Annotated in this window: 54 protein-coding genes and 2 pseudogenes (1 of these 56 running past the window's edge); 25 read left to right on the top strand and 31 right to left on the bottom strand. The window is 72.8% G+C overall.

Annotation, left to right across the window (positions count from 1 at the left end):
• The 4 genes from Ade02nite_RS04385 to Ade02nite_RS04370 all read right to left on the bottom strand — a co-directional run.
• A protein-coding gene (locus Ade02nite_RS04385; RefSeq protein ID WP_203760191.1) for a cyclase family protein crosses the window boundary here: on the bottom strand, positions 1 to 816 show its 5' portion. 123 nt of this gene lie to the left of the window's left edge; 816 of the gene's 939 nt are visible here — the first part of the coding sequence; its start codon is at positions 814 to 816; its stop codon lies off the left edge, out of view.
• 18 nt (positions 817 to 834) lie between these two features.
• Positions 835 to 2,490, bottom strand: a complete 1,656-nt coding sequence (locus Ade02nite_RS04380; protein ID WP_203760190.1) for a DEAD/DEAH box helicase — start codon at positions 2,488 to 2,490, stop codon at positions 835 to 837.
• Positions 2,491 to 2,586: 96 nt separating this feature from the next.
• Positions 2,587 to 3,258 (bottom strand): response regulator transcription factor, encoded by a 672-nt coding sequence (locus Ade02nite_RS04375; protein ID WP_203760189.1) that lies wholly within the window; start codon positions 3,256 to 3,258, stop codon positions 2,587 to 2,589.
• Positions 3,255 to 4,388, bottom strand: coding sequence for a sensor histidine kinase (locus Ade02nite_RS04370; protein ID WP_203760188.1), 1,134 nt, complete (start codon positions 4,386 to 4,388; stop codon positions 3,255 to 3,257). Before Ade02nite_RS04370 ends, Ade02nite_RS04375 begins: the two co-directional genes overlap by 4 nt.
• Positions 4,389 to 4,500: 112 nt before the next feature.
• On the opposite strand from Ade02nite_RS04370, the pseudogene Ade02nite_RS04365 reads away from it, so the two are divergent.
• The 3 genes and pseudogenes from Ade02nite_RS04365 to Ade02nite_RS04355 all read left to right on the top strand — a co-directional run.
• Positions 4,501 to 5,142: pseudogene (locus Ade02nite_RS04365) on the top strand (ATP-binding cassette domain-containing protein); the annotation flags it as partial.
• A 44-nt stretch (positions 5,143 to 5,186) separates the two neighbouring features.
• Positions 5,187 to 5,915: an ABC transporter permease subunit gene (locus Ade02nite_RS04360; RefSeq protein WP_203760186.1), complete on the top strand. Its 729-nt coding sequence runs from the start codon at positions 5,187 to 5,189 to the stop codon at positions 5,913 to 5,915.
• Positions 5,916 to 5,995: 80 nt separating this feature from the next.
• Positions 5,996 to 7,561: a cellulase family glycosylhydrolase gene (locus Ade02nite_RS04355; protein ID WP_379035563.1), complete on the top strand. Its 1,566-nt coding sequence runs from the start codon at positions 5,996 to 5,998 to the stop codon at positions 7,559 to 7,561.
• A gap of 8 nt (positions 7,562 to 7,569) precedes the next feature.
• Here Ade02nite_RS04355 and Ade02nite_RS04350 read toward each other — a convergent pair whose 3' ends face one another.
• Genes Ade02nite_RS04350 through Ade02nite_RS04320 form a run of 7 tightly spaced genes read right to left on the bottom strand, consistent with a single transcriptional unit; the run spans position 7,570 to position 13,030 of the window.
• The gene (locus tag Ade02nite_RS04350) at positions 7,570 to 8,589 is read right to left on the bottom strand and encodes a sensor histidine kinase (RefSeq protein ID WP_203760184.1); all 1,020 of its coding nucleotides are present in this window, start codon (positions 8,587 to 8,589) and stop codon (positions 7,570 to 7,572) included.
• Positions 8,582 to 9,277: a response regulator transcription factor gene (locus tag Ade02nite_RS04345; RefSeq protein WP_203760183.1), complete on the bottom strand. Its 696-nt coding sequence runs from the start codon at positions 9,275 to 9,277 to the stop codon at positions 8,582 to 8,584. The genes Ade02nite_RS04350 and Ade02nite_RS04345 overlap by 8 nt, the downstream gene beginning before the upstream one ends.
• 10 nt (positions 9,278 to 9,287) lie before the next feature.
• Positions 9,288 to 9,614 carry a hypothetical protein gene (locus tag Ade02nite_RS04340; protein ID WP_203760182.1) on the bottom strand — a complete coding sequence of 109 codons (327 nt, stop codon included), beginning with the start codon at positions 9,612 to 9,614 and terminating at the stop codon, positions 9,288 to 9,290.
• Positions 9,615 to 9,646: 32 nt separating this feature from the next.
• Positions 9,647 to 10,885, bottom strand: coding sequence for a molybdopterin-dependent oxidoreductase (locus Ade02nite_RS04335; RefSeq protein ID WP_203760181.1), 1,239 nt, complete (start codon positions 10,883 to 10,885; stop codon positions 9,647 to 9,649).
• Positions 10,858 to 11,538 carry a class I SAM-dependent methyltransferase gene (locus Ade02nite_RS04330; RefSeq protein ID WP_203760180.1) on the bottom strand — a complete coding sequence of 227 codons (681 nt, stop codon included), beginning with the start codon at positions 11,536 to 11,538 and terminating at the stop codon, positions 10,858 to 10,860. The genes Ade02nite_RS04335 and Ade02nite_RS04330 overlap by 28 nt, the downstream gene beginning before the upstream one ends.
• A complete protein-coding gene (locus tag Ade02nite_RS04325; protein ID WP_203760179.1) occupies positions 11,535 to 12,374 on the bottom strand; it encodes a TIGR04282 family arsenosugar biosynthesis glycosyltransferase in 840 nt (279 codons plus the stop codon). Before Ade02nite_RS04325 ends, Ade02nite_RS04330 begins: the two co-directional genes overlap by 4 nt.
• Positions 12,371 to 13,030, bottom strand: a complete 660-nt coding sequence (locus Ade02nite_RS04320) for a glycosyltransferase family 2 protein (protein ID WP_203760178.1) — start codon at positions 13,028 to 13,030, stop codon at positions 12,371 to 12,373. Before Ade02nite_RS04320 ends, Ade02nite_RS04325 begins: the two co-directional genes overlap by 4 nt.
• A 133-nt stretch (positions 13,031 to 13,163) precedes the next feature.
• Here Ade02nite_RS04320 and Ade02nite_RS04315 point away from each other — a divergent pair, with 133 nt between their 5' ends.
• A complete protein-coding gene (locus tag Ade02nite_RS04315; RefSeq protein WP_239168511.1) occupies positions 13,164 to 14,204 on the top strand; it encodes an NAD-dependent epimerase/dehydratase family protein in 1,041 nt (346 codons plus the stop codon).
• Positions 14,183 to 15,631: a hypothetical protein gene (locus tag Ade02nite_RS04310; protein ID WP_239168510.1), complete on the top strand. Its 1,449-nt coding sequence runs from the start codon at positions 14,183 to 14,185 to the stop codon at positions 15,629 to 15,631. Before Ade02nite_RS04315 ends, Ade02nite_RS04310 begins: the two co-directional genes overlap by 22 nt.
• Positions 15,632 to 15,635: 4 nt before the next feature.
• On the opposite strand, the gene Ade02nite_RS04305 is transcribed toward Ade02nite_RS04310, so the two are convergent.
• Positions 15,636 to 15,953, bottom strand: a complete 318-nt coding sequence (locus Ade02nite_RS04305) for a hypothetical protein (protein ID WP_203760177.1) — start codon at positions 15,951 to 15,953, stop codon at positions 15,636 to 15,638.
• 251 nt (positions 15,954 to 16,204) lie between these two features.
• Between Ade02nite_RS04305 and Ade02nite_RS04300 the strand changes: the two genes are divergently transcribed.
• Complete coding sequence (locus Ade02nite_RS04300; protein WP_203760176.1) at positions 16,205 to 16,735, top strand: GNAT family N-acetyltransferase; 531 nt, start codon at positions 16,205 to 16,207, stop codon at positions 16,733 to 16,735.
• Between the two features lie 129 nt (positions 16,736 to 16,864).
• Here Ade02nite_RS04300 and murQ read toward each other — a convergent pair whose 3' ends face one another.
• Entirely contained in the window at positions 16,865 to 17,770 is a 906-nt protein-coding gene (murQ, locus tag Ade02nite_RS04295) for an N-acetylmuramic acid 6-phosphate etherase (protein WP_203760175.1), read from the bottom strand.
• The gene (locus tag Ade02nite_RS04290) at positions 17,767 to 18,642 is read right to left on the bottom strand and encodes a MurR/RpiR family transcriptional regulator (RefSeq protein ID WP_203760174.1); all 876 of its coding nucleotides are present in this window, start codon (positions 18,640 to 18,642) and stop codon (positions 17,767 to 17,769) included. The genes murQ and Ade02nite_RS04290 overlap by 4 nt, the downstream gene beginning before the upstream one ends.
• A gap of 38 nt (positions 18,643 to 18,680) precedes the next feature.
• On the opposite strand from Ade02nite_RS04290, the gene Ade02nite_RS04285 reads away from it, so the two are divergent.
• Positions 18,681 to 19,793: an N-acetylglucosamine kinase gene (locus tag Ade02nite_RS04285; protein WP_203760173.1), complete on the top strand. Its 1,113-nt coding sequence runs from the start codon at positions 18,681 to 18,683 to the stop codon at positions 19,791 to 19,793.
• Here the strand turns inward: Ade02nite_RS04285 and Ade02nite_RS04280 are convergent.
• Positions 19,712 to 21,007, bottom strand: coding sequence for an exo-beta-N-acetylmuramidase NamZ family protein (locus Ade02nite_RS04280; protein WP_203760172.1), 1,296 nt, complete (start codon positions 21,005 to 21,007; stop codon positions 19,712 to 19,714). The genes Ade02nite_RS04285 and Ade02nite_RS04280 overlap by 82 nt on opposite strands.
• Entirely contained in the window at positions 21,004 to 22,722 is a 1,719-nt protein-coding gene (locus Ade02nite_RS04275; RefSeq protein WP_203760171.1) for a glycoside hydrolase family 3 protein, read from the bottom strand. Before Ade02nite_RS04275 ends, Ade02nite_RS04280 begins: the two co-directional genes overlap by 4 nt.
• 112 nt (positions 22,723 to 22,834) lie before the next feature.
• Here Ade02nite_RS04275 and Ade02nite_RS04270 point away from each other — a divergent pair, with 112 nt between their 5' ends.
• Genes Ade02nite_RS04270 through Ade02nite_RS04255 form a run of 4 tightly spaced genes read left to right on the top strand, consistent with a single transcriptional unit; the run spans position 22,835 to position 27,780 of the window.
• Complete coding sequence (locus tag Ade02nite_RS04270) at positions 22,835 to 24,571, top strand: serine hydrolase domain-containing protein (RefSeq protein ID WP_203760170.1); 1,737 nt, start codon at positions 22,835 to 22,837, stop codon at positions 24,569 to 24,571.
• Positions 24,572 to 24,584: 13 nt separating this feature from the next.
• Positions 24,585 to 25,985 carry an N-acetylglucosamine/diacetylchitobiose ABC transporter substrate-binding protein gene (gene ngcE, locus Ade02nite_RS04265; protein ID WP_203760169.1) on the top strand — a complete coding sequence of 467 codons (1,401 nt, stop codon included), beginning with the start codon at positions 24,585 to 24,587 and terminating at the stop codon, positions 25,983 to 25,985.
• Position 25,986: 1 nt separating this feature from the next.
• The gene (locus tag Ade02nite_RS04260; protein ID WP_203760168.1) at positions 25,987 to 26,892 is read left to right on the top strand and encodes a carbohydrate ABC transporter permease; all 906 of its coding nucleotides are present in this window, start codon (positions 25,987 to 25,989) and stop codon (positions 26,890 to 26,892) included.
• Positions 26,893 to 27,780, top strand: a complete 888-nt coding sequence (locus Ade02nite_RS04255) for a carbohydrate ABC transporter permease (protein WP_203760167.1) — start codon at positions 26,893 to 26,895, stop codon at positions 27,778 to 27,780. It abuts the gene before it with no gap.
• A 75-nt stretch (positions 27,781 to 27,855) separates the two neighbouring features.
• Here Ade02nite_RS04255 and Ade02nite_RS04250 read toward each other — a convergent pair.
• From Ade02nite_RS04250 to Ade02nite_RS04230, 5 genes and pseudogenes are all read right to left on the bottom strand, one after another.
• Positions 27,856 to 28,116 (bottom strand): annotated as a pseudogene (locus Ade02nite_RS04250) (helix-turn-helix domain-containing protein); the annotation flags it as partial.
• Positions 28,117 to 28,213: 97 nt separating this feature from the next.
• Positions 28,214 to 28,606 carry a type II toxin-antitoxin system VapC family toxin gene (locus Ade02nite_RS04245; protein WP_203760165.1) on the bottom strand — a complete coding sequence of 131 codons (393 nt, stop codon included), beginning with the start codon at positions 28,604 to 28,606 and terminating at the stop codon, positions 28,214 to 28,216.
• Positions 28,603 to 28,887 (bottom strand): type II toxin-antitoxin system Phd/YefM family antitoxin, encoded by a 285-nt coding sequence (locus Ade02nite_RS04240; protein WP_203760164.1) that lies wholly within the window; start codon positions 28,885 to 28,887, stop codon positions 28,603 to 28,605. Before Ade02nite_RS04240 ends, Ade02nite_RS04245 begins: the two co-directional genes overlap by 4 nt.
• A 169-nt stretch (positions 28,888 to 29,056) precedes the next feature.
• Complete coding sequence (locus Ade02nite_RS04235; protein ID WP_203760163.1) at positions 29,057 to 30,817, bottom strand: flavin-containing monooxygenase; 1,761 nt, start codon at positions 30,815 to 30,817, stop codon at positions 29,057 to 29,059.
• 53 nt (positions 30,818 to 30,870) lie between these two features.
• Entirely contained in the window at positions 30,871 to 31,509 is a 639-nt protein-coding gene (locus Ade02nite_RS04230) for a TetR/AcrR family transcriptional regulator (RefSeq protein ID WP_203760162.1), read from the bottom strand.
• 132 nt (positions 31,510 to 31,641) lie between these two features.
• Here Ade02nite_RS04230 and Ade02nite_RS04225 point away from each other — a divergent pair, with 132 nt between their 5' ends.
• Positions 31,642 to 33,225, top strand: coding sequence for a peptide chain release factor 3 (locus Ade02nite_RS04225; RefSeq protein ID WP_203760161.1), 1,584 nt, complete (start codon positions 31,642 to 31,644; stop codon positions 33,223 to 33,225).
• Here Ade02nite_RS04225 and Ade02nite_RS04220 read toward each other — a convergent pair.
• Positions 33,208 to 34,476, bottom strand: a complete 1,269-nt coding sequence (locus Ade02nite_RS04220; protein WP_203760160.1) for a cytochrome P450 — start codon at positions 34,474 to 34,476, stop codon at positions 33,208 to 33,210. The two genes, Ade02nite_RS04225 and Ade02nite_RS04220, sit on opposite strands and share 18 nt — an antisense overlap.
• A 293-nt stretch (positions 34,477 to 34,769) precedes the next feature.
• On the opposite strand from Ade02nite_RS04220, the gene Ade02nite_RS04215 reads away from it, so the two are divergent.
• The 4 genes from Ade02nite_RS04215 to Ade02nite_RS04200 are packed head-to-tail and all read left to right on the top strand — an operon-like array spanning position 34,770 to position 38,108.
• Complete coding sequence (locus Ade02nite_RS04215) at positions 34,770 to 35,579, top strand: ABC transporter substrate-binding protein (RefSeq protein WP_203760159.1); 810 nt, start codon at positions 34,770 to 34,772, stop codon at positions 35,577 to 35,579.
• Entirely contained in the window at positions 35,576 to 36,337 is a 762-nt protein-coding gene (locus Ade02nite_RS04210) for a class I SAM-dependent methyltransferase (RefSeq protein ID WP_203760158.1), read from the top strand. Before Ade02nite_RS04215 ends, Ade02nite_RS04210 begins: the two co-directional genes overlap by 4 nt.
• On the top strand, positions 36,334 to 37,344 hold the full coding sequence (locus Ade02nite_RS04205) for a FecCD family ABC transporter permease (RefSeq protein WP_203760157.1): 1,011 nt from the start codon (positions 36,334 to 36,336) through the stop codon (positions 37,342 to 37,344). The genes Ade02nite_RS04210 and Ade02nite_RS04205 overlap by 4 nt, the downstream gene beginning before the upstream one ends.
• A complete protein-coding gene (locus Ade02nite_RS04200) occupies positions 37,341 to 38,108 on the top strand; it encodes an ABC transporter ATP-binding protein (protein ID WP_203760156.1) in 768 nt (255 codons plus the stop codon). The genes Ade02nite_RS04205 and Ade02nite_RS04200 overlap by 4 nt, the downstream gene beginning before the upstream one ends.
• Here the strand turns inward: Ade02nite_RS04200 and Ade02nite_RS04195 are convergent.
• Positions 38,077 to 40,302 carry a PQQ-dependent sugar dehydrogenase gene (locus tag Ade02nite_RS04195; RefSeq protein ID WP_239168508.1) on the bottom strand — a complete coding sequence of 742 codons (2,226 nt, stop codon included), beginning with the start codon at positions 40,300 to 40,302 and terminating at the stop codon, positions 38,077 to 38,079. The genes Ade02nite_RS04200 and Ade02nite_RS04195 overlap by 32 nt on opposite strands.
• A gap of 135 nt (positions 40,303 to 40,437) precedes the next feature.
• Between Ade02nite_RS04195 and Ade02nite_RS04190 the strand changes: the two genes are divergently transcribed.
• The gene (locus tag Ade02nite_RS04190; protein WP_203760155.1) at positions 40,438 to 41,511 is read left to right on the top strand and encodes a hypothetical protein; all 1,074 of its coding nucleotides are present in this window, start codon (positions 40,438 to 40,440) and stop codon (positions 41,509 to 41,511) included.
• A gap of 79 nt (positions 41,512 to 41,590) precedes the next feature.
• Positions 41,591 to 41,956, top strand: coding sequence for a putative quinol monooxygenase (locus Ade02nite_RS04185; protein WP_203760154.1), 366 nt, complete (start codon positions 41,591 to 41,593; stop codon positions 41,954 to 41,956).
• Here Ade02nite_RS04185 and Ade02nite_RS04180 read toward each other — a convergent pair.
• Entirely contained in the window at positions 41,936 to 42,319 is a 384-nt protein-coding gene (locus Ade02nite_RS04180; RefSeq protein WP_203760153.1) for a VOC family protein, read from the bottom strand. The two genes, Ade02nite_RS04185 and Ade02nite_RS04180, sit on opposite strands and share 21 nt — an antisense overlap.
• Positions 42,320 to 43,137: 818 nt before the next feature.
• Entirely contained in the window at positions 43,138 to 44,001 is an 864-nt protein-coding gene (locus tag Ade02nite_RS04175; RefSeq protein WP_203760152.1) for a helix-turn-helix transcriptional regulator, read from the bottom strand.
• A 130-nt stretch (positions 44,002 to 44,131) separates the two neighbouring features.
• On the opposite strand from Ade02nite_RS04175, the gene Ade02nite_RS04170 reads away from it, so the two are divergent.
• Complete coding sequence (locus Ade02nite_RS04170; protein WP_203760151.1) at positions 44,132 to 45,037, top strand: oxidoreductase; 906 nt, start codon at positions 44,132 to 44,134, stop codon at positions 45,035 to 45,037.
• On the opposite strand, the gene Ade02nite_RS04165 is transcribed toward Ade02nite_RS04170, so the two are convergent.
• The 3 genes from Ade02nite_RS04165 to Ade02nite_RS04155 are packed head-to-tail and all read right to left on the bottom strand — an operon-like array spanning position 45,028 to position 46,671.
• Positions 45,028 to 45,465: a type II toxin-antitoxin system VapC family toxin gene (locus Ade02nite_RS04165; RefSeq protein WP_203760150.1), complete on the bottom strand. Its 438-nt coding sequence runs from the start codon at positions 45,463 to 45,465 to the stop codon at positions 45,028 to 45,030. The genes Ade02nite_RS04170 and Ade02nite_RS04165 overlap by 10 nt on opposite strands.
• Entirely contained in the window at positions 45,465 to 45,743 is a 279-nt protein-coding gene (locus tag Ade02nite_RS04160; RefSeq protein ID WP_239168507.1) for a FitA-like ribbon-helix-helix domain-containing protein, read from the bottom strand. Before Ade02nite_RS04160 ends, Ade02nite_RS04165 begins: the two co-directional genes overlap by 1 nt.
• A gap of 22 nt (positions 45,744 to 45,765) precedes the next feature.
• Positions 45,766 to 46,671: an N-acetylglucosamine kinase gene (locus tag Ade02nite_RS04155; protein ID WP_203760149.1), complete on the bottom strand. Its 906-nt coding sequence runs from the start codon at positions 46,669 to 46,671 to the stop codon at positions 45,766 to 45,768.
• 86 nt (positions 46,672 to 46,757) lie between these two features.
• On the opposite strand from Ade02nite_RS04155, the gene Ade02nite_RS04150 reads away from it, so the two are divergent.
• From Ade02nite_RS04150 to Ade02nite_RS04125, 6 genes are read left to right on the top strand one after another with little or no spacing between them, the layout of a single operon-like run.
• A complete protein-coding gene (locus Ade02nite_RS04150) occupies positions 46,758 to 47,681 on the top strand; it encodes a MurR/RpiR family transcriptional regulator (protein WP_379035587.1) in 924 nt (307 codons plus the stop codon).
• A 28-nt stretch (positions 47,682 to 47,709) separates the two neighbouring features.
• Positions 47,710 to 49,041, top strand: coding sequence for an extracellular solute-binding protein (locus Ade02nite_RS04145; RefSeq protein WP_203760147.1), 1,332 nt, complete (start codon positions 47,710 to 47,712; stop codon positions 49,039 to 49,041).
• Positions 49,038 to 50,003 carry a carbohydrate ABC transporter permease gene (locus tag Ade02nite_RS04140; RefSeq protein ID WP_203760146.1) on the top strand — a complete coding sequence of 322 codons (966 nt, stop codon included), beginning with the start codon at positions 49,038 to 49,040 and terminating at the stop codon, positions 50,001 to 50,003. Before Ade02nite_RS04145 ends, Ade02nite_RS04140 begins: the two co-directional genes overlap by 4 nt.
• Positions 50,000 to 50,827, top strand: coding sequence for a carbohydrate ABC transporter permease (locus Ade02nite_RS04135; protein ID WP_203760145.1), 828 nt, complete (start codon positions 50,000 to 50,002; stop codon positions 50,825 to 50,827). Before Ade02nite_RS04140 ends, Ade02nite_RS04135 begins: the two co-directional genes overlap by 4 nt.
• Positions 50,828 to 50,830: 3 nt before the next feature.
• A complete protein-coding gene (locus Ade02nite_RS04130) occupies positions 50,831 to 52,432 on the top strand; it encodes a beta-N-acetylhexosaminidase (protein ID WP_203760144.1) in 1,602 nt (533 codons plus the stop codon).
• Between the two features lie 10 nt (positions 52,433 to 52,442).
• Positions 52,443 to 53,687: a hypothetical protein gene (locus tag Ade02nite_RS04125; protein ID WP_203760143.1), complete on the top strand. Its 1,245-nt coding sequence runs from the start codon at positions 52,443 to 52,445 to the stop codon at positions 53,685 to 53,687.
• Positions 53,688 to 53,736: 49 nt separating this feature from the next.
• On the opposite strand, the gene Ade02nite_RS04120 is transcribed toward Ade02nite_RS04125, so the two are convergent.
• From Ade02nite_RS04120 to Ade02nite_RS04110, 3 genes are all read right to left on the bottom strand, one after another.
• The gene (locus Ade02nite_RS04120; protein ID WP_203760142.1) at positions 53,737 to 53,985 is read right to left on the bottom strand and encodes a hypothetical protein; all 249 of its coding nucleotides are present in this window, start codon (positions 53,983 to 53,985) and stop codon (positions 53,737 to 53,739) included.
• A gap of 39 nt (positions 53,986 to 54,024) precedes the next feature.
• The gene (locus tag Ade02nite_RS04115) at positions 54,025 to 54,564 is read right to left on the bottom strand and encodes a hypothetical protein (protein WP_203760141.1); all 540 of its coding nucleotides are present in this window, start codon (positions 54,562 to 54,564) and stop codon (positions 54,025 to 54,027) included.
• 85 nt (positions 54,565 to 54,649) lie between these two features.
• Positions 54,650 to 55,276 carry an RNase H family protein gene (locus tag Ade02nite_RS04110; RefSeq protein WP_203760140.1) on the bottom strand — a complete coding sequence of 209 codons (627 nt, stop codon included), beginning with the start codon at positions 55,274 to 55,276 and terminating at the stop codon, positions 54,650 to 54,652.
• Positions 55,277 to 55,466 lie beyond the last annotated feature (190 nt).

The raw sequence follows: 55,466 nt of genomic DNA, 5'->3' as shown, positions 1-55,466 counted from the left end.
GCAGTTGTCGACCATCCACAGGCCCATCGCCACCAGCGCGACGGCGTGCACCGGCATGAGCACGTCCGGGTACCCCGAGGGTTGCACGTCCTGCGGCGTGTCCGCGCCGATCAGCGCGACCCGCCGCTCGTGCAGCCACGGCAGGCAGGAGGCGTGCCACCCGGCCTGCGTGACGCCGCCCGCGGGGCCGGACTCGTGCCGGAAGCGGCCGTGGCCGGTCCGCAGCAGCACCGCGTCGCCGGGCCGCACCCGCACGCCCTGGCGGCGCTCGGCTTCTTCGAGATCTTCGGGAAGCACGCCCTGCCCCGGTGCGAGCCACGGCACGTCGCGGACCGCCGCGATGTCCAGCAGGACGCCGCGCGTGACGATGCCGTTCGCCGCCGCCGTCACGGCCGCCCACGCCGATCCCGTCGTGGCGTCCACCGAGGTGTGCGGCCGCCCGTTGTACATCGCGCCGTCCCAGAGGATGTGGCACGGCGAGTCGAGGTGGGTGATCGTGTTGCCGTGGAAGGACAGGCCGAGCCGCTCGGACGAGAAGCCCCAGCGCCGGTCGGCGTGGAAGGCCGGCGGCATGGCCTCGGCGCCCGGCATCTCGACGGCGTGCGGGCACACCGTCGTCGACCGTTCCATCTCGTCCGGTGCGGCGATCTCCCACGCGCACGACACGCTCCGGCCATGGCGCACGGCCCGCGCCGCCGCCAGCCGGACGTCGTCGGTGATGTGGTTGAGGGTGCCGAGCTCGTCGTCGGCGCCCCACCGTCCCCAGTTCGACAGCGTGTCGAAGTAGCCGAGCACGTCGTCCTGTGTCGCGGTCATCCCCTGGTCGTCCTCCGGTCAGCGGGTGAAGCGCTCCCGGCGCACCGTCGGGCGGCGGCCCCGGATGGTGGCGCGCGACAGCGCCTTGATCACCATGTCGGCGGCCTGCTCGGGCACCTCGACCAGCGAGAACCGGTCGGTGATCTGGATGGCGCCGATGTCGCGCGACGGCAGCCCGGACTCGCCGGCGATCGCGCCGACCAGGTCCTGCGGCCGCAGCCCGGCGCGCCGGCCGATGCCGACGAAGAGCCGGGCCACGCCGCTGTCGGCGGGCCGCATGCGGGTCTGCGGGTCGCGCCGCGCCGGCGCCGGGGACGGGATCTCCTCCTCGTCCACGTCGCCGCCCGCCGCCTCGTGCAGCAGCTTCACCGCGGCGAGCGCGATGGTCTCGAGGTCGTAGTCGCCGGTCAGCGAGTCGACCACCACGCGGAAGCGGTCGAGGCCGTCGGCGTCGTCGAGGCCGGCCTGCAGCGCCGAGCGGGTCAGCTCGAGCCGCCGGGCCCGCAGGTCGGTCACCGTGGGCAGCTTCTCGAGCGGGATCCGCCGCCCGGTCAACCTCTCGATCGCCTTGAGCATGCGCTGCTCGCGCGGCTCGGCGAGGCTGATCGCGACGCCCTCGCGCCCGGCGCGGCCGACCCGGCCGATGCGGTGCACGTAGGCCTCGGGGGCCGCCGGCACGTTGAAGTTGATCACGTGGGTGAGCTGCTCGACGTCGAGCCCGCGGGCGGCCACGTCGGTGGCGACCAGCAGCTCGGTGCTGCCGGCGCGCAGCCGGCCCATGACCCGGTCGCGCTGGTCCTGGCTCATGCCGCCGTGCAGCGCCTCGGCCCGGTAGCCGCGCCCGTTCAGCGTCTCGGTGACCTGGTCGACCTCCTCGCGCGTGCGGCAGAAGACGATCGCCGCGGCCGGCGCCTCGACGTCGAGGATGCGGCCCAGCGCGGCGGCCTTGTGCGGCCGGGCCACGATGTACGCGCTCTGGCGCACCAGCGGCAGCTCTCCGGGGGCGGCGTCCTCGCGGCCCATCCGGACCCGGACCGGGTCGCGCAGGTGGCGCCGGGCGATGCCGTCGATGCGCGGCGGCATGGTCGCCGAGAAGAGCACCGTCTGCCGCTCGGTGGGGGTCTCCGCCAGGATCGCCTCGAGGTCCTCGGCGAAGCCCATGTCGAGCATCTCGTCGGCCTCGTCGAGCACCACCATGCCGACGTCGCCGAGGTGCAGCGTCTCGCGGTTGATGTGGTCGAGGACCCGGCCCGGGGTGCCGACCACCACGTCGACGCCGCGCCGCAGGGCCTGCAGCTGCCGCCCGATCGGCTGGCCGCCGTAGACCGGCAGCACCCGCACGCCCAGCTCGCGCCCGTAGCGGTGGACCGCCTGGGAGACCTGCTCGGCGAGCTCCCGGGTGGGCACGAGCGCCAGCGCCCGGGGCCCCTCGGCGACGGCGTCCCGCGCCGAGCCGCTCAGCATCTGGAGCATGGGCAGCGCGAAGGCGGCCGTCTTGCCCGTGCCGGTGGCCGCCTGCCCGACCAGGTCGGCGCCGTCGAGCAGCGGCGGGATGGCGCCCCGCTGGATCGGTGTGGGTTCCTCGTAGCCGAGGGCGGCGAGCGCGCGCAGCAGCTCCGGCCGGAGCCCCAACCCCGCGAAGCCTGCCTCGGACTCGAACAGGTCTTCGTCCATGCAAAGCAGGATACGCGTCAGGCTTGCGTCGTCCTCCCGCGGCAGCGGAGGCCGGCGGGTGCCCACCGACCGGCCGGGCTTCGCCACCCGATCAGCTCACCGAGCCGGCGGCGGCACGATCAGGCCGGTCTCGTAGGCGACCACGACCAGCTGTGCCCGGTCGTGCGCGCCGAGCTTGGCCATCGTGCGGTTGACGTGGGTCTTGACCGTGTGCGGGCTGACCACCAGGTGGTCGGCGATCTCGTCGTTGGACAGGCCAGAGCCGACCAGGGCCAGCACCTCGCGCTCGCGGCCGGTCAGGCCAGCGAGCCGGGCCGGCGGGACGAGGCGGCCCGGTTCCGGGCGGGCCAGGAAGCGGCTGATCAGGCTGCGGGTCGCGGCCGGGGTGAGCAGCGCGTCGCCGCGGTGCACCACGCGGATCGCGTCCAGCAGCTGCTCCGGTTCGGCGCTCTTGCCGAGGAAGCCGCTGGCGCCGCTGCGCAGGGCCGCGAAGACGTACTCGTCGATCTCGAACGTCGTCAGGATCAGCACCCGCACGCCGGCCAGGTCGTCGTCCCCGGTGATCAGGCGGGTGGCGCCGAGGCCGTCGAGCTCGGGCATCCGGATGTCCATGAGCACGACGTCGGCGCGCTCGCTGCGGGCCAGGGCGACGGCCTCGGCGCCGGTGCGGGCCTCGCCGACCACCGTCAGGTCGGGCGCCGACCGGACGAGGGTGGCGAACCCGGCCCGCACGACGGGCTGGTCGTCGGCGACCACGACCCGGATCACGCGGGTCCCCCGGGCAGCGTGGCGGTCACCAGGAAGCCGCCCGCCGGCCGCGGCCCGGCCCGCAGCGACCCGCCGACGGCGACGACCCGCTCGCGCATGCCGACGATGCCGTGGCCGGTGCGCGGTGCCACGGGAGCGCCGTCGTTCTCGATGGTGAGCGTCAGGTCGCCGCGCTCGGCGGCCACGGTGACCCGGACGGGCTCGCCCGGCGCGTGCTTGCAGGCGTTCGTCAGCGCCTCCTGGATCACCCGGTAGGCGGTGAGGTCGACCGGCCGCGACAGCGCCGGTGGCTGACCGGGCCGGCTCAGCTCGACCCGCGACCCGGCACGCCGGAACGAGGCGAGCAGGTCGTCCAGCCCGTCGAGGCCGACGGTCGGCGCCGTCGGGGCGGCCGGATCGCCCGGCCGGCGCAGCAGGCCCACCGAGTCGCGCAGCTCCTCGAGCGCCGCCCGGCTGCCGTCGCGCACGTGCCGCAGCGCCTCGCGCACCTCCGGCTGCGGGCCGTCCAGCAGGTGCGCGGCGACCCCGGCCTGCACGTTGATGAGGGCCAGCTGGTGGCCCACGCTGTCGTGCAGGTCGCGCGCGATCCGCAGCCGCTCCTCGGCGACCCGCCGCTGGGCGTCCAGGTCGCGGCTGTGCTCGGTCTGCCGCACCCGGCGCACCACCTCGGCCAGGTAGAGCCGCCGATGCCGGGCGGCGGTCCCGGCCGCCACGCCGAGCCCGCCCAGGGCGACCAGCGTCAGGTTCTCGGGGCCCAGCACCCGGTGGGGCGCCCCGAACGTGTGGAACGCGCCGACCGCGAGCACGACCACGCCGCCGAACAGCAGCGACCGGCGCCGGTCGGAATGCTCGGCGGCGGTGTAGAGCGCCACCAGCGGGGCGCTCAGCGCCAGGATCCCGTTGTCGCCGCGGTAGCGGAACATGTACGCCTCGGCGGCGACCGTGCTGACCACCAGCACCGTGTACGGCAAGCGGCGGCGCACCAGCAGCGGCGCGGCCGCCGCGACGGCCAGCAGCACCGACAGGACGTCGTGCGGGTGACCGCCGCCCGCCGTGCCGAGCAGGGTGGCGAGGAAGACCGCACTCGCGACGGCGCCATCCGCCACGTGCGGGCGGCCGAGAGCCTCCATGGACCCACCGTAAGGGCGCGCCGGTCGCGGCACGATACCGCCGATGCTGTACGCCGAAGATGCCGCCGCCGGGTGACGAGAAAGCCCTCCCGTTCGGACACTCTCACCTCCCATGACCCATGTACGAGTGACCGGCCTGACCAAGCGCTTCGGCACCGTGGAGGCCGTCGGTGACCTCGACTTCGACGTGACACCCGGCGTCACCGGCTTCCTCGGCCCCAACGGCGCCGGCAAGACGACCACCCTGCGCATCGTGCTCGGGCTGATCCGCCCGACCGCCGGCGCCGCGACCATCGACGGCAGGCGCTACGCCGAGCTGCGGCACCCGCGCCGCGCCGTCGGTGCGGTCCTCGAGGCGACCGGGTTCCATCCCGCCCGCACCGCCCGGCAGCACCTCATGGTCCTGGCCACCGCCGCCGGGATCCCCGCCGAGCGCGTCGACCGGGTGCTGGACCAGGTGGAGCTGACCGCCGCCGCGCAACGCCGGGTCGGCGGCTTCTCCCTCGGCATGCGCCAGCGGCTCGGGCTGGCCGGCGCGCTGCTCGGCGATCCGGGCGTGCTGATCCTCGACGAGCCCGCCAACGGCCTCGACCCGGCCGGCATGGCCTGGCTGCGCGGCCTGCTCCGCTCCCTGGCCGGCGAGGGCCGCACGGTGCTCGTCTCGAGCCACGTGCTGGCCGAGGTCGACCGCGTCGCCGACCGCGTCATCGTGATCAGCGGCGGCCGGTTGCGCTTCGCCGGGCTCTCCGACGAGGGCGGGCTCGAGCCCATGTTCCTGCGCCTGACGAAGGAGACCCGGTGATGACGGTCCGCGCCGAGATCCGCAAGCTGCTCACCATCCGTACGCCGCTGATCCTCTTCGCCGCCGCCCAGCTGCTCGTCGTGGCCGGCATCTCCGGGGTCCTGGCCCGGCGCGACGACATCGCCGCCGCCGCGATCCAGCGGGACGCCGTCGCGCACGCCGGCCTGGTCTCGATCCTCACGCTCGTCCTGGGCATCACGGCGGTGGCCGGCGAATACCGGCACCGCACGATCAGCGACACCTACCTCACGACGCCGGACCGCGCCCGGGTCGTCGTGGCCAAGCTGGGCGTCTACTCCGTCGTGGGCCTGGTCTTCGGCGTGGCCGCCGCGGCGACCGCGCTGATCTCGGCCGCCCTGTGGCTGTCCGGCAGGGGCGCCTCGCTCGCCACCGGATCGGGCGAGCTCTGGCGCACCGTCGGCGGCGGCATCATCTGGAACGCCCTGTTCTGCGCCATCGGGGTCGGCGTCGGGGCCCTGATCACCAACCTGATGGGCGCGGTCGCGGCCGCGCTGGCCTGGCTCGCCCTGGTCGAGGGTGTCGTCGCCGCGCTCGTCGGCGACGGGGCCGACTGGCTCCCGTTCGCGCTCGGCTCGGCGCTCGACGCCCTGCCCACCGCCACCGACGGGCCGCCGCAGTGGCTCGCCGGTGTCGCGCTGGCCGGTTACGCCGCCGTCTTCGCCGTGGCGGCGGTCCTGACCACCGTGCGGCGGGACGTCACCTGATCCGATTGTGATGGGAGCGCTCCCATGTCACGATGCTCGTCAATGGATTGCGTTGTCCCACCGACGAGACGGAGTCCCCTTTGTCCCCCTCACGACCTCGCTCCCTCCTCGCGGCGGCGGTCGCGGCGCTGACCGTCGCCGCCACCATCGTCGTGGCCGGCCCCTCCGCGGCGGCCGCCGCCGGCACCGGCACCGGCTACCTGCGCACCAGCGGCAACAAGATCGTCGACAGCACCGGCGCGACCGTCCGGCTGACCGGCATCAACTGGTTCGGCATGGAGACCGACAACAAGACCTTCCACGGCCTGTGGTCGAGCAACCCGTGGCGCTCGCAGATCGACACCATGGCCCGGCTCGGCTACAACACGCTGCGCGTGCCGTTCTCCGACGACGCGCTCAAGGCCGGTGCCACCGCCACCGGCATCAACGACTACATCAACCCCGACCTCGTCGGCCTGTCGCCGCTGCAGATCCTCGACAAGGTCGTCGACTACACCGGCACCAAGGGCATGCGGATCATCCTCGACCGGCACCGGCCGACCGCCGCCGGGCAGACCGCCCTCTGGTACACGGCGGGCGTACCGGAGTCGACCTGGATCGCCAACTGGCAGGCGCTGGCCCGCCGCTACGCCGGCAACCCCACGGTGATCGGCGCCGACCTGCACAACGAGCCGCACGCCGAGGGCACCAACCCGGCCGCCACCGGCTCGTGCTGGGGCTGCGGCGACCCGGCGCGCGACTGGCGGCTGGCCGCCGAGCGCGCCGGCAACGCCATCCTCGCCGTACAGCCGAACTGGCTCATCTTCGTGGAGGGCGTGAGCTGCCCCAGCGGCGGGCTCTCCAACATCTGGGACAACGACCCCAGCAACGACGAGGACTGCGGCTGGTGGGGTGGCAACCTCTCCAAGGCGGGTCAGTTCCCGGTACGCCTCGACGTGGCGAACCGGCTCGTCTACTCGCCGCACGAATACGCGACCTCCGTCTACCACCAGTCCTGGTTCGACGACCCGAGCTACCCGGCCAACATGCCGGCGATCTGGGACAAGTACTGGGGCTACCTCTACAAGCAGAACATCGCGCCGATCATGATCGGCGAGTTCGGCAGCACCCTGCAGAGCGACGTCGACAAGGTGTGGCTGCGCGAGCTGCTCGCCTACACCGGCACCGGCGTCACCGGGATGTCGTTCACCTATTGGTCGTGGAACCCGAACTCCGGCGACACCGGCGGCATCGCCAACGACGACTGGACGACGGTCAACACCACCAAGCAGGCGATCATCCAGCCGTACCTGATCGCCCCGGTGCCGACCGGCGGGCCGACCACCACCCCGCCCACCGAGGGCTGCACGGTGACGTACCGGCAGGACAACGCGTGGCAGGGCGGCTTCCAGGGCTCGCTGACCGTGAAGAACACCGGCGGCGCGGCGGTGAACCCGTGGACCGTGACGTGGACCTGGCCCAGCGGGGTGACGCTCGGCAGCGGCTGGAACGCCACCGTCACCCAGTCGGGCACCGGGGTGACCGCCACCGCGCCGGGCAGCAGCCCGTCCCTGTCCGCGGGCGCGTCGGTGACCATCGGCTTCGTCGCCAACGGCCCCGCCTCAGCCCCGGCCACGGTCAAGCTCGGCGGTGTTGCCTGCTCGTAGGCTCTCGCTCAGGGCCGCGCCGGCGGCGCGGGCAGGCGCACCTCGAAGCGGCAGCCGCCGTCGACGTTGCCCGCCCGCACCTGGCCGCCGTGCGCCTCCACCAGGCCGCGCACGATGGCCAGGCCCAGCCCGCCCCCGCCCGCGCTCTCCGGAGTGCGGGCGCGGGTGCCGCGGAAGGCGACGTCGAAGACCCGCGGCAGGTCCTCCTCCGGGATGCCGCCGCAGCTGTCCGAGACCGCGAACCACACCGTGCGGCCGTCGCGGCCGGCGTCGATGTGCACGGTGCCGTTGGCCGGCGTGTAGCGCAGCGAGTTGGTGAGCAGGTTGTCGAGGATCCGGTTGAGCTCGGCCGGGCCGGCGGTGACGACCGGCCACTCGCGGTCGGTGGCCACCACCCGGATCCCGCGGCTGCCGGCCAGCGGGGCCACGGCGGCGACCGCGTCCGAGACGACGTCGGCCAGCGGCAGGGCGGCCGGGGCGAGCCGCAGCGCGCCGGCGTGGATGCGGGAGAGCTCGAACAGGTCGTCGACCAGCCCGCTCATCCGGTCGGTCTCGGCCCGGATCCGGCGGTGGTAATCGGCGACCGTGGCGGGGTCGGCGACCACGCCGTCCTGCAGCGCCTCGGTCATCGCGCGCAGCCCGGCGAGCGGCGTGCGCAGGTCGTGCGACACCCAGGCGACCAGGTCGCGGCGACCGGCCTCCATGCGGCGCTCCTGGTCGCGGGCCTGGGCGGCCCACATCGCCGCGGCGGCGAGCCGGCGCCCGAAGATCGCCCCGACCGCGAGGCTGACCACCGCCGACGCGGCCACGGTGATGAGCACGACCTGCATGTCGTGCGGCGACAGGAACATGGCCCGGGCGACGGTGACCACCCCGGCGACGACCGCGGCGACGGTCACGAGGAGCAGCACGCACACGTGCACGGCGATCGACCGGCCGCGCAGCATCCGCAGCACCACCGCGCCGAGCAGCCCGACGACGGCACCGGCGGTCAGCGAGAAGAGCCCGATCAGCAGGATGTCACGCATGGCCGGCCGGCTCGTACCGGTAGCCGACGCCCCACACGGTCAGCAGGCGGGCCGGCGCCGCGGGGTCGGCCTCGATCTTCTCGCGCAGCCGGCGCACGTGCACCGTGACGGTCGACTGGTCGCCGAACTGCCAGCCCCACACCTGGTCGAGCAGCTGGGCCCGGGAGAACGCGCGGGCCGGGTGACGCATCAGGAACTCCAGCAGGTCGAACTCGCGCACGGTGAGCGCCAGCGGCCGGCCGGCCAGCTCGGCGGTGCGCCGGCCGGTGTCGGCCACCAGGTCGCCGTCGCGCAGCAGCGCCGGGCGGGGCGGGGCCTGCGGGGCGGTGCGCCGCAGCACCGAGCGCACCCGCAGCACCAGCTCGCGCGGGCTGAACGGCTTGGTCACGTAGTCGTCGGCGCCCACCTCGAGGCCGAGCACCCGGTCGCTCTCCTCGCCCAGCGCGGTGAGCATGACGACCGGCAGGCCCGGCTGGTCGCGCCGCAGCCGGCGGCACACGTCGAGGCCGTCGACGCCGCCCAGCATGAGGTCGAGCACGACCAGATCGGGGCGTTCGGCGTCGACGGCGGCGAGCGCGGCGAGGCCGTCGGCGGCGAGGCGCACCCGGCAGCCGTCCTGCTCGAGGTAGCGGCGGACGACGTCGCTGACGGTCGGGTCGTCGTCGACCACAAGCACCTGGTGGGTCACGCCTCGGACGCTACCCGCGCGGGGCGCGTCGCGTCCCTTTCCATTTCCTTACGGCAGGCGTCACCAACAAGATCAACAGAAGGCCGAGGCCGTACGGCGCCCCGAGACCGATCATCAACGGCAGCGCGACCACCACGACGGCCAGATCCACGATCGCGACCGCGCGGACCGTCGAGCGCCACCGCACCGGGACGACCCGCCGGATCAGCGCGCCGCCGGCCAGCACGAGCGGCAGGAACACCGCGTCGTGCAACACCAGGACAGCAACCAGGAAGATCGCCACGCCGACCGGATCGACGTCGCCGTCCGTCAAGGAGCCGACGATCGCGTACGCCATGACGGCCGCACCCAGCCCCACCAGCACCCGCCTCATCGGGACCTCCGGACCGTGATCCGGCCGACCCACTTGGTCTGGAGCACGCCGGGCCGGTTGGGCGCGATGAGCCGCACCGGGAAGCCGTGATCGAGGGCGAGCGGCTCGCCGCCCAGCCGCAGCGCGAGCAACGTGAGCCCGTCGGCCAGGTGCGGGGAGGCCACCACGGACGTGCGATAGCGGCCGGCCGCCTGGAGCGACTCGACCTCGGCCTCGCTGCCGTGCGGGTCGGCGCCGAGCAGGGCGGCGAGGTCGCGCAGCCGCACACCCGTCCAGGTGCCGGTGGCGCTCCAGCCTTCCACGCAGGCGATCGGCAGGCTCGCGGTGTGCTGCGGCATCGCGCCCAGGTCGGCCAGGCTGAGCGAGACGTCGCGGCCGAAACCGCTGACGACGAGGCGGTACGCGGGATCGAGCGCGACGGCCCGAACCCCGGCCGCGTCGGCGGTCCGGTTCACCGGCAGGCCCTGCGGGCCGTCACCGGGACGGCGCGGCGCCAGCACGCTGACCCTCGCCAGCGGCCGCACCGTCTGCCCCACCGTGGCAACAGTGATCACGCCGGCCGCCACACCCACAGCCCGCAAAAGCCGCCGCCGCCCGTCGTCCACCTCCTCGCCGCGATCGCCCCGCCCCAGCGGGGCGCCCTTCCCTGCCTCCGCCGCGCCCGTGGCACGGCTCAGGGCGCCGCGGATGGCCGGCAGCTGGACGCCGATGTGGGTCAGCAGGGCGCCGATCGCGAGCCACGCGACCCAGTAGTGGGCGGCGGTGAAGAAGAACGGCATCGGCGCGTACCAGTGGGCCACGTTCAGCACGCCGGTGACCACCTGGAACAGGGCGGCCGCGACCAGGGCCGCCACGCCGAGGCGTTCGGCGGCGTGGGCGAGGCCGCGCACCGGCGGCCAGGCGAACAGGCGCGGATAGACCGACCACAGCTTGGCGCCGAGCAGCGGCACGGTGGCCAGGCCGGTGGCGACGTGCAGGCCCTGGGTGAAGCGGTAGAGCCCCACCGGCCGCGACGGCCACCAGAACCAGCCGGGCGGGTGCTGGATCAGGTGGCTGAGCACGCCGGTGACGAAGCAGACGCCGAACGCCGCACCGAGCGCGACGCCGAGCAGGCTGGTGAGCCGCGTCGAGCGCAGCGGCGACCCGAAGGCGCCCGGGCGCCAGGGACCCCACCGCGGCGGCCGGCTCGGCCAGGTGAGCACCTGCCTCAGGCGGGCGCCAGCGTCGCGAACCATCGGCCCGCCTCCGTCCAGCTCGTGCGGATGAGCAGGCCCGCGGCGCGGGCCAGCGGTGCCAGGTCGTCGGCGGCCACCTGCGCCCAGCGCAGCGGCGCGCCGGAGCCGGCGGTGCCGTCGTGCAGGGTGGCCGGGCCGCTCCAGCTGCCGGCGCCGGGCGGTTCCACCTCGGCGTGCAGCCGGCCGTCCGGGGCGAGCAGGTCACGGCAGCGGCGCAGCAGCGCGGCCGGGTCGCCGCCGATGCCGAGGTTGCCGTCCGCGAGCAGCAGGTGCTCCCACCGGCCCTGCCCCGGCACCGCGGCGAAGACGTCCCGGCGCAGGGCGAGCGCGCCGCGGGCGCGGGCCAGGCGCACGGCGGTGGCGCTGACGTCGATGCCGAGCGCGGGACGGCCCAGCCCCAGCAGCGCGCCGGTGAGCCGGCCCGGCCCGCAGCCGACGTCGAGGGTGGCGCCGTCGCACCGGCCGAGCAGCCCGTCGTCGCCGGGGCGCTCCGGCCGGCACCAGGCGGCGGCGTCCACCCGGTGCTCGCGCCCGTGCGTGTCGCGCAGCGTGAGCGTGGCGTCGGCGCCGGCGGCGGCCCGCACAAGCGCCTCGTCGAACACGTGCAGGGCGGCCCGTTCCTCGGGCGGGCAGTCGGTGATCGCGACGTTCACGCCGGCCGTCCCGGCGCGGCGCCCACGTCCGCGCCTCGGCCGCCCACCCCGCCGGCGCCGATCCGCGCCGCCTCCGCGAACCGCCTGTCCGCGCCCGGAGACCCCGCCGCGCGCCGGCCATCCCCCACGCCCACGTAAGACGCCCGGCCATTCCCCACGCCCACGAAAGACGCCCGGCCATTCCCCACGCCCACGAAAGACACCCGGCCATCCCCCACGCCCAGGAAAGACACCGCGGCCGCGAACCGGCTGTCCGGCGGGCACTCCCCCGCGACCGCGACGGCATCGGCGGCGGTGTCGACGTCGCGCAGGCAGGGCAGCGCGACGGGGTCGACGCCGCGACCGCGCAGGGCGGCGAGCGTCAGCGCCCCCGTGTCCGCTGTGGACATCGGCACGGCCGGCAGCACCCCGGCGTCGGCCGGATCGTGCAGGCCCAGGGCCCACCAGCCGCCGTCGCGGGCCGGGCCGAGCACCGCGCGGCCGGCGCCGAGCGTGGCGGCCGCGTCGTGCAGCAGGCTTCCGGACAGGTGCGGCGTGTCCATCCCGACCAGCAGCGCCGGCACGCCGGGCAGTGCGGTGTCGGCGAACGCGTGCGCCAGCCGTTCGCCCAGACCGGCGCCGCGCTGCGGCACGCAGGACCAGCCGGGCGGGGGCGCGTACGAGCCGTCGAGCACGAGCGTCCGCCGTACAGCCGGGAAGTTTGTGATCGTCTCCAGGGTGTCGGCGAGCGCGGCCGCGGCGATCGTCGCGGCCTCCTCGGCGGTGCACGGCGGGCAGAGGCGGGTCTTCACCCGGCCCGGCACCGGCGCCTTGGCCATCATGAGCAGCTGAATCATCGGGCCAGCACCGCCCGCATGTCGTGGATCGCCCGCAGCGTGCCGCGGACGGTGCCGGTCACCTTGGACCGGGTCCCGGCCGCCCGGGGCCGGTAGGTGACGTCGAGCTCGCGCACCCGCCAGCCGGCGCGGGCCGCGGCGAGCAGCAGCTCGAGCGGATAGCCGAAGCGGCGGTCGCGCAGGTCGAGGGCGAGCATCGCGTCGTGGCGGGCCGCGCGCATCGGGGCGATGTCGTGCACGGGCAGGCCGGTGGCCCGGCGCACCCGGCGGGCGAGCACGGCGTTGCCGGCCCGGGCGTGCAGGGGCCACGCCCGGACGCCCGTCGGCCGGCGCCGCCCGCACACCAGATCGACGGCGCCGTCGCGCACCGGGCCGGCGAGGCGGGGCAGTTCCGCGGGGTCGAAGGACCCGTCGGCATCGAGCACGCACACCACGCCGTCCCCTGGGCCGGCCGCGAGCATCCCCGCGTGCACGGCGGCGCCGTAGCCCCGCCGCGGCACGTCGATCACCCGTGCGCCGTGCCGGCGGGCGATCTCGCGGGAGCCGTCGGTGGAGCCGTTGTCGGCGACGATCGGCCGGAAGCCGTCCGGCATGCGCGACAGCAGCCACGGCAGGGCGGCGGCCTCGTTGAGGCAGGGCAACACCACATCGGTCATGAGCTGGAAGTTAGCCCTGGCCAGGGCCGATATTTCTTACGGAATGCGAACGCCGCCGCCAGTCCTTACGAACCGCTGACGGATCGCCCGCGGCCGTCGTCACGGCCCCCACGACGGGCCTACGGTCGCCGGCGTGACCCATATCCTCGTGACCGGCGGCGCCGGCTTCATCGGCTCGGCCGTGACCGCGGCCCTGCTCGCCGCGAACCATGACGTGTCCGTGCTCGACTCTGCCCACCCCGCCGCGCACCACGAGCCGCCCGAGGTGCCCGACGGCGTCGCGCTGCTGCACCGGGCCGACCTGCGCGACCGGGCCGCGGTGCAGGGCGCGCTGCGCGGCGTCGACGCGGTCGTGCACCAGGCCGCCCTGGTGGGTCTCGGCGCCGGCCCGCGGGACCTGCCCGAATACGTCGGCTGCAACGACCTCGGCACCGCGGTCCTGCTGGCGGCGATGGCCGAGGCGGGCGTGCGGCGGCTGGTCCTGGCAAGCTCCATGGTCGTGTACGGCGAGGGCGCCTACCGCTGCGAGCGCCACGGCCCGGTACGGCCGGCACCCCGCGACCCGGCCGGCCTGGCGGCGGGCCGGTTCGAGCCGCCCTGTCCCGCCTGCGGGGCGGCGCTGAGCCCCGCGCTGGTGGACGAGGACTCGCCGATGGACCCGCGCAGCGTCTACGCGGCGACCAAGGTCGCGCAGGAACACCTGTGCGCGCTCTGGGCCCGCGAGTGCGGGGCAGCGGTGGCGGCGCTGCGCTACCACAACGTCTACGGCCCCGGCATGCCCCGCGACACCCCCTACAGCGGCGTCGCGGCGATCTTCCGCTCGTCGCTGGAGCAGGGCAGGGCACCCCAGGTGTACGAGGACGGCGCCCAACTGCGCGACTTCGTCCACGTCACCGACGTGGCCGCCGCGAACCTGGCCGCGCTGACGGTCGGCGACGGCTTCCACCCGTACAACATCGCCTCGGGCCGACCCACCACCGTGGGTGAGATGGCCGCCGCCCTCGCCGACGCGTTCGGCGGCCCGTCCCCCGAGGTGACCGGCCGTTTCCGCCTCGGCGACGTCCGCCACGTGCTGGCCTCGCCGGAACGCGCCGCCGCCGAGCTCGGCTTCCGCGCCGCGGTGCCACCCGCCACCGGCTTGCGGGAGTTCGCATGCGCACCGCTGCGCGGCTGACCGGCCGTTCCCCCGCGCGAGGGCCGCGCCCGCGCTTGCTTCCGTCGTCACGCGGTGATCGATGGGCGCTCGCCGCGGTCGCCGTCCTCATCGCGGCGGCCGCGCTGACCGGCGGCCTCCTCGGCCTGGCCGGGCGGCCGGTGCACGCCCCGGCCGCGCCGCTCTTCGGCCATGTCCTCCCGCACGCCGGCCCCGGCACACCCGCCGCGATCGCCGTCGCCCTGGCAGTGATCAGGTGGGGCCCGCCCCTGGCGGCCCGCCTGCCGTGGCGGCGGCTGCTGGCCACGGCCTACGCGGCCTCCGTGGCATGGACCTTCGCGCTCGCCCTGATCGACGGCCCCGAGCGCGGCATAGCGGACCGCCTCACCACGCGCTTCGAATACCTCGCCGAGGTTCCCCGCGTCACCGACATCCTCACCATGCTGCGCACCTTCGACAGCCACATCGTCGAGGGCTCCCCCGACCCGTGGACCACCCACGTGGCGGGCCACCCACCCGGCGCCCTGCTCGTCTTCGTCGCCCTCGACCGCCTCGGCCTGCACGGCGGCGCCTGGGCCGCGATCGCCTGCGCCCTCATCGGATGCCTGGCCACCGCGGCCGTAGCCGGCACGCTGCGAGCCCTGCACGACGAGCCGGCCGCCCGCGCCGCGCTGCCCTACCTCGTCCTCTTTCCCGGCGCCGTCTGGGTGGGCGTCTCCGCCGACGGCCTCTTCGCCGGGGTGGCCGCCCTCGCCATCGCCCTGCTCGCCGCCGGCCTGGCCCGTTCGTCACCCTGGCGCCTCATCGCCGCCGGCGCGGCCCTGGCCGGCTGCGCCTATCTGTCGTACGGCCTGATCCTGCTGGCCTTGCCCGCCGCCGCTGTCGCACTGACGCATCTCGCCGGCCGGCACGCCACCCCGTTGGGCAGAACGAACGTTCTTTCTCTGCTGACGTGGGTTCTGGCCGGCATGGCAGCCGTCGTGGTGGCGATGACCCTGCTTGGTTTCTCGTGGTGGGACGGCTACCACCTGGTCAGGGAGCGCTACTACCAGGGGCTCGCCAGCGAGCGACCATACGGATATTGGGTGTGGGCGAACCTCGCCGCCTTCTGCCTGAGCACCGGCCCCATCGCCGCCCCGGTCCTGCGCCGCATCGCCGGCAGCAGTCTCCTGGCCGGGAGTCTCGCGGTCCCCTTCCACCGTCTCACCACCCGCGGAGCCGGCGTTCACGGGCGCGTGGCTCTGCTCGTTGCGGCCTTCTGCGCCGCGGCGCTCGCGGCCGATCTCTCCGGCATGAGCAAGGCCGAGGTGGAACGCATCTGGCTGCCCTTCGCCGTCTGGCTGCCGGCCGCCGCCGTCGTGCTGCCCGGCCGGGACCGGCGATGGTGGTTGACCGCCCAAGCCGTGACGGCTCTGCTCGTCAACCACCTCGTGCTGACCGCCTGGTGACCCGTCAGTAGCCGCTCGCCGGGTCGAAGCCCAAGCCTCCGACGATGCTCGCCACGATGATCGCCACGACCATCGCCACGCCGAGCAGGGCGAAGCCCGCCACCGCGAGCAGCACCACCGTGCGGCTGATGCCGCCGAGCCCGTCGGTGACCGCCCGGCCCAGGCTCGGCTGCTCCCAGGTGATCGGCGGGTATGCGCGGGCGGGCTGGACAGCGGCCTCCACGACGGTTCTTGCCGTGGCCGGCTGAACGGGAGCGGGTGCGGGGACGGGGGCGACGGTTCGCCTCGGCCGCTCCTCGGGGCGGCTACCTTGCAACAACATGACGTCGGCTCCTTCCGCTCGACCATGTCCGTACCTGCAGCATGATCTTCTGGGAAGCCCTCGGTCAGACCCCTTCGGCCGGATCATTTTGCCCGTTTGGCGCGCTTTATCGCCCAGTTCTCGCTCAAGTCGCGCAGGAGTCGTGCCATGAGCGCCATTCGTGAGACAAGCGCCCGAGCCACTTCCGATGCATGGGCGGCCACGAATGGCGAGCCTTGATCGGCAGCGGGTCCGCTGGTTGGCTGTCCGCCATGACCGATCTCGGACCCGTCGCCTGGCCACCCGAGCCGATCCGGACCGAGCGGCTCGTGCTGCGCGCGCCGGAGTCCCGCGACCGCCCCGCCTTCGTCGAGCTGCTGGCCTCCCCCCAGGTGCACACCTACCTGGGCGGCGCCCGCCCCCGCGACCAGATCGAACGCGAGACCCCCGGCACCCCCGAGCAGTGGCCCGGCAGCTTCGTCGCCGAGCTCGACGGCTCGATGATCGGTCACGTCCTGCTGAGAAGGCCGGCCCGGCACCGCCCCGCCGCCATGGGCAAGATCGACCTCGGCTACCTCTTCCTGCCCCGCGCCTGGGGACACGGCTACGCCGCCGAAGCCTGCTTCGCCGCCCTCGACTGGCTCGACAACGCCCTTCCCGGCGAAGCGGTGGTGCTCGCCACCCAGACCGCCAACACCGCCTCGATGCGTCTCGCCGGCAAGCTGGGCTTCGTCGAGGTGGAGCGCTTCCACGCCTGGGACGCCGACCAGTGGCTCGGCCTGCGACCCCCGCGGCGGCCCTAGACGGCGGCCTCAGCAGCAAAGGCGTCGGTGCCCGCGTCGGACGTTGCCGGATCGCTGATCGTGGGAGCTCGTGTGCAGCCGGTGTCACCGAGGGCTACGGGTCGCGGGCGATCGGCCGAGATCCCTCGGTCAGTCGAGGTGCCGCAACGCGAGGTGGACGTGGCCGCCCGCCTCCGCCAGGGCCCGGCCGGCCGCCTCCGTGGTGGCGCCGGCTATCAGCGTCACCACGGCCACCTTGGCGTCGCCCTGGGCGGCCTCCAACGCCTCTCGGCAGCTCTCCAGGTCGGCGCCCGTCGCCTCGGCCAGGATGCGGAGGCGGCGGTCTCGCAGTTTGGCGTTGCCGGCCAGCATGTCGGTCATCAGGTTGGAGTAGGTGCGGCCCAGCCGGACCATCGTGGCTGTGGAGAAGGCGTTCAGGACCAGCTTCTGTGCGGTTCCCGCCTTCATGCGAGTGGAGCCGGTCAGCACCTCGGGGCCGGTGTCGGGGGCTATGTGCACGTCCACGCCGGTGGCTATCGGTGACGCCGGGTTGGCCGACACCAGGACCGTGCGGGCGCCGCAGGCCCGGGACGCGGCCAGGGCCGCCCGGACGTAGGGGGTGCGGCCGCTCGCGGTGACGCCGACGACCAGGTCGCCCTCGACCACCTGGCCGGCTATGGCGGCGCCGGCTATCTCGTCGTCCTCGGCGTCCTCGGCGGGGCGGGTCAGGGCTCGCGGGCCGCCGGCCAGGTGGGCCACCACGCGGTCGGGGTCGAGGCCGAAGGTGGGGATCAGCTCGGCCGCGTCGAGGACCGCTATCCGGCCGGAGGTGCCCGCGCCGACGTAGTGCACCCGGTGACCGGCGGCCAGGGCGGTCACGGCGAGCTCCACGGCGGCGGCCAGTTCGGGCAGGACGCGGGCGACCGCGGCCGGGACCTGGCTGTCCTCCTCGTTGATCAGGCGGAGCAGGTCGGGGGTGGACATCTGGTCGATGGTGGCGCTGTGCGGGTTGCGCTGCTCGGTGCGCGCCAGCGGCGCCTCCTCCACGGGCCTCACGCGCGGCTCCGGTCGGTGCCGATCCGGCGGCCGCGCACGGCCTCGTACGTGGCGTCCAAGGCTGTTCTTGTCTCCTGGTAGGTGCGCTGGGCGACGCCGACGAAGACGCAGTCGATGACGGTGAGCTGGGCGAGGCGGCTGGCCATCGCGCCGGAGCGGAACGTGGTCTCGCGGGCCGCGGTGGTCAGCACCAGGTCGGCGACGCGGGTGATCGGGGACTTCGGGAAGTTCGTCAGCGCGACAGTGCGCGCGCCGTGCCGGCCCGCCTCGGCGAACGCGTCGATGGTGTCGCTGGTCGTGCCGGTGTGCGAGATGCCGAACGCCACGTCGCGCTCGTCGAGCAGGGCGGCGCTGGTGAGGGCCACGTGGGTGTCGCTCCAGGCGTACGCGACGCGCCCGATGCGGTGCAGCTTCTGCTGGAAGTCCGTGGCCACGAACGCGCTCGCGCCGACACCGTAGATGTCCACCCGCCGCGCGCCGGCCACCAGGCCGACGACCTGCTCCAGCACCGCGATGTCGATCTGCGAGGCCGTCTCCTCGACCGCTCGGGCGTCCGCGAAGGCGATCTTCTTGACCACCTCGGCGAGGTCGTCGCTCGCGCTGATGTCGCTGCCCACCGGCTCCTCGGCGGACGGGGCGCGCCCGGCCTCGGTGGCCAGGGTCAGCCGCAGCTGGGAGTAGCCGGCGAAGCCCAGCGCCCGGCAGAACCGGATCACGGTGGTCTCGCTGGAGCCGGCACGCTCGGCGAGGTCGGTGATCGTCAGCCGGGAGGCGGTGGCGGCCTCGTCGATGATCACTCGGGCCACCCGCTGTTCGGCCGGGGACAGCGACGGCAGCAGGCCGCGCGCTCGGACCGTGACCGGCGTAGTCATGGAGATGTATTCCTTCGATCGGGGGGTACGGTCGGTGGATGGCAACCCTGGTGATGGGGGTCGATGCGGGTGCCACCACCACGCGGTGCGTGATCGCGACGGTCGACGGCCACGTGCGGGGCAGGGGTACGGCGGGAGGCGCGAACCGCAACAGCAGCGGCGGCGAGGTGACCGCGACCCTGGGCGTGGCGCTCGCCGAAGCGCTGGCCACTGTGGATCCGGCGAGCGTGCGGCTCGGGGTTCTCGGCGCGGCGGGATCGGCCGGCGCGGGCCGCGAGGCGTTCCGGGCGGCCGCGCTGCGGGCCTGGCGCGACGCCGGCCTGACCGGCGAGGTGGTGACGGCGACAGACCTCGAGGTGGCGTACGCGGCCGGCACGCCCGCGGCCGACGGGGTGCTCCTGCTGGCGGGCACCGGCGCGCTGGCGGCCCGGTTCGCGGGCGGGGAGCTGCGGCGGCGCTGCGACGGATACGGCTGGCTGCTGGGCGACGAGGGCTCCGCGGTGTGGATCGCCGTGCGGGCGCTGCGCGCGGTGCTGGCCGCCCTCGACGGCCGAGGAGAGTGGACGACCCTGGTGGAGGAGGCGTGCGCCCATTTCGACATGGACATCGCGCGCCATGAGGCGGCGGGCGGCGCGGGCCGTGAAAAGGCAGGCGGCGCGGGCCGTGAAGAGGCGGACGCCGCGCGCCATGAGGAGACGGCTCAGGCCTTGCTCGCGGCCGGGTTCGCCGTCCCGCCCGCCGCGCTCGGGCGATTCGCGCCCGCCGTCAGCGCCGCGGCGGACGGCGGCGACCCCGTGGCCGGGCGGATCTGCGCGGCGGCCGCCGCGCGGCTGCTGCACACCTACGACAGCGTCGAGCCGCCACCCGGCGCTGCCGTGGTGCTGGCCGGCTCGGTCCTGCTCACTCCCGGGCCGGTCGGCCGTGCGGTGCGCGCCGGCCTTCGCGCGCGCACCGCGGGCGAGCCCCGCCCCGCGCTCGACGGCGCGGGCGGAGCCGCCGCGCTGGCCCTCGGACGGCTCACCGGCGCCCCCGTGCCCCCGGTGGTGCACGCCCGCCTGACCAGCAGCATTCACGAGCCGGCCCGCGGCGCGAGCGGACCGGCCCCCGACGGGACCGAGCCGGAGGAGCCCGGCCGCGGATACAGCAGATAGGGCCGCCGCTGCGCCGAGAAGGCGCGCAACTCCGCCGCCCACGCCCCCGTCACCTCGCCGGTCGTCGCGCCCGCGTCGATCATCGTGCGGAGCCGCGCCGAGCCGGTGAGCAGGTCGATCCAGTAGCGGCTGCCGTCGAGCCGCCACGCGAAGGCCGGCGACTTGCGTCCCTCGACGAGCATGCCGACCGCCGTGCGGATCGGGTCGAACACGCCCGGGTCGGTCACCTTCACCTCGACGCCCGCGCACAGCACCCCGCTGAACTTGTTGAACGTCGGCGTGAAGTACGCCTCCCGGAACTCCACGCCGGGCAGCCCGAGCGCCGCCACCCGGTCGCCCCAGTGGTAGTCGAAGCCCGGCCCGCCGATCAGCTCGAACGGCCGGGTGGTGCCGCGCCCCTCGGACAGTGAGGACACCCCCTCGAACATCCCCGTGCCCGGATAGACCGCCGCCGTGTCCGGGGTCGGCATGTTGGGGCTGGGCATGACCCACGGCACGCCGGTGTCGGCCGCGCGCAGCCGCCCTGTCCAGCCCTGGCAGGCGATCACCTCGAGGCGGACCGCGCCGGAGAGGAACTCGCCGTTGTAGAAGCGGGCCAGCTCGCCCACGGTCATGCCGTGCTGCTGCACGATCGCGAGCCGGCCCACGCCGGAGGTGTAGCCGTCGGTCATCATCGGCCCGTACGCGCGGCCGCCGATCGGGTTGGGCCGGTCGAGCACCACGTAGCGGAGCCCGAGCTGTGCGGCCGCCGCCATCGAGTCGTACAGCGTGTAGATGTAGGTGTAGAAGCGCGCACCCACGTCCTGGATGTCGAAGACCACCGTGCCCACCCCCGCCGCGGTGAACATCTCGGTCCAGCGGGAGAGGGAGGCCAGGTAGGCGTCGTAGACGGTGAGCCCGGTGCGCGCGTCGACGCCGGTGCCCTCGCTGCCGCCGGCCTGCGCCGAGCCGCGGAAGCCGTGCTCGGGCCCGAAGACGCCGCCGATGGTGACCCCGTCGGCGTGCATGCGGTCGACCAGGTGGCGGTACGACCGGTCGACGCCCGTCGGGTTGGAGACCACGCCGACGCGCGTGCCCCGCAGCGTGTCCCAGCCCCGGGCGGCGAGCCGGTCCAGGCCGGTACGGACCCTCGACGGCGACCCGGCGGCCGCCGGTTCCGCGCCGACGGCGAGACCCGTCGCGACGCCGGCGGCGAGGACGGCGCGCCGTTTCACCGGACGCTCCAGCTCAGCCCGTACCCGTACGGATAGTGCCCGGGAATCTCGACCGGGAGCTTGCCCCGCGGCGGGAGGTCGCCGCGCAGCACCTTGGCGAGCGCCTTCATGGAGACCACCGAGGAGCTGTACGTCGCCAGCGCGGCGCCGGTGCCGGGCAGCGACCCGACGTCGTACGGGTCGCGCACCGCGACCAGCACGACCGGCTTGCCCGTCGCCACCAGCGCCTTGACCAGGGCCTGCTGACGGCCGCCCGGATCGGCGGTGGTGGTGTCCCACGCCCGGCTGGTGAGCACCACCGTCACGTCGTGCGCGTTGGCCGCCGTGACCGCCTCGGCGATCTTGGCGTCGTCCGGGAGGCCGGTGACCAGCGGTGTGGCGCCGAGCTCGCCGGCCAGCGTCGTGACGTTGTTGGTGGCACTGGAGTTCCAGCCGGTCACCAGCACCGACCTGCCCTCGGCGAGGGGCAGCAGGCCGCCCTCGTTGCGCACGGCCGTGATCGTGCGGTCGGTGACCGCCTGGGCCACGCGGACGTTGCCGGCCGAGCCGACCGTGCGGGCGGCGGCCTCCGGGTCGACGGGCTGCCAGGTGAGCAGGCCACGCTTCTGCTTGAGGGTGAGGACGCGGCGCACCGACTCGTCGATGCGCGCCTCGGTGAGCTCGCCGGAGGCGACCGCGCCGAGCACGGCGTCGTACGCCACCTGCATGTTCGGCGGCATCAGCAGCATGTCGGCGCCCGCCTTGAGGGCCAGCACCGGCACCCGCTCGTCGCCGTACTTCTGCCGGACCCCGGCCATCTCCAGCGAGTCGGTGACGATCACGCCGCGGTAGCCGAGCTCGCCGCGGAGCAGCCCGGTGAGGATCGGCTTCGACAGGGTGGCCGGGTCACCGGACGGGTCGAGCGCCGGCACCACGATGTGCGCGCTCATGATCGCGTCGGCGCCGGCGGCGATCGCGGCCCGGAACGGTGGCGCGTCGACGCGCTGCCACTCCTCGCGGGTGTGCGTGATCACCGGCAGGCCGGTGTGGCTGTCGGTGGCGGTGTCGCCGTGGCCCGGGAAGTGCTTGGCGGCGGCCGACGTGTTGGCGCCGCGCTGCAACCCGAGCACCTGGCTCGCGGTCATCGTGGCGGCGAGGCCGGGGTCGCTGCCGAACGAGCGCACCCCGATGACCGGGTTGGCCGGGTTGACGTTGACGTCGGCGACCGGCGCCCAGGCCTGGGTGATGCCGACGGCGCGCAGCTCGCGGCCGGTGACCTGCCCGGTGCGGTACGCGCCGGCCGGGTCGCGCCCGGCGCCGAGCGCCATGCCGCCGGGGAACTGGGTGGCGGGCGCCGGCATGCGGGTGACCACGCCGTGCTCCTGGTCGGTGGAGATGGCGAGCGGCACGCGGGTGGCGGCGGCTTGGAGCCCGTTGCTCAGCGTGGCGATCTGCCGCGGGTTCTGCAGGCTGTTCGTCCAGGCGAAGTAGATGACGCCGCCGAGGTGGTATTTCGCGACGACCTCGGCCGGAGTGTCCACGCCGTAGAGGCGGCGGTTCTCGGCCGACACTGTGTGGGCGTCGCTGCCGTAGGCGTACGTGGTGAACAGCTGCCCGACCTTCTCCGGCAGCGTCATGCGGGCCAGGAGCGCGTCGACGGGCGAGGCCTTCGGGACCCCGGCGGCCGGGACGCCCAGGGCGGCGAGGGCGAGGAGAGCGACAGTACGCGTCCGCATGTTGTCGGAAGGTAGCCGGGTCACGGAGCGATGGCAATAACCTTCACCCCTCTTGCAAGTCGCGAAGGAAACATCCATCCTCGACGAATCGGCGTATCGAAAGGCGTTGATAATGAGACTTCTGGTGCTGCTCCCGCTCTGTCTGGCCGCCGGTCTCACCGTGGGCGCGCCGGCGACCGCAGCCCCAGCTCAGGGGCCTGTCGTGACCCCCGCCGACATCCACTTCCGGCACGATGTGCTGCGCGCCGGCACCGCCCGCCAGGCCGGCCTGCTGCCGGGCCCGGTGGCCGCGCTGCCCGCCGTCGCCGAGTCATATTTACGACCGACGCCCGACCACCCCGACCATCCCACGTACGCGGGAGCCACCGTTCTCGCCGCCCGCCACGGCGTCGTGGTGTCGCGCTTCGCGGTCGGCGACGCGGTCCGCTACACCGCGGGCCCGGCCGGCATCGCCGAGCTGCCCCCGGGCGAGCGCGTTCCCGCCCGTACGGACACGCTGTGGGACCTTGCCTCGATCTCCAAGCTCTTCACCACGATCGTGGTGCTCCAGCAGGCCGAGGCCGGCCGGGTGAGCCTCGACGCGCCGGTCGCCACGTACGTCCCGGAGTTCGCGGCCGGCGGCAAGCAGGACGTGACGATCCGGCACCTGCTCACCCACACCTCCGGGCTGCCGGCGTTCCTGCCGTTCTACTCGCGCTATCCCACGCCCGAGGAGCGCTTCGCCGCCGCCCTGGCGACGCCGGTCACCGCCGGGTCCGTGCCCGGCCGGCAGTACGTCTACTCCGACATCGGGCTCATCGCGCTCGGCGTGCTGATCGAGCGCGTCACCGGCAAACCCCTGGCCACCGCCGTACGCGACGGCGTCACCGGCCCGCTGCGCATGCGGGACACCGGCTACCGCCCCGGCCCGGAGCTGCGGCAGCGGACCGCGGCGACCGAGTACCAGCCGTACGTGAACCGCGGTCTGGTCTGGGGTGAGGTGCACGACGAGAACGCGTGGTCGCTCGGCGGCGTGGCGGGACACGCCGGGGTCTTCTCCACCGCGGGCGACCTGGCCGTCCTGTGCCAGACGCTGCTCGACGGCGGCTCCTACCGGGGCCGGCGCATCCTGTCCGAGGCGATGGTGCGCCAGGCGCTGGTCAACTACAACGCCGACCTGCTGCCGCAATACCCGGAGAGCGCCCGCGGGCTCGGCTTCGAGCTCGCCAAGCACTGGTACATGGACGGAATGACCTCGCCGGTCACCTTCGGGCACACCGGCTTCACCGGCACGTCGATCGTCATCGACCCGCTCGACCAGTCGTTCCTCGTGCTGCTCAGCAACCGGGTGCACCCGGACCGGGCCTGGGGCGGCAACAACGTGGCGCGGCGCGCTCTCGCCCGTGCCTTTGCCGACGCTCGTCCCATCGTGGGCGGCGACTGGCGGACCCAGCTGCGCGACAACGCCGTCATGACCCTGACCGCGCCGCTGCGGCGCCCGGCCGGCGATCGGGCACGGGCGTCGTTCCTGCTCTGGTACGACACCGAGCCGCGCGCCGACACCGCCGCCGTCGAGTGGTCCGCGGACGGCGTGACCTGGACCCTCGTACCGCTGACCCTGCACGATCGCCGGGACACGCTGACCAGCGACGGGACGCTCACCGGATTCGGCGGCCGGCACTGGTGGCAGGTCACGGCCGACGTGCCGGCCGGCACCACCGCGCTGCGCTTCACCTACCGCACCGACGCGAACTCGCAGGGCCGCGGCGTCCTCCTCGGCCGGATCCGGGTCGCCGAGCCCGGCGCGACCCTCGTCGACGGCACGACCCCGTTCGCCGCCGACGGCTGGAACCCCTTACCGAACACTTAGGCGGGAGCCGAGCATGGGACACACGATCAGCCGGCGCGGACTACTGCAGGGCGCGGCCGGCGTCGCCGCGGCGAGCACGCTGGCCGGGTGCGCCATGGGCGGCGACGACGCCGAGGACGACGCCAAGGGCGAGACCAGCGCGAGCAACCCGCTGGGCGTCAAGGAGGACGCGCCGCTCGAGGTGGTCATCTTCAACGGCGGCTTCGGCGAGGAGTACGCGAAGGCGCACGAGGCCATGTACCGGCAGCGCCACCCGCAGGCGGAGATCAAGCACTCGGCCACCCAGCAGATCGCCGAGACGCTCCAGCCCCGGTTCGTCGCCGGCGATCCGCCCGACGTGGTCAACAACTCGGGCGGCAGCCAGATCGACTTCAACGGGCTCGTCTCCCAGGGCGCCCTCGCCGACCTCGGCGAGCTGCTCGACGCGCCGAGCCTGGACGACCCGGACACGAAGGTCCGCGACACGCTGCTGCCGGGCATCGTCGACGTCGGCTCGTACGACGGGAAGTTCCTGTCGCTGAACTACGCCTACTCGGCGTACGGCATCTGGTATTCGCAGAAGCTCTTCGAGGCGAAAGGCTGGGCGTACCCGAGGACCTGGGACGACATGATCGCCCTCTGCAAGCAGATCAAGGCGGCCGGCATCGCGCCGTGGACGTATCCCGGCAAGCACGCCCGCTACATGAGCTGGCCGATCCTCGCCGCCGCCGGCAAGATGGGCGGCCTCGACGTGATCAAGGCGATCGACAACCTGGAGCCGAACGCCTGGAAGCACGACGCCGTCAAGGCCGCCGCGGAGGCGTACTACCAGCTCGCTGTGGACGGGTACCTGCAGCCGGGCGCCGAGGGCATGGACCACGTGCAGTCGCAGACCGAGTGGTGCCGGGGCAAGGCCGCGTTCGTCTCCTGCGGATCGTGGCTCGAGAACGAGCAGAAGGCGGTCACCCCACCGGACTTCCGCATGGCCGTCGCGCCCACGCCGAGCCTCACGACGAGCGACAAGATGCCGTACGAGGCGTTCCGCGGCACCGGCAGCGAGCCGTTCGTGGTGCCGTCGAAGGGCAAGAACGTGCGCGGCGGGCTCGAATACCTGCGCGTCATGCTGTCCCGGCAGGGCGCCGCCGACTTCACCCGCAAGGTCAGCAGCCTCACCTGCGTGCGCGGGTCGAGCGAGGGCATCGACCTGGGCCCGGGCCTCACGTCGGTGACCGGGCTGATCGACGCGTCGAAGGGCACCGCGTTCACCTGGCTCTACTCGTCGTACTACCGCAAGCTGGAACGCGAGCGCGTCGACGCGGCCTCCGCCGAGCTGTACGCCAAGCGGATCACCGCCGCCCAGTGGTGCGACAAGATCCAGAAGTCGGCCGACGAGTTCGCCCAGGACCCCGCGATCAAGAAGTACAAGCGGGCCTGAGGTGCGCGGCACGCGGCTGTTCATCGCCGTCTTCCTCATTCCACCCCTGCTGCTGTACGGGATCTTCGTCGTCTCGCCGTACGCGCAGGCGTTCCAGATCGCCGGCACCGACTGGAGCGGGCTGTCCCCGACGTACGACTTCGTCGGGCTGGACAACTTCCGCCGGCTCGCCGAGGACGGCTACTTCTGGAACGCGTTGCGCCACAACGCCTGGCTGCTCCTGCTGCTGCCGGTGGTGACGATCCTGCTCGGCCTCTTCCTCGCCTCGATGATCAGCGTGGGCGGCCGCGCCGACCGGGCGGGCGTCCACGGCGTCCGGGGATCGGCCTTCTACCGCGTCGTCTACTTCTTCCCGCAGGTGCTGTCGGTCGCGATCGTCGGCGTGCTCTGGAAGGAGATGTACGCCCCGCACACCGGCATGATCAACGGCTTCCTCCGCGCCGCCGGCCTGGACGGGCTGGCGGTGGCGTGGCTCGGCGACCCACGGTTCTCGTTCTGGTGCGTGATGGCCGTGATGATCTGGATGAACGTCGGCTTCTACGTGGTCCTGTTCAGCGCCGCCATGCAGTCGATCCCCCGCGACCTGTACGAGGCCGCGCTGCTCGACGGCGCGAGCCGGCTCACCACGCTGGTGCGCCTGACCGTGCCGCTGCTGTGGGACACCATCCAGGTCGCCTGGGTCTACCTGGCCATCATCGCGATCGACGGCTTCGCGATCGTGCAGATCATCACCGACGGCGGCCCGTCCTCGTCGTCGGACGTGGTGGGCCTGCGCCTCTACAAGGCGGCCTTCGCCGACGGCCAGTTCGGCTACGCGTCGGCGATCGGCGTGGCGATGTTCTTCCTGACCCTCACGGTCGCCGCCATGTTCCTGCGCGTGACGCGGCGCGATCGGGTGGAGCTGTAGATGGCTGTGCTCACCCGCCCGCGCTCCTCGGTTCCAGTTCCGTCGCCGCCGCGACCCCGCTCTACGGTGCCCGTTTTATCCCACGTGTTCCTGGCTGGCTGGGCGTTGCTCACCACGCTGCCGCTGCTGTGGGCCGTGCTCAGCTCCTTCAAGAGCGACAACGAGATCCTCACCGACCCGTGGAGCCTGCCGTCCCGCCTGCGCTGGGAGAACTGGGAGCGCGCCTGGAACGAGGCCCACATCGGCCGCTACTTCCTGAACAGCGCCATCGTCGTGACCGGCGCCCTCACCCTGACCATGCTGCTCGGCGCCATGGCCGCCTACATCCTGGCCCGCTACCGCTTCCGCGGCGCCCGCGTCATCTACTACGCCTTCGTCGGCGGCATGATGTTCCCGGTCTTCCTGGCCCTGGTGCCGCTCTTCTTCGTCGTCCGCAACCTGGGCCTCCTGGGCACCCTGCCCGGCCTGACTCTGGTGTACGCGGCCTACTCCCTGCCGTTCACCGTGTTCTTCCTGACCGCGTTCTTCCGCACCCTGCCCACCTCGGTCGCCGAGGCCGCCATGGTCGACGGGTGCGGCCACTTCCGCCTCTTCTTCAGCGTCATGCTGCCCATGGCCCGCCCCGGCCTGGTCAGCGTCGGCATCTTCACCTTCCTGTTCCAGTGGAACCAGTACGTCCTGCCGATCGTCCTGATGCAGGGCGAGGGCGCGGACAAGAGATGGGTCCTGGCCCAGGGCTTGACCGCGCTGGCCGTCAACGAGGGGTACCGGGGCGACTTCAGCGGCCTTTTCGCCGGCATGACCATCGCCATGCTCCCGGTGATCGCCGCCTACTTGCTGTTCCACCGCCAGTTCCAGAGCGGCCTGGCGGCCGGCCAGCTCCGCTAAGCACGCCTTGATGCGGACCGTCCCCACGATGCCCGGCGGTCACCACCATCGCAAACACCCTCCGACCCTGCTCGCAGCCGGCCTCGGGTGCCGCGCGAACAGCTCGGCCTTCCACCGCGCACCGACGCCTGGCATTCGAGCTTGCCGCCTCTGGTGCCCGCGTCGCGGCGCAGCTCCCGCGAGATGGTGAACGGATCACGCCTCACCTGACGCGCGATCTCACGCACCCCAAAGCCTTGGCCGTTCAGCACCGCGATCTCCTCCCGCTCCGCGAACGACAAATACCGGCCCGGAACGGTATAAGCCAGGAAAGGACATACCACCACGTTGCCGGAACGGCCCGGTCGTGCGCGCGTATCGGCATGCGGCGGGTGCTCGCAAAAGGGGGCAGCCCATGGGAGGCGGCGGATTTCGCGCCGTGGCCGGACCGCTCTCAGAGGAGGCCGGGAGCCGCGGCCGGCAATCCCTCGGCGCGCGCGACGTCGAGCATGCGCTTGTCGTAGGTGACGAGGGTGTCCAGCGCATCGCCGAGGATCTGGGCGCTCGCCACGTGGATGGCGTCGAGCGTCCGGAGGGTGCCCGCAAGGTGGGCTGCCGCGTCGCGGACCTCCTCGGTCAGCAGGATCTCGGTGAAGCGGCCGACGAGATCGCGCATGAGATGGGGATAGTCGCCGATGCGGTCCATGGTGCGAACGGTCTCGACGAAACCGAGGGTGCTGGTGGCCATGGGCATCACCGGCCGGGCCGCCAGGAAGTCGCGTAGCTCCGTGGCGTAGGCGCGCCCCGCGAGGAGCGTGACGAGCGCGGAGGCGTCCAGGTAGATCAACGGTCGTCCTCGGCTCGGGCCTCCAGCAGCAGGTCCAGCGGCGAAGCGTCACCCGGAACGTCGTACGGCGGTATGCGGTCGAGGTCGGCGGTCGTGGTGGCCTTGAGCCGGATCAGCCCCTTGGCGACCAGCGACGAGTAGCGGCCGAGGCCCGTCGCGCCCGGGAGCAGCACCGCGATGACCTTGCCGTGCCGCGTGACCTCGATCGTCTCGCCCTGCTCGACGCGGTTGAACATGGCACTGGGGTTGTAGGAGAACTCCCGCACCGACACCGAGCCCATCGGCTGCCCCCTCAACGATGTGCCTACGTTGAGGGGATTGTACCTACAAGAGCGGCTTTCCGGAGCGCGGAGCAGGACACTGGTCATGCTTCATGACTATAGGCGTGCGACAACTGCGATGGGAAGGCGGCGACGAAAGCTTTCGATGCCAACAAGGGGAGGCGGACGGTCAGGCGGTGCGCATGACGTCGTCCATGCCTCCGTTGGCTCGCCAGGTGCGCAGGAGCTCGTGGAAGACGACCGGGCCCGGGCCGAACGAGTTGTTCACCGGGCGGGGCCTGCCCTCGCCGTTGTAGTAGCCCGGAGTGCATTCCGCCTGGAAGTTGTAGTTGTCGGGGGCCGTCTCGCGGATGGTGGCCACCCACGCCTCCTCGGCCTCGGCCGTGGGCTCGATGCGGTGGGCTCCCCGGCGGGCGGCCTCGGCGACCAACTCGGCTATGTGGGTGGCCTGTTCCTGCAGGACGTGGGTGAAGTTCACCGAGGCGGCGTTCTGCAGCGAGCCCAGGTGGAACAGGTTGGGGAAGCCGTGGCTGGCGAAGCCGTGCAGGGTGCGGGGGCCGTTGCGCCAGTGGCCGAGCAGGGGCAGGCCGCCCCGGCCGTGCACGGGCAGAGTGCCGGAGACCACGCCGGAGATGCCGGTCTCGAAGCCGGTGGCGAAGATGACGCAGTCGACCTCGTAGTGCTGGTCGCCCACCACCACGGACGATGAGGTCATCGCCGTGATGCCGCCCGTGTCCGCCGTGTCGACCAGGGTGACGTCGGGGCGGTTGAAGGTGGGCAGGTAGTCGTCGCTGAAGGTGGGGCGCTTGCACATGTAGCGATACCAGGGCTTCAGCTTCTCGGCGGTGGCCGGGTCCTCGACCACCGCGGCGACGCGGGCTCGGATCTCGTCCATCTTGCGGAAGTCGGCGCGCTCGTCGAGGTATTCGCGCTCCTCGGCGGAGATGGTCGGGTCGACGGTGCCGGTGAGGATCTGGCGCTGGAGGTTCGCCGTCGCCGTCCAGCCGTCGTCGATCAGGTCTTCCGGCACGTGGCCGCCGGTGACCAGGGTGAGGAAGTTCTCCATGCGCTCGCGCTGCCAGCCGGGCTTCAGGGTGGCCGCCCAGGCCGGGTCGATGGGGCGGTTGTCGCGGACGTCCACCGACGACGGGGTGCGCTGGAAGACGTACAGGTGCTGGGCCTGCTCGGCGACGTGCGGGATGACCTGGATGCCGCTGGCGCCGGTGCCGACCACGGCGACGCGTTTGCCGGCGAGCTCGTAGCCCGCGTCCCAGCGGCTGGTGTGGAAGGTGTGGCCCGCGAAGTCGTCGATGCCGGGGACGGCGGGGAGCTTCGGCTGGGCGAGCGTGCCGGAGGAGATGACCACGTAGCGGGTCCGGAACTCGTCGCCGCGGTCGGTGGTGGCGGTCCACTCGGCGGTCTCGTCGTCCCAGCGCAGCTCGGTGACGCGGGTGTGGAAGAGGGCGTCGGCGTACAGGTCGAACTGCTTGGCGATCGCGACGGCGTGGGCGCGGATCTCCTCGCCGGGCGCGTACCGCCACTTGGGGACGTAGCCGACCTCCTCGAGCAGCGGCATGTAGACGGTGGCCTCGACGTCGCACTGGACGCCGGGGTAGCGGTTCCAATACCACGTGCCGCCGAAGTCGCCGCCCTCGTCGACCATGCGGATGTCGCCGACGCCGGCCTGGCGCAGCCGCGCGCCGGCGAGCAGGCCGCCGAAGCCGCCGCCGATGACCAGGGCCTCGACGCGGTCGTGGACGGGGGCACGCTCGGCACGCTCCGTGTACGGGTCGGTGACGATCTCGCCGGACGCCCGCTGGTACTGCGCGTTGCCCTCGGGACGGATGCGGCGGTCCCGCTCCTGCCGGTAGCGGGAGCGCAGCCACTCCACTTCCTCGGGCGTGTAGCGGTGCGGGGTGGTGGGGAACATGGGGGCCCTTTCGCGAAGACCGTCCGGAGTGGATCGCATCCCGGGCCCACAATTTAAACCAACTGATTGACTTCCGGAACGGTCACGGGCGCTCGATACAGGCCCTGGACCGCATCGATGAGGCTGCTCGCCGCGGCCGGCCACTGCGGGGTCAGGGAGCGCTCACGCTGCGCACAGAAATGCACGATCAGCGTGTGGGCCATGTCGTCGCGCTCGCGCCGGACCCGATCGGGCAGCTCGGGCAGGCAGTCGTGCAGCGCGCCGGTGGCCGCGCGCAGGGTCGGCGCCTCACCCACGTCGACGGCGACGAGCTCGCGCAGCTTGGGCTCGGCGATCAGCTGGGCGGCGAAGCGGGCGTACCAGCTCGGGGTGCCGAGCGACGCCAGGTGCTCGGTGAACGGCAGCACGAGGCAGGCGACCCGCTCGCGCAGCACGGCGCTGCCGTCGTAGCGGGCGAGCAGGCGGGCGCGGATCCGCTCGGTCGGCTCGGAGTGGCGGCGCACGATGGCTCGTACCAGATCGGCCTTGGACCCGAAGTGGTAGCCGACCGCCGCCGTGTTGCCCTGGCCGGCGGCCTCGCTGATCTGGCGGTTGGAGATCGAGAAGACGCCGTGCTCGGCGAAGAGCCGCTCGGCCGCGTCCAGGATGCGCTGCCGGGTGGTGCCGGCCTGCTCCGCTCTGGTCTGGCTCATCCATCGTCCCCGGTCAGTGGCTTTCCCCGAGAGTACCGGCCGGCGGCTCCCCGGGGGCCCGGCCTGCTGATCACGCGGGGGCGAGACGAGGTAACGTCGTCAGGTTGCAGGCGGGAGCTTAGGGAGCGGATCGTGAGTCAGAACGTGCTGGCGGCGTCGGGAGTCGCCGTTCAGGCGGGCCGGAGGCGTACGTTCGCGGTGATCTCGCACCCGGACGCCGGCAAGTCGACGATGACCGAGGCGCTGGCCCTGCACGCACGGGTGATCGGCCAGGCGGGCGCCGTGCACGGCAAGGGCGACCGCAAGGGCGTGGTCTCCGACTGGATGGAGATGGAGCAGCAGCGCGGCATCTCGGTCACCTCGGCGGCGCTGCAGTTCTCGTACCGCGACGTGGTGATCAACCTGCTCGACACGCCGGGGCACGCCGACTTCTCCGAGGACACCTATCGGGTGCTGACCGCGGTGGACAGCGCGGTGATGCTGCTGGACGCCGCGAAGGGCCTGGAGCCGCAGACGCTCAAGCTGTTCGAGGTGTGCCGGCAGCGCGGCATCCCGGTGATGACCTTCATCAACAAGTGGGACCGTCCGGGCAACGACGCGCTGGCGCTGATGGACGAGATCGAGCAGCGGATCGGGCTCAAGCCGACCCCGCTGACCTGGCCGGTGGGCATCGCCGGCGACTTCCACGGCGTGATCGACCGCCGCACCGGCCGGTTCGTACGGATGCAGCGCTCCCCCGGCGGCGCCGAGCTGGCCATCGAGGAGGAGATGGGCGCGGACGAGGCGGCCGAGCGGTACGGCGCCGACTGGGCCACCGCGGTCGAGGAGCTCGACCTGCTGGCGATGACGGGCGCCGACCACGACCAGGAGACGTTCCTGGCCGCGACGAGCACGCCGGTGCTCTTCGGCGCCGCGGTCGCCAATCTCGGCGTACGGCAGCTGCTCGACATCCTGGTGGAGCTGGCCCCGCCGCCGTCGGCCCGGCCCACCGCCGCCGGCACGCAGCAGCCGGTCGACGGCTCGTTCTCCGGGTTCGTCTTCAAGATGCAGGCGAACATGAACCGCGCGCACCGCGACCAGGTCGCGTTCATGCGGGTCTGCTCGGGCCGGTTCGAGCGCGGCATGGTGGTCACCCACGCGGGCACCGGCAAGCCGTTCGCCACCAAGTACGCCCAGCAGATCTTCGGCCGGGGCCGCGAGACGATCGACGAGGCGTACCCGGGTGACGTGGTGGGTCTGGTCAACGCGACCTCGCTGGGCATCGGCGACACCCTCTACACCGGCGATCCCGTGCGGTTCCCGCCGTTGCCGTCCTTCCCGCCCGAGCACTTCGCGGTCGTGCGCACCGACGACACCTCGGCCTTCAAGCGCTTCCGGCGCGGCATCGAGCAGCTCGACGGCGAGGGCGTCGTGCAGGTGCTGCGCTCGGATCAGCGCGGCGACCAGGCGCCGGTCTTCGCCGCCGTGGGCCCGATGCAGTTCGAGGTGGCCACCCACCGGCTGGAGGCCGAGTTCGGGGTGAAGGTGCGCCTGGAGCACCTGCCCTACGAGCTGGCCGCCCGCACCGACGCGGCGGGCCGCGAGATCCTGCGGACCGAGTCGAACGTCGAGGTCATGACCCGGGTACGCGACGACGCGCTGCTCGCCGTCTTTCCGCACCGCTGGCGCATGCGCACGATCGCCGGCCGGCACCCCGGCCTACGCCTCGACGAATAGCCGGACCGGCAGCGCCTCCAAGCCGAAGACGATCGAGGCGCGGCGCATCGGCAGCTCGGCCGGATCGATCGCCGGGCGCATGGCCGGGAAGCGGCGCACCAGGGCCGGATAGGCGGTGCGCAGCTCCATGCGGGCCAGCTCGGCGCCGACGCAGCGGTGCAGCCCGTGGCCGAAGGCCAGGTGGGAGCGGCTGGTGGGGCGCCCCGCGTCGATCTGGTCCATGCCGGGGCCGAGGACCTCGTCGCGGTCGGCGGCGCTCAGCGAGCACATGACGATGTCGCCGGCCTTGATGCGCACGCCCGCCACCTCCAGGTCGCGGACCGCGAAGCGCGGGAACCCGACCTGCACCACCGTGAGGTAGCGCAGCAGCTCCTCGACCAGCGCGTCGGCCGGCTCGCCGGCGCGCAGCGGATCGGCGAGCGAGGGCTGGGTCATCAGCACCAGGGAGCCGAGCGCGAGCATGCTGGCGCTGGTCTCGAGCCCGCCGGTGAGCACGCCGTCGGCCAGCCCGGCCAGCTCCTGGTCGCCGAGCTCGTCGCCGTGCGCGCGGATCAGCGACCCGATCAGCCCGTCGCCCGGGTCGGCGCGCTGGGCCGCGACCAGGCTGCGCAGGTAGGCGCGCGACTCGTTGATCGCGTCGAGCGGCGCGTAGGCCCCGTCGCCGAGGTCGAAGCGGGCCGTGCTGAACTCCTGGACGAGGGCGCGGTCGGCGTACGGGACGCCGAGCAGCTCGCAGATGGTCAGCGCGGGCACCGGCAGGGCGAACTCCTGCAACAGGTCGACCGGGCCGGTGGCGCTCGCCATCGCGTCGAGCCGTTCGGCCACGATGGACTCGATGCGCGGCTGCAACCGGGCCAGCCGGCGCATGGTGAACTCGGGCGTGACCAGCCGGCGCAGCCGCGTGTGCATCGGCGGGTCGGTCATGCCGAGGCCGCCGGGCTGCTCCCCCGCCGTCAGCCCGACGCCCGCGGCGAAGCGGCCGAAGTCGTTGCTGAAGCCCTCGGCGCTGCCCAGCACGGCCCGCACCGGCTCGTAGCCGGTGACCAGCCACGCGCGGATGCCCATGGGCAGCGGCAGCCGGCTGACCGGGGCGCGCTCGCGCAGCTTGGCCATCTCGGGCACCGGGTCGAGCCCGTCGCGGTAGAGCGGGAAGAGCGAGCTGTCCGGCAGCGAGGACAGGGACATCGAGGCTTTGCCGGCACCGAACCGGCGGGCGATCCACCCCAACAGGCGCAGGCGCACAGGAACCATGTCGCCCTCCAGACAGCCGTTGTTCACCCCCGTGAGGGGCTGCGTCTCCGATCGTCGTCCCGAGATCTTGGCGGCGCAGTGAGGCCGGTCACGGAGCCCCGGTTTGACCAGCGAAAGCCCGTCACAGTACGTTGCCGAACATGAAAACGGTTTTCATTGCCTTAACGACGGCGGGGCTCCTGGCTGGGTGCACGGCCGCCGAGGGAAGCGCGGCACCGGAAGCGCAGGCGGTGACGGTCAGCAACTGTGGGACGACGGTCACTGTCACAGCGTCCCCACAGCGAGCGGTCACGATGGAGCAGAACGCCACCGAGATCCTGCTCAGCCTCGGCCTCGGCGACCGGATGGCCGGCACCAGCTACCAGACCGACCCGGTGCTGCCGTCGCTGAAGACCGCGTACGACGGCGTCCCGGTCCTCGCCAAGCTCTATCCGTCGCGCGAGAAGGTGCTCGAGGCGCGGCCCGACTTCGTCTATTCCACCTTCACTTCCGCGTACGCCGGCGACGCCGCCGGCCCGCGCGCCGACCTCGCGAAGCTGCGCGTGCCCGCGTACCTCTCCCGGTTCGCGTGCGAGAAGGACCCGGCGGCGTTCGGCTTCGACGGCCTCTTCGCCGAGATCGAGGAGGTGGCGACCCTGTTCGGCGTGCCCGAGCGCGGGCAGCGCCTGGTCGCCGAGCAGCGGGCGAAGCTGGACGCGGCGCTGAAGGGCGAGCACGGCGACACCTCGCTGCTCTGGTACTACTCCGGCACGAGCACGCCGTACGTCGCCGGGCCCGGCGGTGTGCCCGCCGCCGTCACCGAGAAGCTCGGCGCGCGCAACGTCTACGCCGACGCGAAGCAGACCTGGCCCGCCGGCGCCTGGGAGCAGATCGCGGCCCGGAACCCGGACGTGATCGTGCTGGCCGACCTCACCCGCGGCGGCGACGGCGACAGCGCTCGGTCCAAAATCGACTTCCTGAGGAAGAACCCGGTCACCTCGAAGCTGGACGCGGTGAGGGCCGGGCGGTTCATCACCGTGCCGGGCTCCTCGATGGACCCCTCCGTGCGCAGCGTCTCTGCCGCGGAGCAAGTCGGCGCCGGCCTCGCGGAGCTGGGCCGATGAGCGCGCTCACCGCCGGCACCGCCACGCGCCTGCTGCGCGCCTGGGACGAGCAGCAGTCGGCGTACGTGGCCCACCGCGAGAACCGCTTCGCCGTCATGCTCGACGTGCTGCGGCTGAGCTTTCCCGGCGGGCGGCCACACGTGCTCGACCTGGCGTGCGGGCCGGGCGCGATCTCGCGCCGGGTGCTGGAGACCTTCCCGGAGGCCCGGGTCACCGCCGTCGACTACGACCCGATCCTGCTGCGCATCGCGGCCGGGGCGCTGGCGGAGTTCGGCGACCGCGCCCGGGTGCTCGACGCCGACCTGATCGCCCCGGAGTGGACCGCGGGCGTCGGCAAGGTGGACGCGGTGCTCACCTCGACCGCGCTGCACTGGCTCTCCCCCGCCCAGCTGCTCGCCGTCTATCAGGCGGCCGCCGAGCTGCTGCCGCCCGGCGGGTTCCTGCTCAACGCCGACCACCTGCGCTTCGACGACCGCTCGCCGGCCCTGCGCGACCTGTCGGCCCGCCACGACGAGCAGACCCAGCGGGCCGGGTTCGCCGCCGGGGCGCTCGACTACGCCGCCTGGTATGCCGAGGCGGCCCGCGAGCCGGGCCTCGCGGCGCTGGTGCCGGTGCGGGAGAAGCGGTTCGCCGACCGGCCGCCGCAGCCGCTCGCCCCGCTGGAGTTCCACCTCGCCGCGCTGCGGACGGCGGGCTTCGCCGAGGCCGGCACGGCCTGGCAGTACCTCGACGACTACGTCGTCCTCGCGCGACGGTGACGGGCGCCAAAGCGGCGCTGCCCGTGGCGGGGGCGGCGCTGCTGCTCAGCGTCTGCGTCTCGGTGACCATCGGGGTGGCGGACCTGGGCGCGGCCGACGTGCTGCGGACGTTCGCCGCGCACGCCGGGCTGCCGGTGCGCGGGCTGCCGCCGCTGGAGGACAGCATCGTGTGGGACCTGCGCACCCCGCGGGTCCTGCTGGCCGGCATCGTCGGCGCCGGCCTGGCGGTGTGCGGGGCGGTGCTCCAGGCGCTGACCCGCAACCCGCTGGCCGACCCCTACCTGCTGGGCATCTCGGCCGGTGCCTCCACCGGCGCGGTCGCCGTGCTCGTGCTCGGTCTCGGCGCCGGCGCGGTGGCGCTGTCGGCGGGCGCCTTCGCGGGCGGCGTTGCGGCCTTCGCGGCGGCCGTGCTGCTCGCCGGCCGGCGGTGGACCGAGCCGTCGCGCATCCTGCTCGCCGGGGTGGCCACGGCGCAGCTGTTCTCGGCGCTGACCAGCCTCGTCATCGTCGGGCAGGCGAGCCCCGACACCACCCGCAGCGTCATGTTCTGGCTGCTCGGCTCGCTCACCGCGGCGTCGTGGCCGGCGGTCGCCCTCGCCGCGTCGGCCGGCGGCGTGGCCGTGCTGGCGTGCTGGGCGGCCGCGCCGGCGCTGGACGCCTTCGCGTTCGGCTCCGACGTGGCCCAGACGCTGGGCTTCTCCCCCGCCCGGGTCCGCGCGCTCCTCTTCGCGGTGACCGCCCTGCTGGCCGCCGTGCTGGTCGCGGCGAGCGGCGCGATCGGCTTCGTCGGGCTGATCGTGCCGCACGCGGTGCGCCGGCTCACCGGCTCGCGGCACCGCCTGCTGCTGCCCGCCTGCGCGCTGGCCGGTGCGGTCCTGCTGATCTGGGCCGACACCGCCGCGCGGACCGTCTTCGCGCCGCAGGAACTGCCGGTCGGGGTGGTCACCGCGCTGCTCGGGGTGCCGGCGTTCGCGATGCTGCTGCACCGATCGGGCAGGGCGTCATGAGGGTACGGGCACAGGACGTCGACCGGCGCATCGGCGCCACCACTCTGCTCGCCTCCGTGACGCTCGACGCTCCCCCGGGCAGCACGGTCGGCCTGCTCGGGCCGAACGGCTCGGGCAAGTCGACGCTGCTGCGGGTGCTCGCCGGCCTGGACCGGCCCGACGGCGGCCGGGTGCTGCTCGACGAGACCGACCGCACCGCCCTGCCCCGCCGGGCGGTGGCCCGCCGCGTCGCGGTGGTGACCCAGCACGAGCCCACCGAGGCGGACATGACCGTCGCCGACGTGCTGCTGCTGGGCCGCATCCCGCACCGGCCGCTGCTGGCGCCGGTCGGCGCCGACGACGTACACCGCGTGTCCGCCGCCCTCGACGGCGCGGGCCTGGCCGGGTGGGAGCGGCGCCGGTGGGCCTCGCTGTCCGGCGGCGAACGGCAGCGGGTCGCCATCGCCCGCGCGCTGCTGCAGGAGCCGGACGTGCTGCTGCTCGACGAGCCGACGAACCACCTCGACATCCGGCACCGGTTCGCCCTGCTCGCCGACCTGGCGCGGGCGCCGGTCACCGTGGTGGCCGCGCTGCACGACCTCGACCTGGCCGGCCAGTACTGCGACCGGATCGTGCTGCTCGCCGCCGGCCGCGTGGTGGCCGCGGGCACACCGGCGCGGGTGCTGACCGAGGAGTCGATCGCCGAGGTCTTCGGGGTCGGTGCTGACGTGATGCCGGGCCCCGGCGGGCGGGTCAGGATCCTGCTGCGGTCGCTCGCGGTGTGAGCAGCGTGATGCGCGAGGCGCCCAGCTCCGTCACGTACAGGAAACCGGTCGTCTGATCCTGGGTGAGATCGAGGGGCTGGCTGAACCCGGTGAAGCCGGTGATGCCGGTCGTGCGGTTGGACAGGGCGCCGGACGCGCTCACGTCGAAGGTCTCGATGTCCTGCCCGGCCGAGTAGCGCACCACGAGCAGCTTGCCGTCGAGCGCGCCGCCGCGATATTCGATGACGCCGTTCGCGGAGGCGTGCAGGCCCGCGTCGGTCATGCCGGCCAGATGCAGGTTGGGGTCGGGCGCGGTGCCCACCGGGTAGGCGCCGACCTGGAAGGGGTCGGTGCCCGCGGTCGGGTTGCCGCCGGCCAGCACCCACTCGCAGCGCAGCGGGTTCGGGTGGCCGTAGTAGCGGCCCGGCCGCACGTCGAAGACGTAGTCGGTCTCGGCGGTGGGTACGTTGGTCAGCGCGGGCACGACCGGGCCGGTGTAGCCGCGCCGGGCACACGAGGCGGGCAGGGTGGCCGGGGTCGCGGGGGTGTTGCCGCCGGCGGCCGAGCCGTTCGTCGGGGCGTACAGATGGCCGTTGCGGTGCCACACCAGATCGAAGGCGTTGCGTACGCCGGTCGCGTACAACGTCAAGGGCGCGCCCACCGCGTACGGGTCGTAGGTGCCGCCGTCCCCGGTCTTCACGTTCAGCGGCGTGCCGGCCGGGAGCCGGGCCGGGTCCAGCCGCAGGACGGCGGCGCTGAGCAGCCGCTCCGGACGGTTGCCCCAGGTCGAGTCGGGTGCGCCCATGGCGTTGTTGGCGCCCTGCGACACATAGAGCGCGCCGTCCGGCCCGAACGCCAGCGAGTTGGTCTCGTGGTCCTTCACCGAGCGGGGCAGATTCACCACCATCGGCGTGTACGTGCTCAGGTCCGTCCCGCTGAGCCGGCCGATCCGCCCGGACCAGTCGGGCACGTCGAGCGGCCCCACGTACTCGTAGTTGTCGGTCACCCAGAGGATCGGCGCGGCGGCCGTCGACGCGGGGTCGAAGGCCATCCCGATGATCGTGCGGGCCGGTGCGCCCGGCAGGCCCAGGGCGGCGGCGTTGTTCCGCACGGCATTGATGACCGTCGGCGTGCCGAGGGTGCCGCCGGTGTTGATCGGGAAGCGGAAGACGCGGCCGTCGAGCGTGCCCGCGTACACCCTGTTGTCGGGTCCTTTGACCACGGTCGTGAAGGGCGCCCCGGTGGCCACGCCGACGGTCTTGTCGAAGGCGGCCGGTCCGCCGGTGCCGCCGCCGCTGCCGGTGGTGAAGACGATCGAGTACGGCGCGAACGGCTTGCCGGTCACATCGGTCACGCCGGCCGTCACCGAGAAGCGGTACGCGGTGAGCGGCGCGAGTGGCGCGGTCGGCGACAGGTTGATGACGTCACCGCCGCCGCTGGTGATCGTGGTCGCGGGCACGGGCGCGCCGTCCGGCACCCGCGTCAGGGTCACCGTCGACGACGTCAGCGAGGCGGCCCGCACGCCACCGTTCGGCAACACGAGGTCCTCGACGACGCTGGTGGTCACCGGCACGCCGGTCGCGCCGTTCGCGGGCGTGCTCGCGCGTACGGCGGGAATGGTCTCGGCTCCGGCGACGGCGGTGATGTCGGCGTACGCGAACTTGGTGTTGACCCCGCCCGCCGGGCTGATCGTGAGCTTGCCGTCGGTGACCCGCACGGTCCGCGTGGCGGTGGCGAACTTGGTGCCGCTGGTGGGAACGAAGGCGGCGATCGCGTTCTGGTCCTCGACCGACACCCAGTGCTTGCTGTCCACGGCGGTGCCGGCGTCACCGACCGCCACGGTCACGGTGTAGAGGCCGGCCGGCACGGCGGCCTCCCACGCGCCGGGCGTGGCGACCCCGGCCGACCCGGCGGGCAGCTGAGCGTGCATGAAGGTGGCGAGCCGCGGATCGGCCTGCCCGGCGGCGGGGTTGCGGTTGCGCCCGTTCCCGGTGAGGTCGACCGGCGTGCCCTCGCCGAGATCGACCCACCCGTAGCCGCGCGCGGCGGTGAAGGCACCACCCGAGTCCCGCACATACCCGGCGGCCGGCGCCGTCGCGGCATCGGAGAAGTCCACCTTGAAGGGCAGCGCAACCGCCGCCTCGGCCGGCCGGGCCGGCACGACGAGCCCGGCGAGCACGAGAGCCGCGATCACTGTCCATTGGCGACCGCCCATGGACGACAACGTCGCACATCGCCGGCGCCGCGGGCCTCACCCCGTCTCCCATCCGGTCTCATCCGGGAAATGCGACAAGCGGCTCACGTCTACACTCATCGGCGATCGTCGGGGAGGTCGCTGATGAAGCGTGTGATGACGGGATTTCTGGCCGTTCTGGTCACCCTGACGGCAGCCTGCTCGGGCGGGGCGGAGGGATCCGGCGCGGGCACCGGGGCGGCCGAGACGCTGGGGCTCTATTCCAGTGGCGTTCGCGAGGGGCCGGTCTCGCGGCTCGGGCTGCCGGCGACCGAGCTGAAGGACGCGCTTCTGGTCAGCCCGCACCAGACCATCAAGTTCGCGCGGTGGGCGGTGGCCCGCGAGCTGACCGGCGAGCAGCTCACCGCCGCGGGACTCGATCTCAAGGGCGGCGACGGGCTGCCGGCCTCGGCCGGTGAGGTGCGGGCGCCGGAGGGACACGAGCTGTTCATCGTGGACGCCGACGACCCCAAGATGCTCGCGCCCTCGCAGAACGGTGTCATGCAGAAGGTCAGCTTCACGCTCGTGGTGGGCGGGCAGAGCCGGCCGCTGGGCAACAGACTCGTCGCGTACAACACGCGGGACGCGCTGCTGGCGGTCGTCCCGGTGGGGGCCGAGGTGCGGCTCGATCTGACGGACGAGGGCCGCACCCAGTCGCTGGATCTGCGCACCGGCAAGCGGATCAACGCGGCGGCCGGGCTCTATCCGGTGCGGGAGGCGAGGACCAACCTGCAGGAGGTGTGGCGATACCGGGGCAGCACGTACACCACGGTCAGCGTCTCCCTCAAGGCGGAGTTCACGTCGTGGACCGAGAAGAAGGGCTGGGCTTCGGCGGGCCGCGCCTGGCTGACCGGCACGGTGTCGGTCACCGCCGGCGCCGTCAAGGTGCCCGACATGGCGAAGGCCGTGCAGGTGCCCGTACCGGTCGAGGTGGATCTCGGCAAGGCGCTGCGCTTGTCCGGGCAGGGCGTGCCCGCGCGGCTCTTTCCGGCCGGGACCTCCGCGCTCGCGGTCGACCTCGGCTTCCAGCCCGGCACCCCGGAGGAGGCCTACAGCCAGGCGTTCGCCGTCGAGGTGCCGGAGAAGCTGTCGACGTTCGGCGCGGCGTTCGCCGTCGATCTGACCAAGTCCGGGTACGTGCGGGACGCCGGCCTGTCGGACGCGTCGCGGACGGTGACTATCGAGCGCTAGCGCCCCGACGTGGTGCTGAAACGCAGCGGCCAACGAGCGCGACGACCTCCGACGCCAAGCGGCATGGTGCAATGGGGCGATGACCATCTTCGTGCGCGCGCGCTTCGAGGCGCGGGCCGGCCGGCGGGCGGACTTCGAGGAGATCGTCCTGGCCTTGACGGCGCGAGCGGCGGAGGAAGCCGGCACCCTCAGCTATCGCTGGTTCGCGCCGGATCACGGCGGCTATCTCGTCATCGAGCAGTACGCGGACACGGCGGCCGCCCTGGCTCACAACGAACGGTCGGCCGACCTGCTCGCCCGTGTCGAAGACAGCGCGGAGATGGTGTTCGCGGAGCTCTACGGCACGCTCGGTCCCGAGTTGCTCGCCTGGGTGGCCGCCCATCCCCAGGTGACGGCCTACCCGGACTTCACCGGACGGGCCGGCTCAACGACGGCGCAGGGGTGACTCGTCGCCCACGAGCCAGAGATGCCCGTACGGATCGAAGAAGCCGCCTTGCCGGTGTGTCCCCCACGGCGCTTCGTGGTCTCGTACAGGATCGTGGTAATCCGCCCCCGCAGCCGCGGCGCCGGCGGCGAACGAGTCCGGGTCGTCCACGAAGACCTCGACGCGCACCGTCGTGGTGCCCAGCTCGGCGGGGCTCTCCCATCGGTTGTTCTCCGGCTGGGCCAGGAAGAACGGCGCCCCGCCCACCTCCAGGCCGATCACCGAGCCGAGGTTCCACAGCTCGGTGGCGCCGAGAGCGCGCTGATACCAGGCGGATGCCGCGGGAGCGTCCGGCACCGCGAGCATCAGCGAGATGGCGGTCACGAGCCGCACGATACGCGCCGGAAGTCACACCCGCAGCCCGTGCACTGGCTGATCGACGACATGTCCTGGGACCGGCGTCACCCCGGCGATGACATCGGCACCCTCCTCGCCGGCACCGACGTCGCTCACGCGGCGGCTGACGCCCACCGACTCATGACCCGCCACGGCCGGACTGCGCGGCCCTGCCTCGCTGACCAGCGGCCCAGCCGGCCGGCACGCGGATCGCGCCGGATCCTCGGTGGTGCCGGCGGGTTACCTCGAGCGCTGCTCGAATTGGGGCCTGCCGTCCAGTTCGCGTGCTTGTGCGACCATGCGATCGAGACGCCGATTTCGGGCCGCCTGCGCAATGGAAGAGGCAACTCCGCCCACTACGCACACGGCTGCCGCCCAAATCCAGGAGCCGAAGTCCCAATTTCGTACCACCGCGACGGCGCTGACGACCGCAATCGAAACCACAGCGACCAACGCGCCGGTCCAAGGCGACTTCGCGGCACCGATACTCATAGCTGTACTTTTGTCCCCACGGAAACTCGGCTGACCCACCTCGGCATCAGCGGACCAAGATCATGAACGCAGTTCACAACCGGAGTCAAATCCTCAAGAATGACGCCGCCGCTCCGTACTGAAGCGTTTTTCATGTGCTTCCGACAGATCCGGATCTCCGACGGCTGATTGTCGTTCGCCGACCCTCGACAGCTTTCCTGCCGCTCAATGCAGGGTCGGCACCGCTTTTCTCCTCCCCTGTATCGGCTGGCGCAGAGGGGCGGGCGCGTCAGGCTGGGGCCGTGATCACCATCCTGATCTGCCGGCGGGAGTGGTCACCGGGTGGAGCGGGTCGCGTGCAGGGACGCCAAGATTTGCAGGCGGTCCGCGTCGGGGCTGCCCGGCTCGGTGGTGAAGACCAGCATGACCGGGCCGGGGTTGCCGGGCAGGGGGTAGGTGTCCCAGTCGAGGACGATGGCGCCCACCTCGGGGACCTGGAAGGTCTTGGTGCCGCTGACCGATTCGCGTACGTCGTGCCGGGCCCACAGCCGCCGGAAGTCGGCGCTGCGGATGGTCAGCTCGCCGATGACGGCGGTGGCTCGGGGGTGGGTGGGGTCGGTGGCCACGGCGGCGCGCATCATGCCGATGTAGTCCAGGGCCTGCCGCTCCCAGTCCGGGCAGGTGCGCCGGCCGGTCAGCGTGTCGTCGAACATGAGCAGGAGCATGTTGAGCCGGTCGGGCGGGTAGCCGTCCGGGTCGCCGAGCAGCGCCTCGGCCATCGGGTTCCAGTCGAGCAGGTCGAGATGCCGGCTCAGCACGACCGCCGGGGTGTCCATCACCCGGAGCAGCCGCCGCGTGCTGTCCGGCACCCGGTCCGGCTCGCGCCCCGCTCGGGCGGCCGCCGGGCGGCGGGCGGCGCGGGCCAGGGTGAACAGGTGCCGGCGTTGCTGACCGTCGAGGCCGAGCGCGGCGGCGAGCGCGTCCAGGACGTCGTCGGACGGGCGCACCTCCCGGCCCTGTTCCATCCGCTGGTAGTAGTCGGTGCTCAGCCCGGCGAGCAGGGCCAGCTCCTCGCGCCGCAGCCCAGTGACCTTGCGCCGGCCGCCCGGCTCCAGGCCGACGTCGCGCGGGCGGAGCTGACCCCGCCGGGCGCGCAGGAAGTCGCCGAGCTCACGGGCGTACGGATTGGGGCTGTTCATGCCGCAAGTGTGCCGCGGCCGGCGGCGCCGAAGGTAGGTCCCGCAGACCTAGGCAACGGGGTACGACCGAGCCGGCCCGGATCGCTCCTAGCGTCGACGGTCTCACCGCACCGACCCCGAGGAGCAGCAGATGACAGGGTGGACCGCCGACCTCATCCCCGGCCAGCGCGGCCGGATCGCCGTCGTGACCGGCGCCAACTCGGGCCTCGGCCTGGTCACCGCCACCGAGCTGGCCCGGCACGGCGCCCGCGTCGTGCTGGCCGTCCGCAACCTCGCCGCCGGCGAAAAGGCCGCCCGGCGGATCGCCGGCGACGTCGAGGTGCGCGAGCTGGACCTGGCCTCGCTCGCCTCCGTGCGGGCCTTCGCGGCGAAGCTGGCCGCCGACCACCCGGCGATCGACCTGCTCGTCAACAATGCCGGCGTGGTGCTGCTCGGGCCGCGCCGCACCTCCGCCGACGGCTTCGAGCTGCACCTGGCCACCAACATGCTGGGCCACTTCGCCCTGACCGGGCTGCTGCTGAGCAATCTGGCCGCGGCGCCGGCGGCCCGGGTGGTCAGCCTCAGCTCCATCACCCACAAGGGCGCGCATCTCGACTTCGACGATCTGATGTACGAGCGTGACTACCGGGCCGCCGCCGCGTACGGCCGGTCCAAGCTCGCCACCACGATCTTCGGCATCGAACTGGACCGCCGGCTGCGCGCCGCCGGGTCGCCGATCGTCAGCGCGCTGGCCCATCCCGGCCTCACCCGCACCAACCTCACACCCCGCGCCTGGGAGCACCGCGGCCGGCTCGGCCGCGTGATCGCGCGGCTGGGCCTGCTGGCCACCCAGCCGGTGGATCGGGGCGCGCTGCCGCAGCTGCGCGCCGCAACCGATCCGGGCGTACGCGGCGGTCAGTTCTTCGGCCCGGCCGGCCTCGGGGAGACGCGGGGCCGGGTCACCGAGGCGCGGCTCAGCCAGGAGGCCGCCGACCCGGCCGCCGGCGAGCGACTCTGGGCGGCGGCCGAGGAGCTGACCGGCGTCAGCTATCTCTGATCGCGCCCTCGCGTCTCCTGCCACGGATCAACGAGGGCGATGCCCGTCTCGGTGAAGTCTTTGATGTTGCGCGTGGCCAGGGTCGCGGCGCGAGAGCGGCAGATTGCGGCAATCTGACCGTCGAACCCACTGATCGGATTGCCGTCTCTCTCGCGGCCGGCGACCACGTCCGCGTACGCGGTGGCAGCAGCGAGGTCGAAGGGCAGCACCTGGCGCGGAAACGCCGCGAAGATCTCGTCGGCGGCTTGGTGCAGTGTGTGCCTACGCCGGCCTTCTGGTAGCCGCGCGATGCCATAGCGGATCTCGGCAACGGTCACCGCTGTGGTGTAGAGCCCAGTGCTCGACGTCTGTTGAAGCCACGCGAGCACAGCCGGTTCGGGCGCGGCACGCATGAGCTCGGAGACGACGTTCGTGTCGAGGACGATCATCACTCGCTGAGGTCCGCCGCGCGCGGCGAGGTGGTTCGGGCAGGAACCTCCAGGTCCACGCCCCCGAGCTGGGTGAACCGCTCGGTCAACGCACTGAAGAGGTCGTTCTGCGGTCGCTCGTCCTCGGTGGCGGCCGCCGTGAGGATCAGGCGGATCTCGGCCTCCATGGAGCGGCCGTGCCGGGCCGCGCGCTGACGAAGCTTCTCCTTCACGGAGTCGTCGAGGTCTCTGATGCTCAGGGCCGCCATGGCTCGTCCCTCCTCGTCGGGTCTCTCCACGTCGGGCGCGGTGCTAGCAATGCTAGCGCACCCGTGGCCCCAAAAGCGCCTCGTGCAGTGCCGTAGGGGTGAGCGGGCTCAACGGCCGAGCCGCGAGCCAGGCGGCGCCGGCGGCGGGGTCCCGGGCCGTGCGGGGGTGCAGGCCGCGGGCCCGGAGGGCGCCGAGGACGCCGTCGCGCACGGGGGTGTCGCAGGCCAGAAGGCCGCCGCCCAGCACGATCGGGCCGTCGGCGCCCAGGTCGTCGAGGGTGTGCACCAGGTGGGCGACGGCCTCGGCGACGAGGGCTGTCGCGTGGGGGTCGCCCGCTCGGGCAGTCTCGCAGACCAGGGGGGCCAGGTCGCCGATCTCGTTCCAGGGCAGGGCCTGCGCCCAATAGACCATCTCGTCGGCCGTGGCCACGCCCACCTGGGTGGCCACGCGGGCGGCGAACGGGGTGGACCACGTTCGTACGGCCGTGCGGACCGCCCGCAGGCCCAGCCAGCGGCCCGAGCCCTCGTCGCCGAGCAGCCAGCCCAGGCCGTCCGAGGTGCGCTCGACGGCGCCGGCGCGCACCGCGGCGGCTATCGCTCCGGTGCCGGCGATGAGGACCGCGCCGTGCGGGGCGGGGGTGCCCGAGGCGAAGGCCGTCACCACGTCGCCGGTGACCGTGACGGGGGCGGTCACGCCGAGGGCGGCCAGCGCGGGCGCGAACTGGGACGCCGTGGCGGGGCCGGCTATGCCGAGGGTGGCGGCGCCGATCTGCTCGGGGGGCCGCCCTTGCAGAGCGTCGCGCACGGCGGCGGCCACCGACGCGGCGGCGCGGGCGGGGCCGGCGGTGAGCGGGTTGCCGGGGCCGGCCTGGCCTCGGCCGACGACGGTGCCCGTGGTGGTGGCGACCACCGCGCGTGAGGAGGTGCCGCCCGCATCCACTCCGACCACCAACGTCATGGCCCCGATCGAAGCACAGACAAAAGTTGTTGACTAGTTCACCCTTCGGTCGTAATTTTCATCGGCAACAGCAGCTGATGAAAAGGATGACCGACGTGACGGGTGAAAGCGGCGGGCTGCTCGGCCGCCTGCGGATCGAGGGGCCCGGCATGCCGGAGGCCCTGGCGCGGATCGCCGAGACGATCCTGGCCGACCCGGAGGCCGCGGCGCACGCGAGCATCGTCGACCTCGCCGAGCGGTCCGGCACCTCGACGGCGACGGTCACCCGGTTCAGCCGCACGCTGGGCTTCAAGGGGTACGCGAACCTGCGCGTGGCCGTGGCGACCGAGACCGGGCGGGCCGAGCAGGCCCGTTGGGAGACCGACATCAGCGGCGACATCGCCCCGAGCGACCCGCTGACCGAGGTGCTCGGCGTGGTCACCGCCGCCGACACCCGGGCCATCCACGACACCGCGGCCGCGCTCGACATGGCCGCCGTCGACCGGGTCGCCGCCGCGATCGCCGGCGCGAAGCGGGTCGAGCTCTTCGGGCTGGGCAGCAGCGGCACCTCGGCGCGCGAGATGGCGTTCCGCCTGGAGCGCATCCGGGTGCCGGTGTGGCACCGGCCCGACTCGCACACCGCGCTCACCAATGCCGCGCTGCTGCTGCCCGGGGACGTGGCGATCGGGCTGTCGCACTCCGGGCGTACCCGTGAGGTCATCGAAACGCTCGCCGAGGCGGCCGACCACGGCGCGCTCACCGTCGCGGTCACCAGCTACAGCCGCTCGCCGCTGGCCGAGGTCGCCGACGTCGTCTTCACCACCGCGGTGCAGGAGACGACGTTCCGGCTCGCCGCCCTCTCCGCGCTCCACTCCCAGCTGCTGGTCCTCGACATGATCTACGTGGCGGTGGCCCAGCGCACCTACGAGCGCACGGCCGACGCGCTCGAGCTGACCGTTCGTGCGGTGGACGCCCACAGGCTCCCCGAGAAGATGCCGACCCGCTACCGCGGCCGCGGCAAGAACCAGTGAAAGATTCCCCCCTCCACGAGGAGTCATCATGCGGTCCACCCGCTATATCGCAGCACTCGCCCTGAGCACCACCGCCCTTCTCAGCCTGAACGCCTGCAGCAGCGACGGAAACGGCGGCTCCGGCGGTGACAGCGCCGCCGCCGCGGTTCCCGCCGTCAAGGGCGACGGCAAGACCCTCACCGTCTGGGTGATGGACGGCGACTACACCCCGGAAACCCTCGACGCCATCAACGCCAAGTTCACCGCGGACACCGGCGCCAAGGTGGACCTCCAGATCCAGCAGTGGGACGGCATCACCACCAAGATCAGCACGGCGTTGTCCACCTCGGGCACGCCGGACGTGCTCGACCTCGGCAACACCCAGGTGCCCGGCTTCGCCGCGAACGGCGGCCTGCTCGACCTGACGAAATACAAAGACGACCTGAGGCAGGGCCGCACCTGGCTGGCCGGCCTGGAGGAGCCCGCGACGGTCGACGGCGCGCTCTACGCCGTGCCGGGCTTCGCCGGCGCCCGCGCGGTCATCTACAACAAGAAGACCTGGGCCGCCGCCGGCGTCACCGCGGCGCCGGCGTCGTACACCGAGCTGACCGCCGCCCTCGACAAGATCAAGGCGAAGAACCCGGCCGCCGACTTCTCCCCGTTCTACCTGCCGGGCCAATACTGGTTCGCGGGCCTCCAGTTCCTCTGGGACGCCGGCGGCGACATCGCGACCAGCGAGGGCGGCGCCTGGAAGGGCGGCTTCTCCACCCCGGCCGGGCAGAAGGGCCTGACCGACTTCAAGACCTTCCAGAACGCGTACTCCACCGCCGCCTCCCGCACGCTGGACACCCTCCAGCCCGACCAGACGCAGCTCTTCGCCGACGGCAAGACCTCGGCGATCCTGGCCACCAGCGGCTCGATCGGCCTGATCCAGAAGGCCAACCCCCAGATCAAGACCGAGGACATCGGTACGTTCCCGCTGCCGGGCGTCTCCGGCAAGGCCCAGCCGGTGATGCTCGGCGGCTCCGACTGGGGCATCGCCGCCAAGAGCGACGCGCACGACCTCGCGCTGCAGTGGACGAAGATCGCCGCGAGCCCCGAGATGCAGGACAAGTGGGTCTTCGGCAAGGACGGCTGGATCCCGAACAGCACCGAGGGCATCCAGGCCGCCCAGCCGAGCCTGGACGAGCAGCAGAAGGGCTTCTTCACCGCCGCCCTGACGTCCAAGGCGACACCGGCCGCCGCGCAGTGGCCGACCCTGGAGGGCGACAAGAGCGTCAACCAGCTCTTCTCCGCCGTCGCCTCCGGCGCCAAGACCCCCGAGCAGGCGGCCAAGGACTTCGACGCGCACCTCGGCGAGACTCTCGCCGGCGGTAAGTGACCACCGTGATCACCGGCGCGGCCGGCGCCCCGCCGGCCGCGCCGGCCCCGCCCGCGCCCCGGTCCCGCCGCACCCGGCGCGGCCTCGCCCCCCTGTTCCTGCTGAGCCCGGCCGGCCTCGTGCTGGCCCTGGTGACGCTGGCGCCGATCGGGTTCCTGGTCTACACGTCGTTCACCGACTACAACCAGCGGTCGCTGTTCACCGGCGCGTACCACGCCGTCGGCCTGGACAACTACACCGAGCTGCTGGGCAGCGGCGCGTTCTGGGCCTCGCTGGTGCGCACGGTGCTGTTCACCGCGGCGATGGTGGCCGGCAGCGTCCTGACCGGCATGGGCGTCTCGCATCTGCTGACCCGGCTGGGCCGCGGCTGGCGCTACACGGTCACGGTGGTGCTGATCGTCGCGTGGGCCATGCCGAACGTGGCCTCGTCGCTGGTGTGGAACTGGCTCTTCCAGCCTGGCTACGGCGTGGTCAACTGGGGTCTCGACCAGCTGCGCGTCTTCGGGGACACCACGAGCCTCGACTGGGCGCAGGACCCCGCGCGGGCGTACGTGGTCATCTGGCTCCTGATCGTCTGGCAGGCGGTCCCGTTCATCGCGCTGACGCTGAACGCGGCCGAGACGCAGGTGCCGCGCGAATACCTGGAGGCGGCGCGGATGGACGGCGCCACCGAGCTCGCCGTCTACCGGATCATCACGCTCAACCACCTGCGGCCGACGCTGCTGCTGGTCACGATCCTGTCGGTGATCTGGGACTACAACGTGTTCAACCAGATCTGGCTGATCTCGCGGGGCGGGCCGGGCGACGCCACCAGCACGCTCGGCGTCTACACGTACAAGACCGCGTTCGTCGGCTTCCACATCGGGCAGGGCGCGGCCATCTCGGTCGTCACGACGCTGCTGCTGCTCGGCCTGACCGCGGTCTACATCCGCAACCTGCTCAAGGCGGGAGAGGACCTGTGAAGCACAAGCGGCGATGGATCGCCAACACTCTCGCGGCCGTCTTCTGCCTGGTGTGGGCGTTCCCGGTCTACTGGATGGTCAACACGGCGTTCAAGCCCCGGCCCGAGGTGATGACACCGACGCCGCACTTCGTGCCCGAGCACCCGACGCTCGACAACTTCGTCAAGGCGGTGACCCAGGAGCAGTTCCTCACCAACCTGCGCAACAGCGTCATCGTGGTCGTGCTGACCGTCATGGTCTCGATCGTGCTGGGCATCTTCGCGGCCGCCGCGCTGTCCCGGTTCCGGTTCCGCGCCCGGCGGCTGATCATGGTGGTGATCCTGGCGGTGCAGATGCTGCCCGGCACGGCGCTGCTGATCCCCATGTTCGTCATGTTCAACCAGCTCGACCTGCTCGGCACGTACGCGGCCCTCGTGCTCGCCTACGTGGCGACCGTCCTGCCGTTCTCGATCTGGGTGATGCGCGGCTTCTTCGTCACCATCCCGGCCGAGATCGAGGAGGCCGCCCGGATGGACGGCGCGAGCACCTGGCGCGTGCTCACCAGCGTCCTGTTCCCGCTGGTCGCGCCCGGCGTCATCTCGACCGGCATCTTCGCGTTCATCGCCGCGTGGAACGACTACCTGTTCGCGTACACGTTCATGCAGGACCAGAGCCGCTACACCCTGCCGGTCTGGCTGGCGTCGTTCACCAACCCGCACACGGGTACGGACTTCGGCGGCCAGATGGCGGCGTCCGTCCTGTTCTCCGTACCCGTCGTCGTCTTCTTCTTGATCATCCAGCGCAACCTGGTGGCCGGGATGTCCGCCGGCGCCGTGAAGGGCTAGACCTTGCTGATCCCCGCTCCGCTCTCGTTCGTCCCCGGCCGGGGCGAGCTCGTCCTCGACCACAGCACCACCGTCTCGGCCGAAGAACCGCTCGGCGGCGTCCTGATCTGGCTGCAGCAGGCACTACGGCCCGCCACCGGGCTGCCGCTGCGCGAGGCGCCGGCGGGGACCATCAGGCTCGGTCTGGCCGACCTGGGCCCCGAGGAGTTCCGGCTGAGCGTCACGCCGGACGGCGCCACCGTCGAGGGTGGCGGGCCGGCGGGCGTGTTCTACGGCTGTCAGGCGCTGCTCCAGCTGCTGCCGCCCGAGGTGTACCGGCGCGCGCCGGTGACCGGGCGGCGCTGGGCGGTCGCCGCGGCCGAGGTGCACGACAAGCCCCGCTTCGGCTGGCGCGGCGCGATGCTCGACGTGGCCCGGCACTTCATGCCCAAGCACGACGTGCTGCGCTTCATCGACCTGATGGCGATGCACCGGCTCAACACGCTGCACTGGCACCTCACCGACGACCAGGGCTGGCGGCTCGAGATCAAGCGCTATCCGCGGCTCACCGAGGTGGGCGCGTGGCGGCGGGAGAGCCAGGTCGGCGCGGCCCGCGACGCGCCCGGCGACGGCCGCCCGCACGGCGGCTTCTACACGCAGGACGACGTACGGGAGATCGTCGCGTACGCGGCGGAGCGGTTCGTCACCGTGGTGCCCGAGATCGAGTCGCCCGGGCACGTCCAGGCGGCCCTGGCGGCGTACCCGGAACTGGGCGTCACCCGGCAGCCGTTGGAGGTCTGGACGCGCTGGGGCATCAACAACAACGTCCTCAACACGGAGGAGTCCACGGTGGACTTCTTCCGCGGCGTGCTCGACGAGGTGCTGGAGCTCTTCCCGGCGCGCCACATCGGCGTGGGCGGCGACGAGTGCCCGCGCGACCAGTGGCGCGACGACCCGCGCACCCAGCAGCGCATGGCCGAGCTCGGCATCGCCACCGAGGAGGGCCTGCAAGCCTGGTTCATCGGGCGCCTCGACGAGCACCTGAGCGCCGCCGGCCGCCGCCTCTTCGGCTGGGACGAGATCCTGGAGGGCCACGACCTCTCGGCCGGCACGACCATCGCTTCGTGGCGCGGCCTGACCGGCGCGGCCCGGCGCGGCTACGACGTCGTCGCCTGCCCCGACGACCTGGCCTACCTCGACTACCGCCAGTCCGAGCTGCCCGACGAGCCGATCCCGGTGTCCATCCCGCTGACCCTGCGCGACGTGTACGCGCTCGACCCGGTGCCGGCCGGCCTGACCGAGGACGAGGCCCGGCACGTGCTCGGCGGCCAGGCCAACATCTGGACCGAGCACGCCGACTCGCCCCGCACCGTCGACTACCTGGTCTTCCCCCGCCTCTGCGCGATCGCCGAGGCGCTGTGGGGACCGGCCGCCCGCGACTTCGCCGACTTCGAGCGCCGGCTGCGCCACCACCTGCTCCGGCTCGACGCGCTCGGCGTCGAGTACCGGCCGGCCGACGGCCCCCGTCCCTGGCAGCGGCGCCCCGGCGTGCCCGGCCGCCCCGACACCCGCGAGCAGCGGGCCGCGCACATCGCCCGGCTCGTCGCCACCATCAGCGCTACCTGAGGAGCCCGCCGTGCCCTTCAACCCCCGCCGCCGCGACGTCCTGCTCGGCGCCTCCGGCACCCTCACCGCGGTGCTGACCGGCGCCCTCCTGCCCGCACCGGCCTCGGCCTCGGCCTCGGCGACGAGCTGGACCGCCGGCGCGAGCCCGTCGTCGGTCGGCGCGGCCTTCGACTTCCTGACGGCCACATTCGACGAGTACGGGTCGGGAAGCGCGCTCCGCGTCCCGCGCAGCTACACCGGCGGCTTCTTCGAGACGCCCACCTGGACGTTCGTGTCGTCCTTCGCGTACGACGACGCGCTGGTCATCATGGCGTGGCTGGCCCGGGGCGACGTGCGGCGCGCCACGATCCTCGGCGACACGCTGCTCTACGCGCAGGAGCACGACCCGATCGGCGACGGGCGCACCCGCGCCTCGTACCAGCCGGACTCCTTCACCACGCTGAACGGCACCCTCGACATCGGCTCGCCCGCCGCCTTCACCGGCAACCAGGCGTGGGTCGGCATGGCGTTCGCGCACCTGTACGCCCGTACCCGGCAGAAGCGGTTCCTGAAAGGCGCCCTGCGGGAGGCCGCGTGGATCCAGGACAAGACCTGGGACGGCGAACGGGCGCCGCACGGCTACACGGGCGGGCGCACGGCGGACGACCAGCCCACCACGTTCAAGGCCACCGAGCACAACATCGACGTGGGCGCGTTCCTCACCATGCTCGGCACGCTCACCGGCAACCGGGTCTGGCACGCCCGGGCCCGCGCCGCGTTCGCCTTCGTCGAGGCGATGCAGGACCGGCGCGGCGGCCACCTGTGGACCGGCACCGACCCCGACGGCACCACGACCAACCGCACGCCCATTCCGGAGGACGTGCAGACGTGGGCCCTGCTCGCCACCGGCGACCACCGCTACGACCGGGCGGTGACCTGGGTGCTCGACAAGCTCGCCGCCCTGGACGCCGGCGTCTACGGCGTCAGCTACAGCGACACCGACACGAGCAAGGTGTGGCTGGAGGGCACCGCGCACACCGCGCTGGCCCTGAAGGCCCGCGACGGCCGCGGCGACGCCCTGCTGAGCCGCAAACTGCTGTGGAACATCGGCCGGGCCCAGGCCACCACCCCGCACGGCGACGGACGCGGCGTCCCGGCCGCCTCCAGCGACGGCCTGGACACCGGTTTCGGCGACCTGTATCACGCGAGCCTGCACACCGGAGCGACGGCCTGGTACCTGCTGGCGGCGCTGAGCCGCAACCCGTTCCGGCTGTAGCGGGCGCTGTGTGCTCGCAGTAAAGCCCTCCCGAACTGGCCGGCCCCTGTCAATAGCGTCTTAGCGACACTTCATTGACTTTTTTTAAAAGGTGTGTGTTGAGCCGGGGCGCGGCCACCCACCCCAGGGCGGCGGCCACCACGGTGACGGCGATCAACGACCAGATCTGTGACACGTCGGGAGACTGGTCGAAGCCGGCGACAATCTTGAACGCCTCGGAGAAGGCGTTGGTCGCGGCGAAAAGCGCAGCGACAGTGGCCCGCTGGACGCGGTTCTCTGTCGGCCTTCTCCGCTGCACGATTGACAGTCTATTCGCGACTGCATGATCAGGGCTCGTTCACTTCGACTGCACGACCGTGAAGGGCGGTCGCACGCCCTCGGTGAGCTCGGCCGCCGCTTCCAGGGCCATCACCGCACGCTGCCGGCTGTCGAGGGGTGCTTGGGCCGTGGAGTGCAGCGACCCCAACGCGACGAGGTAGCCGGACCCCACAGCGGCATAACCGGAGATCGTGTGCCCGACCTGATAGTCGTCGCCGACCACATAGAGGCGCCCGCGAATGCCGACGAGGAACTGGCCGCCCTGCTCCTGTCCGTCCTCGGTCCGCGCATAACCGCCCCGGGAGAGACATTCCCGGACGGCGTCGATGAACGTGGTGGCCATGAACCGGTCGACGTCCCAGGTGTCGGGCTCGCCGACATTCAGCGAGTAGCGCAGCAGCTGCCCCATCCGATAGCTGGTCGTGAAGCCCATCAGATAGGGACCGACCTGAAACACCTTGGAATCGGAGCGCACCGCGACGTGCCACCCGTCACTCCCCGCCGAGTCACCGCCGACGGTGACGGTCCGCCCATCCGTAATCCCGACGATGCACGTCATGAAGCCACTGTCCATGGCCGGCGGCCCGATGCCAACCGGCACAGACCACGGCGGGGATGCGGAAATCCCACGGTCGTATTCCGATTCAGCAGGTCGGCCCGGCGGCAAGGAATGCCTCCGCAAGGCCGCGAGCGCGACTCTCGACTTCTCGCTGAGGCAGTTTGTCCTTGATCCAGCGCGCACCTAAACGGGCGAGGGAATCGGCGGCCTCATTGAGTGGATCTCCAGCATGTCCTTTCACGTGCTGCAACGTAAGATTTGCCGGCCGGCTCGCGATCAAAGTTCGAAGCTTCTCCATGGTCGGCGTGCGCACCCTGGAGCCCACATAGCCTCCGGGCATATCGACAGCGCCCTTCTTCCACCTTTCCAGAACGTCGAGAGCGTGCCGTGAGTCCAGGACTACGGTCACCGGCGCGGCGAGCTCATCGCCGCGGATCGCATACCAGACGGCGCGTAGCTCGGCAATCACTGCTAAGTCTTGACCTGCTTGACCTTCCAGCTGTGGGTACGGACCGCAGCCGTAACGCCCGCCGGTAGAAACGAACCCCCAGCCCGTCAGCCAGCCCTTTTGGCCCCATTGAGATTTGATCGCCTTTTGCAGAGCCGCACCGTCGGTGTAGATGAGGGCCGCGCCCGTCCAGTGAGATCGGACATCGCCCGTGACCACACGATTCTCATTGCCGCGCATGCCCGGCACTTTCTCGATCGCCACCGGCGTTCCCTCCTCCGACGCCCGCTACCTTCAAGGACCATACGTCTCATGCGGCCTCCTCTCTATGCGCCGGATAGGGAAGACTTTACGCCGGTTATCTACGGCGCCGGCCGACGGGAAACAATGCGGTGGATCTCAGAGGACGTCTGATTAAAGTATTTTGTGGTGTTATATGGTTTGGGGGTCTCGT

It is taken from the genome of Paractinoplanes deccanensis (assembly GCF_016862115.1).
In the GTDB taxonomy this organism is placed as follows: Bacteria; Actinomycetota; Actinomycetes; order Mycobacteriales; family Micromonosporaceae; genus Actinoplanes; species Actinoplanes deccanensis.
This window is presented reverse-complemented; position numbering and strand designations above follow the sequence as displayed.

Coding starts and splice junctions, on each gene's coding strand:
- ngcE (WP_203760169.1), top strand. CDS start 24,585: ATGGGACACACGATCAGCCGGCGCGGACTACTGCAGGGCGCGGCCGGC.
- Ade02nite_RS04155 (WP_203760149.1), bottom strand. CDS start 46,671: ATGACGTTGGTGGTCGGAGTGGATGCGGGCGGCACCTCCTCACGCGCG.
- Ade02nite_RS04285 (WP_203760173.1), top strand. CDS start 18,681: ATGGCAACCCTGGTGATGGGGGTCGATGCGGGTGCCACCACCACGCGG.
- Ade02nite_RS04380 (WP_203760190.1), bottom strand. CDS start 2,490: ATGGACGAAGACCTGTTCGAGTCCGAGGCAGGCTTCGCGGGGTTGGGG.
- Ade02nite_RS04290 (WP_203760174.1), bottom strand. CDS start 18,642: ATGACTACGCCGGTCACGGTCCGAGCGCGCGGCCTGCTGCCGTCGCTG.
- Ade02nite_RS04240 (WP_203760164.1), bottom strand. CDS start 28,887: ATGGGCTCGGTGTCGGTGCGGGAGTTCTCCTACAACCCCAGTGCCATG.
- Ade02nite_RS04335 (WP_203760181.1), bottom strand. CDS start 10,885: ATGGTTCGCGACGCTGGCGCCCGCCTGAGGCAGGTGCTCACCTGGCCG.
- Ade02nite_RS04215 (WP_203760159.1), top strand. CDS start 34,770: ATGGAGCAGAACGCCACCGAGATCCTGCTCAGCCTCGGCCTCGGCGAC.
- Ade02nite_RS04115 (WP_203760141.1), bottom strand. CDS start 54,564: ATGACGTGCATCGTCGGGATTACGGATGGGCGGACCGTCACCGTCGGC.
- Ade02nite_RS04195 (WP_239168508.1), bottom strand. CDS start 40,302: ATGGGCGGTCGCCAATGGACAGTGATCGCGGCTCTCGTGCTCGCCGGG.
- Ade02nite_RS04325 (WP_203760179.1), bottom strand. CDS start 12,374: ATGATTCAGCTGCTCATGATGGCCAAGGCGCCGGTGCCGGGCCGGGTG.
- Ade02nite_RS04170 (WP_203760151.1), top strand. CDS start 44,132: ATGACAGGGTGGACCGCCGACCTCATCCCCGGCCAGCGCGGCCGGATC.
- Ade02nite_RS04275 (WP_203760171.1), bottom strand. CDS start 22,722: ATGCGGACGCGTACTGTCGCTCTCCTCGCCCTCGCCGCCCTGGGCGTC.
- Ade02nite_RS04145 (WP_203760147.1), top strand. CDS start 47,710: ATGCGGTCCACCCGCTATATCGCAGCACTCGCCCTGAGCACCACCGCC.
- Ade02nite_RS04200 (WP_203760156.1), top strand. CDS start 37,341: ATGAGGGTACGGGCACAGGACGTCGACCGGCGCATCGGCGCCACCACT.
- Ade02nite_RS04320 (WP_203760178.1), bottom strand. CDS start 13,030: ATGACCGATGTGGTGTTGCCCTGCCTCAACGAGGCCGCCGCCCTGCCG.
- Ade02nite_RS04150 (WP_379035587.1), top strand. CDS start 46,758: ATGACCGACGTGACGGGTGAAAGCGGCGGGCTGCTCGGCCGCCTGCGG.
- Ade02nite_RS04350 (WP_203760184.1), bottom strand. CDS start 8,589: ATGCGTGACATCCTGCTGATCGGGCTCTTCTCGCTGACCGCCGGTGCC.
- Ade02nite_RS04340 (WP_203760182.1), bottom strand. CDS start 9,614: ATGGCGTACGCGATCGTCGGCTCCTTGACGGACGGCGACGTCGATCCG.
- Ade02nite_RS04310 (WP_239168510.1), top strand. CDS start 14,183: ATGCGCACCGCTGCGCGGCTGACCGGCCGTTCCCCCGCGCGAGGGCCG.
- Ade02nite_RS04235 (WP_203760163.1), bottom strand. CDS start 30,817: ATGTTCCCCACCACCCCGCACCGCTACACGCCCGAGGAAGTGGAGTGG.
- Ade02nite_RS04210 (WP_203760158.1), top strand. CDS start 35,576: ATGAGCGCGCTCACCGCCGGCACCGCCACGCGCCTGCTGCGCGCCTGG.
- Ade02nite_RS04175 (WP_203760152.1), bottom strand. CDS start 44,001: ATGAACAGCCCCAATCCGTACGCCCGTGAGCTCGGCGACTTCCTGCGC.
- Ade02nite_RS04300 (WP_203760176.1), top strand. CDS start 16,205: ATGACCGATCTCGGACCCGTCGCCTGGCCACCCGAGCCGATCCGGACC.
- Ade02nite_RS04305 (WP_203760177.1), bottom strand. CDS start 15,953: ATGTTGTTGCAAGGTAGCCGCCCCGAGGAGCGGCCGAGGCGAACCGTC.
- Ade02nite_RS04270 (WP_203760170.1), top strand. CDS start 22,835: ATGAGACTTCTGGTGCTGCTCCCGCTCTGTCTGGCCGCCGGTCTCACC.
- Ade02nite_RS04185 (WP_203760154.1), top strand. CDS start 41,591: ATGACCATCTTCGTGCGCGCGCGCTTCGAGGCGCGGGCCGGCCGGCGG.
- Ade02nite_RS04190 (WP_203760155.1), top strand. CDS start 40,438: ATGACGGGATTTCTGGCCGTTCTGGTCACCCTGACGGCAGCCTGCTCG.
- Ade02nite_RS04165 (WP_203760150.1), bottom strand. CDS start 45,465: ATGATCGTCCTCGACACGAACGTCGTCTCCGAGCTCATGCGTGCCGCG.
- Ade02nite_RS04255 (WP_203760167.1), top strand. CDS start 26,893: ATGGCTGTGCTCACCCGCCCGCGCTCCTCGGTTCCAGTTCCGTCGCCG.
- Ade02nite_RS04230 (WP_203760162.1), bottom strand. CDS start 31,509: ATGAGCCAGACCAGAGCGGAGCAGGCCGGCACCACCCGGCAGCGCATC.
- Ade02nite_RS04220 (WP_203760160.1), bottom strand. CDS start 34,476: ATGGTTCCTGTGCGCCTGCGCCTGTTGGGGTGGATCGCCCGCCGGTTC.
- Ade02nite_RS04370 (WP_203760188.1), bottom strand. CDS start 4,388: ATGGAGGCTCTCGGCCGCCCGCACGTGGCGGATGGCGCCGTCGCGAGT.